At 66.7% G+C, this 54008-nt stretch carries 59 protein-coding genes (1 of these 59 running past the window's edge); 29 read left to right on the forward strand and 30 right to left on the reverse strand.

Annotated elements, in window-relative coordinates; genetic code table 11:
* A partial coding sequence (locus NBV68_RS00005) for a hypothetical protein (protein WP_296306235.1) occupies positions 1-463 on the forward strand: 463 nt, incomplete at its 5' end.
* A 58-nt stretch (positions 464-521) separates the two neighbouring features.
* Here NBV68_RS00005 and NBV68_RS00010 read toward each other — a convergent pair.
* Complete coding sequence (locus tag NBV68_RS00010; RefSeq protein ID WP_296306325.1) at positions 522-1274, reverse strand: MauE/DoxX family redox-associated membrane protein; 753 nt, start codon at positions 1272-1274, stop codon at positions 522-524.
* A gap of 80 nt (positions 1275-1354) precedes the next feature.
* Here NBV68_RS00010 and NBV68_RS00015 point away from each other — a divergent pair, with 80 nt between their 5' ends.
* The 8 genes from NBV68_RS00015 (at position 1355) to NBV68_RS00050 (ending at position 6549) form a co-directional block, all read left to right on the forward strand.
* Positions 1355-1744 carry a MerR family transcriptional regulator gene (locus NBV68_RS00015; RefSeq protein WP_296306236.1) on the forward strand — a complete coding sequence of 130 codons (390 nt, stop codon included), beginning with the start codon at positions 1355-1357 and terminating at the stop codon, positions 1742-1744.
* A 63-nt stretch (positions 1745-1807) separates the two neighbouring features.
* The gene (locus NBV68_RS00020; protein ID WP_296306238.1) at positions 1808-2065 is read left to right on the forward strand and encodes a hypothetical protein; all 258 of its coding nucleotides are present in this window, start codon (positions 1808-1810) and stop codon (positions 2063-2065) included.
* On the forward strand, positions 2062-2499 hold the full coding sequence (locus NBV68_RS00025) for a periplasmic heavy metal sensor (RefSeq protein WP_296306239.1): 438 nt from the start codon (positions 2062-2064) through the stop codon (positions 2497-2499). The genes NBV68_RS00020 and NBV68_RS00025 overlap by 4 nt, the downstream gene beginning before the upstream one ends.
* A gap of 26 nt (positions 2500-2525) precedes the next feature.
* Positions 2526-3068 carry an RNA polymerase sigma factor gene (locus tag NBV68_RS00030; protein ID WP_296306240.1) on the forward strand — a complete coding sequence of 181 codons (543 nt, stop codon included), beginning with the start codon at positions 2526-2528 and terminating at the stop codon, positions 3066-3068.
* A 5-nt stretch (positions 3069-3073) separates the two neighbouring features.
* Positions 3074-4786, forward strand: a complete 1713-nt coding sequence (locus NBV68_RS00035) for a copper resistance system multicopper oxidase (RefSeq protein WP_296306241.1) — start codon at positions 3074-3076, stop codon at positions 4784-4786.
* Positions 4783-5652, forward strand: a complete 870-nt coding sequence (locus NBV68_RS00040) for a copper resistance protein B (RefSeq protein ID WP_296306243.1) — start codon at positions 4783-4785, stop codon at positions 5650-5652. Before NBV68_RS00035 ends, NBV68_RS00040 begins: the two co-directional genes overlap by 4 nt.
* 23 nt (positions 5653-5675) lie before the next feature.
* On the forward strand, positions 5676-6056 hold the full coding sequence (locus NBV68_RS00045) for a copper resistance protein CopC (protein WP_296306245.1): 381 nt from the start codon (positions 5676-5678) through the stop codon (positions 6054-6056).
* Between the two features lie 271 nt (positions 6057-6327).
* Positions 6328-6549 carry a hypothetical protein gene (locus tag NBV68_RS00050; RefSeq protein WP_296306246.1) on the forward strand — a complete coding sequence of 74 codons (222 nt, stop codon included), beginning with the start codon at positions 6328-6330 and terminating at the stop codon, positions 6547-6549.
* Between the two features lie 40 nt (positions 6550-6589).
* Here NBV68_RS00050 and NBV68_RS00055 read toward each other — a convergent pair whose 3' ends face one another.
* The 12 genes from NBV68_RS00055 to pepN all read right to left on the reverse strand — a co-directional run bounded on the left by NBV68_RS00055 (position 6590) and on the right by pepN (position 19868).
* Positions 6590-7024 (reverse strand): Na+/H+ antiporter subunit G, encoded by a 435-nt coding sequence (locus tag NBV68_RS00055; RefSeq protein ID WP_296306247.1) that lies wholly within the window; start codon positions 7022-7024, stop codon positions 6590-6592.
* Positions 7021-7302 carry a K+/H+ antiporter subunit F gene (locus NBV68_RS00060; protein WP_296306248.1) on the reverse strand — a complete coding sequence of 94 codons (282 nt, stop codon included), beginning with the start codon at positions 7300-7302 and terminating at the stop codon, positions 7021-7023. The genes NBV68_RS00055 and NBV68_RS00060 overlap by 4 nt, the downstream gene beginning before the upstream one ends.
* Positions 7299-7787 (reverse strand): Na+/H+ antiporter subunit E, encoded by a 489-nt coding sequence (locus tag NBV68_RS00065; protein WP_296306250.1) that lies wholly within the window; start codon positions 7785-7787, stop codon positions 7299-7301. Before NBV68_RS00065 ends, NBV68_RS00060 begins: the two co-directional genes overlap by 4 nt.
* The gene (locus NBV68_RS00070; RefSeq protein ID WP_296306251.1) at positions 7784-9304 is read right to left on the reverse strand and encodes a monovalent cation/H+ antiporter subunit D; all 1521 of its coding nucleotides are present in this window, start codon (positions 9302-9304) and stop codon (positions 7784-7786) included. The genes NBV68_RS00065 and NBV68_RS00070 overlap by 4 nt, the downstream gene beginning before the upstream one ends.
* Positions 9301-9693 carry a Na+/H+ antiporter subunit C gene (locus NBV68_RS00075; protein ID WP_296306253.1) on the reverse strand — a complete coding sequence of 131 codons (393 nt, stop codon included), beginning with the start codon at positions 9691-9693 and terminating at the stop codon, positions 9301-9303. Before NBV68_RS00075 ends, NBV68_RS00070 begins: the two co-directional genes overlap by 4 nt.
* On the reverse strand, positions 9690-12524 hold the full coding sequence (locus NBV68_RS00080; RefSeq protein WP_296306254.1) for a monovalent cation/H+ antiporter subunit A: 2835 nt from the start codon (positions 12522-12524) through the stop codon (positions 9690-9692). The genes NBV68_RS00075 and NBV68_RS00080 overlap by 4 nt, the downstream gene beginning before the upstream one ends.
* A 134-nt stretch (positions 12525-12658) precedes the next feature.
* Positions 12659-13210 carry an adenine phosphoribosyltransferase gene (locus tag NBV68_RS00085; RefSeq protein WP_296306255.1) on the reverse strand — a complete coding sequence of 184 codons (552 nt, stop codon included), beginning with the start codon at positions 13208-13210 and terminating at the stop codon, positions 12659-12661.
* A 95-nt stretch (positions 13211-13305) separates the two neighbouring features.
* Complete coding sequence (locus NBV68_RS00090) at positions 13306-14160, reverse strand: cytochrome c1 (RefSeq protein WP_296306257.1); 855 nt, start codon at positions 14158-14160, stop codon at positions 13306-13308.
* Positions 14161-14214: 54 nt separating this feature from the next.
* On the reverse strand, positions 14215-15591 hold the full coding sequence (locus tag NBV68_RS00095) for a cytochrome b/b6 (protein WP_296306258.1): 1377 nt from the start codon (positions 15589-15591) through the stop codon (positions 14215-14217).
* Between the two features lie 65 nt (positions 15592-15656).
* Positions 15657-16223 carry a ubiquinol-cytochrome c reductase iron-sulfur subunit gene (gene petA, locus NBV68_RS00100; RefSeq protein ID WP_296306260.1) on the reverse strand — a complete coding sequence of 189 codons (567 nt, stop codon included), beginning with the start codon at positions 16221-16223 and terminating at the stop codon, positions 15657-15659.
* A gap of 229 nt (positions 16224-16452) precedes the next feature.
* A complete protein-coding gene (gene pgeF / locus NBV68_RS00105; protein WP_296306262.1) occupies positions 16453-17202 on the reverse strand; it encodes a peptidoglycan editing factor PgeF in 750 nt (249 codons plus the stop codon).
* Positions 17203-17207: 5 nt separating this feature from the next.
* Positions 17208-19868: an aminopeptidase N gene (gene pepN / locus NBV68_RS00110; protein ID WP_296306263.1), complete on the reverse strand. Its 2661-nt coding sequence runs from the start codon at positions 19866-19868 to the stop codon at positions 17208-17210.
* A gap of 52 nt (positions 19869-19920) precedes the next feature.
* Here pepN and NBV68_RS00115 point away from each other — a divergent pair, with 52 nt between their 5' ends.
* A complete protein-coding gene (locus tag NBV68_RS00115; RefSeq protein WP_296306264.1) occupies positions 19921-20712 on the forward strand; it encodes an SDR family NAD(P)-dependent oxidoreductase in 792 nt (263 codons plus the stop codon).
* Between the two features lie 71 nt (positions 20713-20783).
* Here the strand turns inward: NBV68_RS00115 and NBV68_RS00120 are convergent, their stop codons facing one another.
* Both NBV68_RS00120 and NBV68_RS00125 read right to left on the reverse strand, forming a co-directional pair.
* Entirely contained in the window at positions 20784-21707 is a 924-nt protein-coding gene (locus NBV68_RS00120; protein ID WP_296306326.1) for a DMT family transporter, read from the reverse strand.
* Between the two features lie 20 nt (positions 21708-21727).
* Positions 21728-22747, reverse strand: coding sequence for a beta-eliminating lyase-related protein (locus tag NBV68_RS00125; protein WP_296306327.1), 1020 nt, complete (start codon positions 22745-22747; stop codon positions 21728-21730).
* 52 nt (positions 22748-22799) lie between these two features.
* Here NBV68_RS00125 and NBV68_RS00130 point away from each other — a divergent pair, with 52 nt between their 5' ends.
* Positions 22800-23117: a GNAT family N-acetyltransferase gene (locus NBV68_RS00130; protein ID WP_296306265.1), complete on the forward strand. Its 318-nt coding sequence runs from the start codon at positions 22800-22802 to the stop codon at positions 23115-23117.
* Here the strand turns inward: NBV68_RS00130 and NBV68_RS00135 are convergent.
* Positions 23063-24649, reverse strand: a complete 1587-nt coding sequence (locus NBV68_RS00135) for a PH domain-containing protein (RefSeq protein ID WP_296306267.1) — start codon at positions 24647-24649, stop codon at positions 23063-23065. The two genes, NBV68_RS00130 and NBV68_RS00135, sit on opposite strands and share 55 nt — an antisense overlap.
* A 10-nt stretch (positions 24650-24659) precedes the next feature.
* Complete coding sequence (locus NBV68_RS00140) at positions 24660-25166, reverse strand: PH domain-containing protein (RefSeq protein WP_296306270.1); 507 nt, start codon at positions 25164-25166, stop codon at positions 24660-24662.
* 153 nt (positions 25167-25319) lie between these two features.
* Between NBV68_RS00140 and NBV68_RS00145 the strand changes: the two genes are divergently transcribed.
* Positions 25320-25967, forward strand: a complete 648-nt coding sequence (locus NBV68_RS00145; protein ID WP_296306271.1) for a glutathione S-transferase family protein — start codon at positions 25320-25322, stop codon at positions 25965-25967.
* On the forward strand, positions 25967-26746 hold the full coding sequence (locus tag NBV68_RS00150) for an SDR family oxidoreductase (protein ID WP_296306272.1): 780 nt from the start codon (positions 25967-25969) through the stop codon (positions 26744-26746). The genes NBV68_RS00145 and NBV68_RS00150 overlap by 1 nt, the downstream gene beginning before the upstream one ends.
* Here NBV68_RS00150 and NBV68_RS00155 read toward each other — a convergent pair.
* Together NBV68_RS00155 and NBV68_RS00160 are read right to left on the reverse strand one after the other, a co-directional pair.
* Positions 26743-28047 (reverse strand): MFS transporter, encoded by a 1305-nt coding sequence (locus NBV68_RS00155; RefSeq protein ID WP_296306273.1) that lies wholly within the window; start codon positions 28045-28047, stop codon positions 26743-26745. The genes NBV68_RS00150 and NBV68_RS00155 overlap by 4 nt on opposite strands.
* Entirely contained in the window at positions 28019-28798 is a 780-nt protein-coding gene (locus NBV68_RS00160) for an SDR family oxidoreductase (protein WP_296306275.1), read from the reverse strand. Before NBV68_RS00160 ends, NBV68_RS00155 begins: the two co-directional genes overlap by 29 nt.
* 335 nt (positions 28799-29133) lie before the next feature.
* Here NBV68_RS00160 and NBV68_RS00165 point away from each other — a divergent pair, with 335 nt between their 5' ends.
* The 3 genes from NBV68_RS00165 to NBV68_RS00175 all read left to right on the forward strand — a co-directional run bounded on the left by NBV68_RS00165 (position 29134) and on the right by NBV68_RS00175 (position 33609).
* Positions 29134-31605: a TonB-dependent receptor gene (locus NBV68_RS00165; RefSeq protein ID WP_296306276.1), complete on the forward strand. Its 2472-nt coding sequence runs from the start codon at positions 29134-29136 to the stop codon at positions 31603-31605.
* Positions 31606-31762: 157 nt separating this feature from the next.
* Complete coding sequence (locus tag NBV68_RS00170) at positions 31763-32992, forward strand: aromatic ring-hydroxylating dioxygenase subunit alpha (RefSeq protein WP_296306278.1); 1230 nt, start codon at positions 31763-31765, stop codon at positions 32990-32992.
* Positions 32993-33216: 224 nt separating this feature from the next.
* Positions 33217-33609 (forward strand): hypothetical protein, encoded by a 393-nt coding sequence (locus NBV68_RS00175; protein WP_296306280.1) that lies wholly within the window; start codon positions 33217-33219, stop codon positions 33607-33609.
* A 325-nt stretch (positions 33610-33934) separates the two neighbouring features.
* On the opposite strand, the gene NBV68_RS00180 is transcribed toward NBV68_RS00175, so the two are convergent.
* Both NBV68_RS00180 and NBV68_RS00185 read right to left on the reverse strand, forming a co-directional pair.
* Positions 33935-34399 carry a nuclear transport factor 2 family protein gene (locus tag NBV68_RS00180; RefSeq protein WP_296306281.1) on the reverse strand — a complete coding sequence of 155 codons (465 nt, stop codon included), beginning with the start codon at positions 34397-34399 and terminating at the stop codon, positions 33935-33937.
* A gap of 4 nt (positions 34400-34403) precedes the next feature.
* Positions 34404-35351 carry an NmrA family NAD(P)-binding protein gene (locus NBV68_RS00185; RefSeq protein WP_296306283.1) on the reverse strand — a complete coding sequence of 316 codons (948 nt, stop codon included), beginning with the start codon at positions 35349-35351 and terminating at the stop codon, positions 34404-34406.
* Between the two features lie 147 nt (positions 35352-35498).
* Here NBV68_RS00185 and NBV68_RS00190 point away from each other — a divergent pair, with 147 nt between their 5' ends.
* Together NBV68_RS00190 and NBV68_RS00195 are read left to right on the forward strand one after the other, a co-directional pair.
* Positions 35499-36500, forward strand: coding sequence for an NADP-dependent oxidoreductase (locus tag NBV68_RS00190; RefSeq protein ID WP_296306284.1), 1002 nt, complete (start codon positions 35499-35501; stop codon positions 36498-36500).
* Entirely contained in the window at positions 36497-37036 is a 540-nt protein-coding gene (locus NBV68_RS00195) for a nuclear transport factor 2 family protein (protein ID WP_296306286.1), read from the forward strand. Before NBV68_RS00190 ends, NBV68_RS00195 begins: the two co-directional genes overlap by 4 nt.
* Here NBV68_RS00195 and NBV68_RS00200 read toward each other — a convergent pair.
* The gene (locus tag NBV68_RS00200; RefSeq protein WP_296306287.1) at positions 37033-37440 is read right to left on the reverse strand and encodes a PaaI family thioesterase; all 408 of its coding nucleotides are present in this window, start codon (positions 37438-37440) and stop codon (positions 37033-37035) included. The two genes, NBV68_RS00195 and NBV68_RS00200, sit on opposite strands and share 4 nt — an antisense overlap.
* A gap of 87 nt (positions 37441-37527) precedes the next feature.
* Between NBV68_RS00200 and NBV68_RS00205 the strand changes: the two genes are divergently transcribed.
* Both NBV68_RS00205 and NBV68_RS00210 read left to right on the forward strand, forming a co-directional pair.
* Complete coding sequence (locus NBV68_RS00205) at positions 37528-39120, forward strand: fatty acid--CoA ligase (RefSeq protein ID WP_296306288.1); 1593 nt, start codon at positions 37528-37530, stop codon at positions 39118-39120.
* Positions 39117-39641 (forward strand): VOC family protein, encoded by a 525-nt coding sequence (locus tag NBV68_RS00210; RefSeq protein WP_296306289.1) that lies wholly within the window; start codon positions 39117-39119, stop codon positions 39639-39641. The genes NBV68_RS00205 and NBV68_RS00210 overlap by 4 nt, the downstream gene beginning before the upstream one ends.
* Here NBV68_RS00210 and NBV68_RS00215 read toward each other — a convergent pair.
* Together NBV68_RS00215 and NBV68_RS00220 are read right to left on the reverse strand one after the other, a co-directional pair.
* On the reverse strand, positions 39625-40017 hold the full coding sequence (locus tag NBV68_RS00215; RefSeq protein ID WP_296306290.1) for a hypothetical protein: 393 nt from the start codon (positions 40015-40017) through the stop codon (positions 39625-39627). The genes NBV68_RS00210 and NBV68_RS00215 overlap by 17 nt on opposite strands.
* Entirely contained in the window at positions 40014-40547 is a 534-nt protein-coding gene (locus tag NBV68_RS00220) for a hypothetical protein (RefSeq protein WP_296306291.1), read from the reverse strand. The genes NBV68_RS00215 and NBV68_RS00220 overlap by 4 nt, the downstream gene beginning before the upstream one ends.
* A gap of 122 nt (positions 40548-40669) precedes the next feature.
* Between NBV68_RS00220 and NBV68_RS00225 the strand changes: the two genes are divergently transcribed.
* On the forward strand, positions 40670-41023 hold the full coding sequence (locus NBV68_RS00225) for a nuclear transport factor 2 family protein (protein ID WP_296306292.1): 354 nt from the start codon (positions 40670-40672) through the stop codon (positions 41021-41023).
* A gap of 1 nt (position 41024) precedes the next feature.
* On the opposite strand, the gene NBV68_RS00230 is transcribed toward NBV68_RS00225, so the two are convergent.
* The 3 genes from NBV68_RS00230 to NBV68_RS00240 are packed head-to-tail and all read right to left on the reverse strand — an operon-like array spanning position 41025 to position 43251.
* Positions 41025-41543 carry a nuclear transport factor 2 family protein gene (locus NBV68_RS00230; protein ID WP_296306293.1) on the reverse strand — a complete coding sequence of 173 codons (519 nt, stop codon included), beginning with the start codon at positions 41541-41543 and terminating at the stop codon, positions 41025-41027.
* On the reverse strand, positions 41540-41941 hold the full coding sequence (locus NBV68_RS00235) for an antibiotic biosynthesis monooxygenase (protein ID WP_296306294.1): 402 nt from the start codon (positions 41939-41941) through the stop codon (positions 41540-41542). The genes NBV68_RS00230 and NBV68_RS00235 overlap by 4 nt, the downstream gene beginning before the upstream one ends.
* Positions 41941-43251: a cytochrome P450 gene (locus NBV68_RS00240; RefSeq protein ID WP_296306296.1), complete on the reverse strand. Its 1311-nt coding sequence runs from the start codon at positions 43249-43251 to the stop codon at positions 41941-41943. The genes NBV68_RS00235 and NBV68_RS00240 overlap by 1 nt, the downstream gene beginning before the upstream one ends.
* Positions 43252-43378: 127 nt before the next feature.
* Between NBV68_RS00240 and NBV68_RS00245 the strand changes: the two genes are divergently transcribed.
* The 3 genes from NBV68_RS00245 to NBV68_RS00255 are packed head-to-tail and all read left to right on the forward strand — an operon-like array spanning position 43379 to position 46561.
* Positions 43379-43966 carry a carboxymuconolactone decarboxylase family protein gene (locus tag NBV68_RS00245; RefSeq protein ID WP_296306298.1) on the forward strand — a complete coding sequence of 196 codons (588 nt, stop codon included), beginning with the start codon at positions 43379-43381 and terminating at the stop codon, positions 43964-43966.
* Positions 43966-45228, forward strand: coding sequence for a cytochrome P450 (locus NBV68_RS00250; protein WP_296306300.1), 1263 nt, complete (start codon positions 43966-43968; stop codon positions 45226-45228). The genes NBV68_RS00245 and NBV68_RS00250 overlap by 1 nt, the downstream gene beginning before the upstream one ends.
* Before the next feature lies 1 nt (position 45229).
* Positions 45230-46561: an aromatic ring-hydroxylating dioxygenase subunit alpha gene (locus NBV68_RS00255; protein WP_296306302.1), complete on the forward strand. Its 1332-nt coding sequence runs from the start codon at positions 45230-45232 to the stop codon at positions 46559-46561.
* Here NBV68_RS00255 and NBV68_RS00260 read toward each other — a convergent pair.
* Positions 46558-48177, reverse strand: a complete 1620-nt coding sequence (locus NBV68_RS00260; protein ID WP_296306304.1) for an FAD-dependent oxidoreductase — start codon at positions 48175-48177, stop codon at positions 46558-46560. The genes NBV68_RS00255 and NBV68_RS00260 overlap by 4 nt on opposite strands.
* A 103-nt stretch (positions 48178-48280) precedes the next feature.
* Here NBV68_RS00260 and NBV68_RS00265 point away from each other — a divergent pair, with 103 nt between their 5' ends.
* Positions 48281-49057, forward strand: a complete 777-nt coding sequence (locus tag NBV68_RS00265) for an SDR family NAD(P)-dependent oxidoreductase (RefSeq protein WP_296306305.1) — start codon at positions 48281-48283, stop codon at positions 49055-49057.
* Positions 49058-49136: 79 nt separating this feature from the next.
* Here the strand turns inward: NBV68_RS00265 and NBV68_RS00270 are convergent, their stop codons facing one another.
* Complete coding sequence (locus NBV68_RS00270; RefSeq protein WP_296306306.1) at positions 49137-49946, reverse strand: SDR family oxidoreductase; 810 nt, start codon at positions 49944-49946, stop codon at positions 49137-49139.
* 128 nt (positions 49947-50074) lie between these two features.
* On the opposite strand from NBV68_RS00270, the gene NBV68_RS00275 reads away from it, so the two are divergent.
* The 3 genes from NBV68_RS00275 to NBV68_RS00285 are packed head-to-tail and all read left to right on the forward strand — an operon-like array spanning position 50075 to position 51358.
* A complete protein-coding gene (locus tag NBV68_RS00275) occupies positions 50075-50485 on the forward strand; it encodes a nuclear transport factor 2 family protein (RefSeq protein ID WP_296306308.1) in 411 nt (136 codons plus the stop codon).
* 5 nt (positions 50486-50490) lie between these two features.
* Complete coding sequence (locus NBV68_RS00280) at positions 50491-50832, forward strand: antibiotic biosynthesis monooxygenase (protein ID WP_296306309.1); 342 nt, start codon at positions 50491-50493, stop codon at positions 50830-50832.
* A gap of 19 nt (positions 50833-50851) precedes the next feature.
* Entirely contained in the window at positions 50852-51358 is a 507-nt protein-coding gene (locus NBV68_RS00285; RefSeq protein WP_296306328.1) for a molybdenum cofactor guanylyltransferase, read from the forward strand.
* 4 nt (positions 51359-51362) lie between these two features.
* Here the strand turns inward: NBV68_RS00285 and NBV68_RS00290 are convergent, their stop codons facing one another.
* Entirely contained in the window at positions 51363-52367 is a 1005-nt protein-coding gene (locus tag NBV68_RS00290; RefSeq protein ID WP_296306310.1) for an NADP-dependent oxidoreductase, read from the reverse strand.
* A 125-nt stretch (positions 52368-52492) separates the two neighbouring features.
* On the opposite strand from NBV68_RS00290, the gene NBV68_RS00295 reads away from it, so the two are divergent.
* Positions 52493-54008, forward strand: partial view of a molybdopterin-dependent oxidoreductase gene (locus NBV68_RS00295; RefSeq protein WP_296306311.1) — the 5' portion only. Its footprint extends 623 nt past the window's final position; only the first 1516 of its 2139 coding nucleotides appear in the window; the start codon lies at positions 52493-52495; its stop codon lies beyond the right edge, outside the window.

Here is a 54008-nt window from a genome sequence, read left to right on the forward strand (position 1 = left end):
AGGCACACCCTACGCGACCAGTCGCTACGCTATTACTTTGAATTCGTTCACGGAAAGGGCAGAACAGTCAGGTGGCAGCTTCTCAATCAAATCCGACTTGCCAATCGGATCCGATAAACTGGACGCTATATCGCTGAAAAAGCGTCACAAATCCATCAAGGTTGGCTATCCTAATCTGATTGACGATTCCCAACTTAGAATCCGAACCGGACTGCCCCAAGTTTTCCACATGCATCCAGCAAATTTGGGGTGCCTGTTGGGGGCTAGAGAAATTCGACCGTCCAAGGTTGTTATTTATTTCCAGATAAATAAACCAACCTTTGGCTTCCCGCTACCCCATCCCCCTGTCCGATCCCATCCGTATTCGACTGGACATAGCGCCAAATCTCACGGTATTGAGGGACTTTCCGACCAAACGCGTTCGAAAGCGTCCGCCCCCAGCCATAGGGGACTGGGTGTATGATTGGGGACTAACCGTCGACCGTGCCCATGGTGGTTCGCTGATTGGCTGCTTCCCAAACCTAAATGGCCGGCTTCGCCATCATCCACAGCGCCATCGCAATCATCATCAAGTTTTCGGTCAGCGAGACGAATCCCAGCGGCACGTTGCTGTCTCCGCCGACGCAGGCACACTTCAGCTCGCGCCGATCGATGTAGACCGCTTTGAAAACCGAAACGGCGCCAATCGTGCCGATGAACAGCGCCACCGGGATCGACAGCCAGTGGAGTGCGCCTGCCACCATCAGCACGCCCGCCAGCCCTTCGGCAAAGGGGTAGACCCGGCCATAGGGCACCCAGCGCCGGGCGAGCAGATCGTAATTCAGGAACATGGTCGCGAACTTCTCGACGTTCTGAAGCTTGAGCAGAGCCAGCACCACCATGGAAAAAGCCACGAACCATTCGGCCACGCGGATGCTGAGCACCGTGCCATCGACGGCAAAGCCTGCAGCCATCGCCATCAGCGCGGTCATCGCAAACAGCGCGATCACCGGGCGATAGGTCGTCGCAGCGGGATCAACAACCTTGAGTCCAAGGAACCGGCGCAGATCATCATATCCCCCGATCCGTTGCCCGCCGACGAAGGTCTGCGGCGTGGTGGCGACACCATGCTCGGCCTTGAAGACGTCGGTATCGGCGCGGGTGGTAAGATGGTTGTCGATCACCGCGTAGCCGCGGGATTCAAGCAGGTGCTTGGCCTTCAAACCGTAGGGGCAGATGTGATCGGGCATTACCATGCGATACAGCACGGCGGTGGCCGACCTAGAGCGGGTCATGAGCATTGCCGAATTCCTTTGATTCGCTTCCAATGCCGCCTGTATAAGTCCCGTACCGTAGTACGGAATCAAGTGGGTTTATGAAAATTGGTGATCTGGCCCGCGCCGGCGGGGTGAATGTCGAGACAATCCGCTACTACCAGCGGCGCGGGCTGCTGGCCGAACCGCCGCGCGGGGACGGGCCGCGGCGCTATGGCCTTGACGATCTTGAACGGCTCCGCTCGATCCGGGCCGCGCAGACCGCCGGGTTCACGCTCGACGAGATTGCCACGCTCCTTGCCCTGAACACCGATGATCGTTCCGCTGCGCATAGCCTTGCGCAAAGCCGTATCGCAGCGCTCGACGCCAAGATCGCCACCTTGCAGACCATGCGCGGCGCGCTGCTGCGACTGGCGGACGCGTGCGCGGCTGGCGAAACGGGGCCATGCCCGATCATCGCCGCCTTCAACCCCGACCAGGTGCAGCGGTGATTTCGCCCAAGCCATGAGGGATTTTTCGCACGCGTGCGTATGCAATGCGTCAGGAGAAATGTGATGGATATCGACGGCAATCTTGCGCAGCTCGCCGCTGCCCCGCTGCCCGATCTTTCGGCGATTGACGGCGGCGCGCTTGCCGTGCGGGCGCGGGCGGAGGTGCGTCATTCGCGCAGCACTCTGGCAGTGGCGATGGCGGCATCGCTGGGGATCGGGGTCGTTGGCGGAATGCAGGCTCCGGCGAAGGCCGAGGTGCCGCTTGCCGCTTTCGGCCCTTCGCTTGCTCTCGCACCGCTGATCGCGCTGGGGCAGGAATGACCGGCCGCCGCCTTGCTGTCGCCGCCGTTCTGGTGATTGCCCTTGCGCTTGTGGGCGTGTGGCTGGGGCGGATGGTTCAGCCGGCTGCGCATCACAGCGGCGCCGAGCTGCACGCGCTGATGCATGACGGGCTGGAACTCGACGACGCACAGGAACGCTCGCTCGCCGTGCTTGAGCGCGATTTTGCCGTGCGCCGCGAAGCGCTCGAAGCACGGCTGAGGGCCGACAACGCGCGGCTCGCCGAAGCGATTGCCGCCGAGCATCAGTATGGCCCACGTGTCTCGGCCGCGGTCGACGCCACCCACATGGCGATGGGCGACCTTCAGAAAGCGACGCTCGAACACATCTTCGCAATGCGCGCGATCCTGCGCCCCGATCAGCAGGCCAAGTTCGACGCGGCAGTCGCCAAGAGCCTTGCGCAACCGGGCAAGTGAACAGCGACAATCCGGACGCGGCGCTGGTGCGCGGGGCGCTGGCAGATGATGCGCAATCGGCACGCGCGCTGGTGGAGCGGCACCGGGAGGCGGTCTACCGCCTCGCCCGAAGCGCAACAGGCGATGCGGAGGAAGCGTTCGACATCACCCAAGAGGCCTTTGTCGCTGCCTTTGCCGCTCTGCACCGCTATGATCCGGCCCGGCCTTTCAGAGGATGGATCGCGGCCATCGCGCTCAACAAGTGCCGCGATCATGCGCGGCGGCGCGCGGTGCGGCGCTTTCTCGGGCTTCCACTGCCCGATAACGCCGCCGATTGGGTCGCGGACCATGCACCCTTGCCAGAGACTGTAGCCGCGGATCGGGCCGAGCTTGCTGCCACTGCCCGCGCGATCGCCGCGCTGCCGTCCAGCCTCAAGGACGTGCTGATCCTGCGCACGATCGAAGGCCTGTCGCAGGACGACACCGCGCAGACGCTTGGCATCAGTGCGAAGGCGGTCGAAACTCGGCTGTATCGCGCACGGCAAAAACTGACGGAGGCGATGAGGGATAAGCCGCGTTCCCGCGTATAGGAGACATGACCTCTCCCGTTCTTTCTCGCCGCCGCCTTCTGGCAGGTGCCGGAGCAGCTTCGGCCATTGCCGCGCTGCCTGCCTGGGCGCAGGGCCATTCGATGCACAAGATGCGCGGGGGCGCACCGATCCGGGTCGGCTTTGACGAGGTGAGCGGCGCGGTGATCGATCTTGCCGTAGACCACGGCCCGCGCGTGGTTCAGGGGCGCAAAGGGCACGGTGTTGCGGTCAACGGGAGTGTGCCCGGCCCGCTGGTGCGCATGAAGGAAGGGACCAATGTCCGCCTCAATGTGACCAACCGGCTGGCCGAAGACACCTCGATCCACTGGCACGGCTTGCTCGTACCGTTTCATATGGATGGCGTGCCGGGGATCAGCTTTCCCGGGATCAAGCCGGGGCAGACCTTCACCTATGAATTTCCGGTCAGACAGGCTGGGACTTACTGGTATCACAGCCATTCGGGCTTGCAGGAACAGCAGGGGCATTATGGCCCACTGATCATCGATCCGGCTGGCGACGAACCGGCCGAATATGATCGCGATTACATCCTGCTCCTGAGCGAGTTCACCGCGTTGCACCCGCACAAGATCATGGACCGGCTGCGCAAGGGTGAAGGCTATTTCAACTACCAGCAGACCAGCTGGGCGGATGATTACCCGCTGACGGCCGAGGACAGGCGGATGTGGGCGCAGATGCGCATGCCCGCGACCGACATCGCCGATGTCACAGGCTCCACCTACACCTACCTTGCCAATGGGCGCGGGCCGAAGGAGGGGCTGGAATACCTGTTCAACTCAGGTGAACGCGTCCGCCTGCGCGTCATCAACGGTTCGGCGATGACGTTCTTCAACCTGCGTATACCGGGCCTGCCGATGACGGTGATCGCCGCCGATGGCCAGAACGTGAAGCCGGTCGAGGTAGACGAATTGCAGATCGGCACGGCGGAGACATACGACCTTGTAATCGAGCCCCGCGCCGAGGCCTATACGATCGTTGCCGAAAGCATGGACCGTTCAGGTATGGCGCTTGCCACGCTCGCAAGCAGACCTGGCGCCCGCGCGCCGATCCCGCCGCCAAGGAAGCCCCCGCTACTCGACATGGGCGACATGGGGATGAACCACGGCGATATGGGTGGTAGTCACAGCATGGACGGCATGAAGATGCGCGACACGCTGCTCCTGCCCCCCGATGTGAAGACCGGGCCGGGGATCGACATGGTTTCCATGGCGCCGGTCGACAAGCTCGGCGATCCCGGCCTCGGCCTGCGCGATGTGGATCACCGCGTTCTGAATTACCGGATGCTGTCTGCGCTGGAGCCGAACCGCGACACCCGAACGCCTTCGCGGCTGCTCGAACTGCACCTGACCGGCAATATGGAACGCTACATGTGGTCCTTCGATGGCCAGATGTATTCCGCTGTCAGCGATGTGCCGGTCCGCTTTGCCTGGAACGAGCGGGTGCGGGTGAAGCTCGTGAACAACACGATGATGGCGCACCCCATTCACCTGCACGGGATGTTTTTCGAGCTGGTCAACGGCGAGGATGCCGCCCACCAGCCGCGCAAGAACGTGGTGATCGTCCAGCCCGGCGCGAGCGCGCAGTTCGATCTCACCTCCAATGAACCGGGCGACTGGGCGTTTCACTGCCACCTGCTTTACCACATGCACGGCGGAATGATGCAGACCGTGACGGTGATGGGGCAGGGGAGCGGGGCGTGAAGTTCGCATTGTCCTTGCTGGCGCTGACGGTTGCATTTCCGCTCGCCGCGCAAGACCCGCACGCCGGGCATGATATGGGCAGCATGAGCGAGCCGGAGAAATCGACCTCTCCCGGCCCGACTATGGAGACCCCGCCGCCTGCTGCCGCTGGCAGCGGCCCGCCGCGCGCTGCCGATGCGATCTGGGGTGCCGATGCCATGCAGGCCTCGCGCGAGGATCTGCGCCGCACCCATGGCGATTTCCCAGTCTTGTGGCTCCAGGGCGACCGGCTGGAAGCGCAGGTGCGCAAGGGTGAAGACGTCTACCTGTGGGACATTCAGGGCTATTACGGCGGCACTACCGAACGGTTGTGGTTCAAGTCCGAAGGCGAAGGCACATTCGGCGAAAATCCCGAAGATGCCGAGGTGCAGGCGCTTTATGCCAAGGCCTTCGCGCCGTTCTGGGATCTGCAGGCCGGCATACGCCAAGACATCGGCGGGCCGAACACCACCCATGCGGTGATCGGTGTGCAGGGCCTTGCGCCCTATCTGTTCGAGATCGACACCGCGCTGTTCCTCTCGCATCGCGGCGATGTGACCGCCCGCCTTGAAGCTGAGATCGACCAGCGCATCACGCAGCGCCTGATCCTCCAGCCGCGCATCGAGGCCAACCTTTCCGCGCAGGACATTCCCCAATTGGGCATCGGCGCGGGGCTTGACCAGATCGAGGTCGGCGCGCGGCTGCGTTACGAGATCAGGCGCGAATTTGCCCCCTATATCGGCATCGAACAATCCTGGCGCACCGGACGCAGCGCCAATCTCGCCCGCGCTCGGGGCGAAGACCCATCCGTCACCAGCTTTGTGGCTGGTATCCGTTTCTGGTTCTGATCAATACGAAGGACACTTTTTCCATGCGCATTTCCGCCCTCCTCGCTGCCTTCGCGCTTTCGACCCTCGCCCCCTCGGCGCTGCTGGCGCATGTCCAGCTGACTGCCTCGACGCCGTCAGCCGAAGCCACCGTCAAGGCACCGAAAATTATCACCCTGACCTTCAGTCAGCCGGTCGATCAGGCGAGCGCTGCCGCCAGCATTGTCATGACGGCCATGCCCGGGATGGCGAACCACGGCGAAATGCCGATCCGCAATTTCACCATGAGTTGGTCTGCCGATAACACAACCTTGACACTGACGCTCAAGAAGCCCCTGCCGACCGGGAGCTACGAAGTGCGCTGGCAGGCCGCTGCGGGCGATGGTCACGCGATGAACGGGACGGTCGGCTTCGAGGTAAGCTGACACCCGCCGCGGTTGCCCGATGCTGGTCTGCACTCGGCGAGCCGACAGAGCCCATGTGATGACGGCAACGGGCTCGGGACCAGGCTGGGTGGTTTTCGGCAAACGAGTTTAGGACAGCCGCCATTTCTGGCCCGAGCAGGGTAGTGACGGCCCCTCACCATCAACGAGGAGCCGATTGCTCACATTTTGGTGCTGGGAGCAACGCCCGAGCTGCGCGGCCGCGCTGACCTCCGCGCCAGTGCGGTGGGAGATCGTTGCGGTGGCGTTGCTGATGCTGTCACTCATCTGGGCGACCGCATCGGCCGGGCCGGACAAGAGCCAGAGCCCCCCGTCCTCGCCCCCGATCCATGCCACGGTCGCGAAGCTGCCGGGCAGGTCTGACGAAGGACTCTGCAAGCATGTCTACCGCATTCCTGCAAGCCTGTGTTCGGGGCTCTCGCAGGATGAGGACGACAAGCCGCATCCCGCTCGAAGCGGTCCCGGCCAGGGATGAAGAGCAAAAAACTAGAGCACGACAGGCCCGCGATGGCACCCTAGTCCCCCGCGAAATCCCCTGGTGTGCCTTGGTGCGGCGCCTCGTGCGTGGCCCAGTCGGCGCTGCCCGGCGGGGGGGCGGGCGAGCCTGCGGGGCCGGCCGGTTCGCTCGCCCCTCCACTCGCCTCGCCGGTGCGCAGGCGGTGGAGGTGGACCTTGGCGATCATGTTGGCCGAAATCGGTGCGGTGACGAACAGGAACACCGAGATCAGCAGCTCGTGCGTGGTCCACTCCCCCTCGCCGAGCTGGAACCAAACCACCGAGGCAACCAGCATCGCGCCCATTCCGAGCGTGGACGCCTTGGTGGGGCCGTGGAGCCGCTCCATCAGCGAGGGCAGGCGCACCAAGCCCCAGCTGCCGACCAGCGCAAAGCCCGCGCCGAGCACGATCAGCGCGGCGGCGAGCAGCTCGGCGAAGGACGCGGGGCCGCTCATTCGATGATGTCCCCGCGCAGCAGGAACTTGGCATAGGCGACGGTGCCGACAAAGCCCACCATCGCCAGCAGCAGCGCCGCCTCGAACGCGGTGCCGCTGCCGCCAGCGATCCCGGAGAGCACGATCAGGCCGATGGTGTTGATCACCATCGTGTCCAATGCGAGGATGCGGTCGGTCACGCCCGGCCCCTTGACGAGCCGCCACAGGTTCATCGCCAGCGCGAAGCCCAGCGCCGCAAAGCCGAAGGCGAGCGCCCCCTCGAGCACGCTCATCGTCATGGGAAAATCTCCTTCAGCCGCGCCTCGTAGCGCGCCTTGACCTTGGCGATCTCGGCGGCCGGATCGGGAGCGTGGAGGGCGTGGACGAGGAGGTATTCCCCACAGGCCGAGACGTCGGCCGAGACCGTGCCGGGCGTCAGGCTGATCGTGCCGGCAAAGACCGTGATCGCCTCGGGGCTGGAAAGTTCGAGCGGGACGGTCAACCATGCCGGGCGCAGGTCGCGGGTGGGCTTGAACAGGATGATCGCGGCGACCTGGAAGTTGGCGATCACGATGTCCCACAGCACCAGCGCCGCATAGCGACAAGCGGGCAGGAACCGCACCTTCGGGCGGCCCGGCCACCACGGCGCGGTGAACAGCGGCACCGCCACGCCGACCACCAGCGCGAGGAACAGCGTGCCGAAGGTGAGGTCGTTGACCATCACCATCCACATCATCACCAGCAGGGCGGAGAGGCCGGGGTGCGGGAGCAGGCGGCGGATCATCGCGGGCCCTCCGTCAGCACAGCCGCGGCGCTATCTGCGGGCGCGAGCACCTGCGCGGCGGCGGCATCGGCATAGGCGGTCGCGATCCCTGCGCCCGCCGACAGCACGGCAAGGCAAGCGAGCGCCAGCGCCGGGGCGACGAGATCGAGGCGGGTGTCGGGCGCGGGCGGGGCGTGGGAGCCCTCGGCCGTCTTCCAGAACACCGCGCTGCCCGCGCGCGCAAAGCCGATCACGCCGATGAAGGTCGTGCCGAGGATCACGCTCCACGCCCAGCCCCAGTTCGGCAGCGCCGCCACCGATTGCAGGATCAGGAGCTTGCCGATGAAGCCCGACAGCGGCGGCAGGCCGGTGGTGGCGATCGCGCCGGCCATGAACATCAGCGCTGCGACCCCGCGCCCAGCGAAGGCCGGGCCCGGGCTGGCGGCATCGCCGAAGCTCCCGCGCCGCCGCGCGGCGATGTCGGCGACGAGGAACAGCGCGGCGCCCGCAAGGGTCGAATGGACGAGGTAGTAGAGGCCTGCGCCAAGGCTCGCCCCGCTCCAGCCGGCGACCGCGATCAGCAGCGTGCCGGTCGATCCGATCACGGCATAGGCGGCCTGTTCGGCAAGGCTGCGCGCGGTGAGCACCCCTGCAAAGCCGACGCAGGCGCTCACCAGCGCGGCCGGAAGCAGCCACGGGGCCGGCGCCCAGGCGGCTGCTCCCGCGCCCTCGCCGAACACCTGCGGCACCACCCGGATCAACGAATAGACGCCGACCTTGGTCATGATCGCGAACAGCGCCGCGACCGCAGGCGTGGCAGCGGCATAGGTGCGCGGCAGCCACAGGTGGAGCGGCACGACCGCCGCCTTCAGGGCAAAGACGCTCGCCAGCAGCAGCGCCGCGATCCGCAGCAACCCCTGATCCTCGGGCGCGATGTCGCGCACGCGCAGGCCCATATCCGCCATGTTGAGCGTGCCGGTCAGCGCATAGAGCATGCCCAGCGCGATCAGGAACAGCGCCGAGCCGACGAGGTTCACCACCACATATTGCACGCCTGCCTTCAGCCGCGCAGGGCCCTGCCCGTGGAGCATCAGCCCGTAGGAGGCGATCAGCAGCACCTCGAAGAAGACGAACAGGTTGAAAAGGTCGCCGGTCAGGAAGGCGCCATTGAGGCCCATCAGCTGGAACTGGAACAGCGGGTGGAAGTGCCAGCCCTTGCGGTCGGCGCGGGTGACGACGGCGTGGGTGAGCACGATCAGCGCGAGCACCGCGGTCAGCACCAGCATCAGCGCCGCGAGCCGGTCGGCGACCAGCACGATCCCGAAAGGCGCGGGCCAGGCACCGAGCGCATAGGCGAGGATGGTGCCCCCACTCACCCGCTCCATCAGCAGCATTGCGACTGCAAGCTGGGCGAGACAGGCGAAAAAGGCGATGCCCACCGCCAGCGCCCGGCGGCGGCGCATCACCAGCAGCGCGAAGGGCGCGGCAAGCGCGGGGATCGCAACCGGCAGGATCGGGAGATGATCGGCGAGGCTCACGGCTCGGTGCCCTCCCCATCCGCCAGCCCGTCCGCCAGCCCGTCTTGGGCATCGCAGGGCACCCGGTCGCCATCGACATGGTCGCTGCCGGTCTCGAGGAAGCTTCTCAATGCAAGGATCACCACGAAGGCGGTCATGCCGAAGGTGATGACGATCGCGGTCAGCACCAGCGCCTGCGGCAGGGGGTCGGTGTATTCGCTGACGGCCTTGTCCCAGATCGGCGGGCGGTTCAGCACCAGCCGGCCGCTGGCGAACAGGAACAGGTTCACTGCATAGGAGATCAGCGTCAGCCCCAGCACCACCTGAAAGGTGCGCGCCCGCAGCGCCAGGAAGATCCCGCCTGCGACCAGCACGCCGATGGCGCTGGCGACGAGGAACTCGTAGCTCATGGCGCGCCCTCCGCTTCCTCGGCGGCGCGGGCGGCGCGGGTGGCAACGTGGCTCAGCTGCGCCAGCGCCAGCATTACCGCGCCGAGCACGGTCAGGAACACGCCGGTGTCGAACAGCATCGCGCTCGCCAGCTCGAACTTGCCGATCAGCGGCAGGCTGAAATAGTCGAACCAGCTGGTGAGGAACGGCGAGCCGAGCGCCATCGCGCCGAGCCCTGTTGCCATCGCCACCAGCACGCCCCAGCCGATGAGGTTGTGCTCGCCGAAGGGCTTCCTCGCATCCGACCAGTCGAAGCCGGCGGCGAGATATTGGACAAGGAAGGCAATCGCGACCACCAGCGCGGCAATGAAGCCACCGCCCGGCTGGTTGTGGCCGCGCAGGAACAGGTAGATTCCCACCGCCAGTGTCAGCGGCAGGATGATCCGGCTGGCGGCGACCAGCATCATCGGATGGCGCTCGGGCGAGTGCGGCATGTCCGCGCGCCACGCCCTCAGCCGCGCGCCTGATGCGCCTGTTCCTGCGGTTTCGAGCAGCGCGAAGATTCCCAGCCCCGCGATCCCAAGCACGATGATCTCGCCCAGCGTATCGTAAGCGCGGAAATCGACGAGGATGACGTTGACGACATTGGTCCCCCCGCCCCCCGGCTTGGCATTGGCCAAGTGGAAGGCGGCGATGCTCGGCCCCGGATCACGGGTCAGCATTGCCCAGGCGATCCCGCCCACCAGCACACCCCCGACGATCGCGATGGCGGCATCGCGGGTCTTGCGCATGCGGCTGGAAATCACGGGGGGCTTCTTGGGCAGCAGGTTCAGCGCCAGCAGCATCAGCAGCACCGTCACCGCCTCGACCGAAATCTGCGTCAGCGCGAGATCGGGGGCGGAGAGCACCGCGAAGGCGAGGCTTACGACAAGTCCGATGACGCTGACATAGACCAGCGCGCGCAGGCGGTTGTGCGATTCGAGCACGACCGCGAGGGTGGCCGCGATCAGCAGCGCCCAGGCGGCGACGGCGGGAAGGTTCGCCGGGAGGCCGGGGCGCGTGCCGGTCAGCACCCCGCCGCCGGTTAGCGCACCGTCGATCACCAGCAGGATCATAATCGCGAAGCTCGCCAGCAGCATGCGCTGGAGCGAGGGGGTATGGGTCGCGACCAGCGCCTTCCTCACCCGCGCGTCGGCAAGGCGGAGCGTGATTTCGAACATGCGCTTGGCATCGGGCAGCGAGGCGCGCTCCCACAGGGAAAGCAGGCCCGCGTGCCGCGACAGCAGCACCGCCCCGCCCGCGACCGCGAGCATGCTGAGGATCAGCGCAAGGTTGACCCCGTGCCACAGGCCCAGCTCCACTTCCGGCGGCGCGCTGCCAGTGACCGCGCCTGTGACCGCGCTGACCAGCGGCGCGGCGAGCAGCATCGGGACAAGGCCGAGCAGCACAGCGAGCGTGGTCAGCAGCGCAGGGGCGGCCCACATGGCGGGCGACGGGTCGTGGGCGCGGGCGAAAGGCCCGGCCTCGCGCGGGCGTCCGGCAAACAAATGCGCGGCAAAGCGCAGCGAATAGGCGACCGAGAATGTCGCGCCCAGCGTCGCCAGCACTGGCAGCAGCCACGGCAGGCCGGCCAGCGCCAGCTTGGGGGTCTGGTAGAGCATCAGCTCCTTGGAGATGAACCCGCCAAACGGCGGCAGCCCCGCCATCGACGCGGCGGCGAGGGTCGCGATCCCGGCAGTGACCGGCATCGCCTTGGCGAGCCCGCCCAAGCGGCGGATGTCGCGCGTGCCGGTTTCGTGCTCGACGATGCCCGCGCTCATGAACAGCGCGGCCTTGAAGGCTGCGTGGTTGAGGATGTGCAGCACCGCCGCCAGCGCCGCGGCCTCGAGGCTGAAGCCCAGCAGCATCACCAGCATGCCCAGTTGCGAGATGGTGGAGTAGGCAAGGATGCTCTTCAGATCATGCCGGAACAGCGCGACGGTCGCGCCGAGCAGCATGGTGACGAGTCCGACTGTGGTGACCGTCACCGTGTAAAGCTCGGTCCCCGCCAGCACCGGCCAGAGCCGCGCGAGCAGGAACACGCCCGCCTTCACCATCGTCGCCGAGTGGAGATAGACGCTCACCGGCGTGGGCGCGGCCATCGCGTGGGGGAGCCAGAAGTGGAACGGGAACTGCGCCGACTTGGTGAAACAGCCCAGCAGGATCAACCCCAGCATCAGCGGATAGAGCGGCGAGGCGCGCACCATGTCGCCCCGCGCGAGGATCGCCTGCAAGTCGAAGCTCCCGGCAATCAGGCCGAGCAGCACCATCCCGCCGATCAGCGCGAGGCCCCCGCCCCCCGTCACCGCCAACGCCATGCGCGCGCCCTGCCGGGCCTCGGCCTTGTGCTGCCAGAAGCCGATCAGCAGGAAGGAGGCGAGGCTGGTCAGCTCCCAGAACACCAGCAGCAGCAGCACATTGCCCGCGATCACGATGCCGAGCATCGCGCCCTGGAACAGCATCAGGCTGGCAAAGAAGCGCCCGGTGTCCTCGTTCTCGTAGAGGTAGCTGTGCGCGAAGATCACCACCAACAGGCCGATGCCGAGGATCAGCAGGCCGAACATCCAGCCCAGGGGATCGACCATCAGCGTGAGATCGAGGCCGAGCGACGGCACCCAATCCCACCGCACGAAGGGCACGTCTCCGCCGAGCGCGGGCGCAGCGAGGCTCGCCAGCAGCGCGAGGCCTGCCGCGCTCGCTCCGCCCGCGATCCCCGAATGCACCGCGCGCGGCGCGCCGTGCAGCTGCGCGATGGCGAGCGCCGCAGCAAAGGGCAGCAAGGCCAGCGTCAGAAGCGTCATGGCGATAGCCATAGGCGGCGTCTCGGATCCTTGCGCGCAACGGGGTTCAGGGCACAGGCGCACGCGGCGGCGCCTGCCTTAGGGCATAGCCGAGGGGTCTTTGACAACACAACCAAAACCGGACCCCTGTGGCCCGGGGGGTAAGGTCAATCCCCCTCGAACTCCATCAGCGAGGAAACGGTGATGCCCGCCTGACGCAGCCGCTCGGCCCCGCCGAGGTCGGGCAGATCGATCACGAACAGCGCGTGGCTCACCACCGCGCCGGCCTTGCGCAGCAGCTCGGCCGAGGCGAGCGCCGTGCCGCCGGTGGCGATCAGGTCGTCTACGATCACCACCTGCTGCCCGGGCAGGACCGCGCCCGGGTCCATCTCGAGCCGGTCGGTGCCGTATTCGAGCGCATAGTCGATGCCGATGGTGTCGATCGGCAGCTTGCCGGGCTTCCTCACCGGCACGAAGCCGAGGCCGAGTTGCACCGCCACCGCCGCGCCGAAGATGAAGCCGCGCGCCTCCATCCCCGCGACCTTCTGCGCCCCCGCAGCGCCAGCGGCCGCCGCGAGGTGGTGGACGCTCGCCGCCATGCCCTGATGGTGGCCGATCAGCGTGGTGATGTCGCGGAACTGGATGCCGGGTTGCGGAAAGTCCGGCACGGTGCGCACCAGCGCCTTCAATTCCGCGGGAGAGAGATGCGGCGTCGTCATATCAGCAAGGCCCCTTTCGGCCCCCTCAAAGCAGAGCGCCCCGCCATCCGCAAGGGATGACGGGGCGCCGCATGCTTTGCGCCTGAATGTAAGGCTTACTTCTTCTTCGGCTTCAAGCCGGCCCAGATCTGCTTGTAGCTGAGGAAGGCCAGCGTGGTCGCGAACAGCAGGAAGCCCAGCACGAACCACCCGGTCTGGCGCCGTTCGACGAGCGTGGGCTCGGCGGTCCAGGTCAGGAAGGCGGCGACGTCCTTCGACATCTGCGCCGTGGTGGCCTTGGTGCCGTCGGCATAGGTGACCTGATCATCGCTCAGCGGCGGGGGCATGGCGATGTTCACGTTGGGGAAGTGCTTGTTGAAGTAGAGGCCGTCGGGCGTTTCGAAGCCGACCTTGGCGGCCTTGGCGGGGTCAGCCTCGCCGTAACCCATCAGTAGGTCGTAGATGTAGTTCGACCCGTCATGACGCGCCTTGGCCATCAGCGAGAGATCCGGCGGGATCGCGTTGTTGTTCGCGGCCGCGGCGGCGATCGCGTTGGGGAAGGGCGAGGGGAAGTAGTCGGTCGGCTCGCCCGGACGCGTGGTCGCCTCGCCGGTTGCAGGATCGATGCCCGGAACCGTCCAGCTTGCAGCCTCGGCGTCGATCTCGGCTTCGGTGTAGCCCAGCTGCGCCAGGTCGCGGAAGGCGACGAACTTGAGGCTGTGGCACGCCTTGCAGACTTCCTTGTAGACCTGGTAGCCGCGCTGCAGCTCGGCCACGTCCCACTTGCCGAAGGCGCCGTCGAAGGCGAAGCCGCCCTCGGGGCCGTGGCCGTGCTCGTAGAAGGCGTAGGACGGCTGCTTTTCCGGCGCCGGGCCGAAGGCGTAATTGTAGACACCGGGCAGGAGCGACCAGAGCACCAGCACTGCGGTGATGGCGAGGCCGACGATGATGCCTCCGAGACGAATAGTCATGACCGAGCTCTTTCTCGTTATCGGTTCAGATTGCGTGAGCGCCGTGCCGGCCAATTACTCGGCCGGTTGCAGCGAGCCGTCGGTGGCGGTGCCGGGCAGGCCCTCGACAACGCTCCCAGGATCGATCGTGCCGCCGCCCGAGGTGCTGCCGGGCTTTGTCCCGCCGAGCACGGCTTCGGTGATGGAGAACGGCAGCGGCTTGGGCACTTCGATCTGGCTGATGATCGGCAGGATCACCAGGAAGTGAAGGAAGTAGTAAGCCGTGGCGATCTGGCTGAGGACCACGAAGGGCTCCTCGGCCGGGGCGCCGCCGCAGTAGAACAGCACCGCCATGGCCGGGATCAGGCCGAACCAGAAGAACTTGCGGAACAGCGGACGGTAGTGGCCCGAGCGCACCGGGCTCTTGTCGAGCCAGGGCAGGACGAACCACAGCAGGATCGAACCGAACATCGCGATCACGCCGAGCAGCTTCGCCGGGATCAGGGTGATGCCGGTGAAGGGGATGGTGAGATCGCCGGTGAAGGCGCGCAGGATCGCGTAGAACGGCCAGAAGTACCATTCGGGAACGATGTGTGCGGGCGTCGAGAGCGGGTTCGCCTCGATATAGTTGTCGGGGTGACCCAGCGCGTTGGGCAAGAAGAAGACCATCGCGGTGAACAGGATCAGGAACACGCCGAGGCCGAAGCCGTCCTTCGAGGTGTAGTAGGGGTGGAACGGCACGGTGTCCGATTCCTGCTTCACTTCCACGCCGGTCGGGTTCGACGAGCCCGGAATGTGCAGCGCCCAGATGTGCAGGATGACGACACCCGCGATCACGAAGGGCAGCAGGAAGTGCAGCGAGAAGAAGCGGTTCAGTGCGGCGTTGTCAGGGGCGAAGCCGCCGAGCAGCCAGATCTGCAGCGGCTCGCCCACCAGCGGGATCGCGCTGAACAGGCCGGTGATGACCTGCGCGCCCCAGAAGCTCATCTGGCCCCACGGCAGCACGTAGCCCATGAAGGCGGTCGCCATCATCAGCAGGAAGATCACCACGCCCAGCAGCCAGATCATCTCGCGCGGGGCCTTGTAGGACGAATAGAACAACCCGCGGAAGATGTGCAGGTAGATCACGATGAAGAAGAAGCTCGCCCCGTTGGCGTGGGCGTAGCGCAGCATCCAGCCGTAGTTCACGTCGCGCATGATGTGCTCGACCGTGGCGAAGGCGACGAGGCCGTTGGCCGCGTAATGCATCGCCAATACGACGCCGGTGACGATCTGCAGCATCAGGCAGAAGCCGGCGAGCACGCCGAAATTCCACATGTAGTTGAGGTTGCGCGGCACCGGATAACCGGCCCCGACCGCGTTGTAGACGAGGCGCGGCAGCGGCAGCTTCTCGTCAAGCCACTTGGTGAAAGCGGACTGCGGTTCGTATTGCTTGGCCCAGGCGAAACTCATGGCGTTCTCTCGGCTTGATCGGGTGAAAGGTCAGGCGATTATTGTGTCGGGTCAGATACGCAAGATCACCCGACCCGGATGACGGTGTCGGACGTGAACTCGTATTCGGGCACCTTGAGGTTGAGCGGCGCGGGGCCCTTGCGGATGCGGCCGGCGACATCGTAGTGCGAACCGTGGCAGGGGCAGAAATAGCCGCCGAATTCACCCTTGTTCTCGCCTTCGGCCGCGCCCAGCGGCACGCAGCCGAGGTGGGTGCACACGCCCATGGTCACCAGCACGTCCTCGTGCCCGGCCTTGGTGCGGTCGGCAAGCTTGGCGGGATCGCGCATGTCGGCCCCGTCGTCCTTCTTGGCGGCGGCGATTTCCTCGGCCGTGAGCCGCTTGACGAACAGCGGCTGCTTGCGGAAGGTCGCCTTGATGCTCTGGCCCGGCTGGATCGCGCTGACATCGACCTCGGTGGTGCTCGCGGCGAGCACGTCGGCCGAGGGCGCCATCTGCGAGATCAGCGGGAACAGGACCGAAGCCCCGCCCACGCCCGCAGTGCCGAGCGCGGCGATGTGGATCCAGTCGCGGCGGCGCACGCCTTCATCGGCGGCGGAGACTTCGGTGGTAGCGGCCGTGTCAGTAGCCATTTCGTCTTACCCTGCTCGTTTTGCCGCGCCGGAATGAGCCTGCGCGGCGTGGTTTCGCATTGCGGGGCGCGAAAGCCCCTGAGCCTATCCGTCGATTGGTCCCTGCCTCAGCGCCGAGTGCCCCTTGCGGCGAACCCGGCCTGAAACTTGGGCGGGGCAATTAACGGCAATCCTGCGAGATTCCAACCGTGTTTTAGTCAAGCCGCGTTCGCGCTCGTGCAAGGTTGCCTCAGGGCAGCGCGATCATGCTGATCTGCCGACCATAATTCGCCTCGCCCGCTTGCGTGGAGCGTCTGTGTGAATGGTAACGCGCGACATGTGAGAATGTATCCCGGCCAATATCCGCAATTTTCCCGATATCCGCGTCGGCAAGCCGCGCGGTGATGAAACCGGGCAGGTCGAAGTGCCAGCGCGCCGCGCGCTCGCGCTCGGGGGCTGGGGCGAAGAAACGCTCGGCGGAGGCCGGGAAGCGCTCGCGGAACGGGGCGTCGACCTCATAGCTGGCTTGCGCGATCGTCGGCCCGAGCACCGCGGCGATGTTGGCTCGGGTAGCCCCCAGCACCTCCATCGCGGCGATGGTGTTTTCGAGCACGCCCTCGACTGCCCCGCGCCACCCCGCATGGGCCGCGCCGACGACGCCCGCTTGCCGGTCGGCAAAGAGGATCGGCCCGCAGTCGGCGGTGACGATCCCGAGCACGATCCCCGGCGTGGCGGTCACGACCGCATCGGCGACCGGGCGGCCCCCGGCGGAGTCATCCCAGGCCACGGTCACCGTCACGACATCGGGCGAATGCACCTGATGCGGCGCGGCGAGGATGCCGCCCGGAAGGATCGCCTCGGCCGCGGCCTGCCGAAGCTTGCGCACCTCCTCGCCCTCGCCCGGCCCGCCGAAGCCGAACTGATGGGCGCCGCCCCTGCTGCCGAAGAAGCCGTGCGGCACGCCTTCGAGAATCGCGTCGCATTCGATCTGGAAGTCCACGCGCCTCAGCCTTCCAGCGAGCGGCTGACCTGCTCGAAGGTGTCGCGCGAGAGGTTGCCGGCGGCGAGAATGCGCTCCAGTTCCGCCTTCATCAGCGCTGCCCGCCCCGGCTCGATCCGCCGCCACCGCCCGAGCGAAGGCACGAACCGCGCCGCGGTCTGCGGGTTGATCGGGTCGAGCGCGAGGATCACGTCGGCGACCATCCGGTAACCCTCACCATCCGCCTTGTGGAAGCCCTTGGGATTGCCCGCAAAGGCCATGTGCAGCGAGCGCACGCGGTTGGGGTTCTTCATGGTGAAATCGGGGTGCTCGGCCAAGGCACGGACATGCGCGATCACCTCGGGGTGGAGCGACAGCGCCTGCAAGGTGAACCATTTGTCGACCACCAGCGCGTTGTCCTTGTAGCGCGCATAGAACGCCGCCAGCTTTTCGGCGCGGGCTTGCGTGTCGAGCCCGCACAAGACCATCAGCGCGCCCTGCCGGTCGGTCATGTTGTCGGCGGCATCATACTGCTGCGCTGCCAGTTCCGCCGCGAGTGCGGGGTCGGCGGCGGCGATCAGGCCGAGCGCGGAGGTCTTGACCTTGCGCGCCCCGCGCCCCGTTGGATCGCCCAGTGCCACGCCCGAGGCCCGCGCGTGCAGCGCCGCCAGCTCGCCCGCGAGCGCGGTGCCGATGGCGGCCTTCAGCCCCTCGCGGGCCGTGTGGATCGCGCCGGGATCGGCCTTGCGTGCCCCCGTGGCCATCGCCTCGAACAGGTAGGTCTCCGAGGGGAGCACCAGCAATTCGCCGCGCATCGCGTCTTCCAGCGCGTTGTCGGCGAGGCTCGAGCGGAAGGCACCGATGATCGCCGCCTCGCCCGCCTGCCTCTCGTCCGCCGACAGCGCGCCGCTGGCGGTGCCGACGAGGTGGCTGACGGCAAGCTCCTGCAAGGCTTCCGAACGGGCGAAAGGGTCATCGTCATGCGCGGCGAGGAACACGAGGTCTTCGCGCTCCAGCTGACGTTCGATCACGACGGGCGCGGTGAAGCCGCGGTTGATCGAGACGACCGGATCGCCGCCGGCAAGCGGCAGGTCGAAGGTCTGTTCCTCGTCCTCCAGCACCACCAGCCGCTCCGCCCCGAGCGCACCCGAGCGGGCATGCACCGCGAGCTTGAGCGGGATCGGCATGGGCAGCTTGTCGGGCTGGCCGGGCGTGACCGGGACGGTCTGGCTGAGCGTCAGCTTCAGGGTGTCGCCCTCGACTGCCTGCGAGACAGTGACGCGCGGGGTGCCCGCCTGGGAATACCAGCGGCGGAATTGCGTGAGGTCGATCCCCGCGCCGTCCTCGATCGCCTTGACGAAATCCTCGCAGGTCGCCGCCTCGCCGTCGTGGCGGTCGAAATAGAGGTCGGTGCCCGCTCGGAACCGCGCCTCGCCCACCATCGAGCGCATCATGCGGATCACTTCTGCGCCCTTGTTGTAGACGGTCGCTGTGTAGAAATTGCTGATCTCGCGGTAGGAATCCGGCCGGATCGGGTGCGCCAAGGGCCCTGCATCCTCCGGGAACTGCGCGGCGCGCAGGATGCGCACATCCTCGATCCGCTTGACCGCCTCCCCGCGCATGTCCTGGCTGAACAGCTGGTCGCGCAGCACGGTGAAGCCCTCTTTGAGGCTGAGCTGGAACCAGTCGCGGCAGGTCACGCGGTTGCCCGACCAGTTGTGGAAATATTCGTGCGCGATCACGCCTTCGACCGCGTCGAAATCGGCGTCGGTCGCGGTATCGGGGTCGGCCAGCACGTATTTGGTGTTGAAGACGTTGAGCCCCTTGTTCTCCATCGCCCCCATATTGAAATCGCTCACGGCGACGATGTTGTAGAGGTCGAGGTCATATTCGCGCCCGAACACCTCCTCGTCCCACTTCATCGAGCGGTGGAGCGATTCCAGCGCGTGGTCGGTACGCTCGAGGTCTTCCTTGCGCACCCAGACATTGCACTCGACCACGCGGCCCGTGGCCGTGGTGAAGGGTTTGCTGTTCGCCACCAGATCGCCCGCCACCAGCGCGAAGAGGTAGGAGGGCTTGGGCCAGGGATCGTGCCATTCGGCCCAGTGGGTGCCATCCCCATTGTCGCCTTCGGCAACGCGGTTGCCGTTGCACAGCAGGATCGGGAAGGCGGCTTTGTCCCCTTCCATCCGCACTGCGTAGGTCGAGAGCACATCGGGCCGGTCGGGGAAGAAGGTGATGCGGCGGAAGCCCTCCGATTCGCACTGGGTGCAGAGCATGCCGTTCGAGGCGTAGAGGCCCATCAGCTGAGTGTTGGCGCTGGGGTCGATGGTGGTGACGATGGTCACCTCGTGCTTTGCGCCCGGAAGGGTGACGACGAGGTCGGGCCCATCCATCCGCCATTCGGCCAGCGCGCCATCAACGGTGACGCTTGTCGCCTTCAGGCTGTCGCCATTGAGGCGCAGTTCGGGCGAGGCATCGGCGGCAGGGTTGCGTTCGACTGCGAGAGTCGCGGTGACGGTGGTCTTGTCGAGAGCGAGCCGGAAGTCGAGCGCGGTGGTCGGCACGATCCACGGATAGGGCGTGTAATCCTCGCGCCGGATCACCGGCGGCTCGTGCGGGGTGGGCGCGGCATCCGCGATTTCGGGGTTGCCGTCGGGGGTGGTGGGGGTGGTTGCGATATCCATGCCGCCCGATTTAGGTTGTATTGCGCGCGGGGCCAATGATTAGGTTGCAGCCATGGGACAATTGCTGATCTTCGGCCTCGGCTACACCGCGACCCGCATCGCCGTCGCCATGCACGCAGCTGGGTGGCAAGTGCGCGCGACCGGGAGCACCGGCGACATCGCCTTTGCCGACCGCGACGCGGTGCTGGCGGCGATTGCCGAGGCGAGCCACATCCTCTCCTCCGTCCCGCCCGAGCGGGCGGGCGGCGATCCGGTGCTGGAGGCCTATGGCGAGGCGATAGGCGCCAAGGCGTTGTTCTACCTCTCCTCGACCGGCGTCTATGGCGACCGCGCAGGGGCCTGGGTGGACGAGGCCACACCGACCATCGCGGAAAGCGGTGAGGGCCGCAGAAATGCACGGGCAGAGGCCGATCTTGCTTGGCTGGGCATGGGCGCAAGGGTGTTCCGGCTGCCGGGCATCTACGGACCGGGGCGCTCGGCGCTCGACCGGGTCAAGGAGGGCAAGGCGCGGCGCATCGACTTGCCGGATCAGGTGTTCAGCCGCGTCCATGTCGATGATATCGCCAGCGGGGTGGTCGCCGCGCTCATGCAGGATGCGCCCTCGGGGGCCTACAACCTCGGCGATGATCTCCCGTGCAGCGGCAATGAAGTGACCGAACACGCCAGCCGCTTGGCTTGCTTGCCGCTACCGCCGCTCGAGACGCTGGAGGAGGCAAACCTCTCCGAGATGGCGCGCGGCTTCTACATGGAGAACAGGCGGGTAGCGAACGGCAAGGCCAAGCGCGTGCTGGGGTGGGCGCCGCGGTTTCCGACTTACATTGAGGGGCTCGCGAGCCTTCTCTGAGACACGCTGGAACGGTTCGCAGGACCGCAAGGGCGACCGCCCGCCCGCACGCCGGAGGGCGCGCGGCAAACCTAACGCCGCAGCGCGCCCGACTGCTGCACCTGCACAGCCTTCACCCGCCGCGCCTTGAGCGCCAGCCCCATGCCCAGCAGCGCCAGCGCCATTCCCCCCGTCGAGAGCGCGTCCCACACGAAGCCCTCGAACAGGGTCGACAGCAGCATCGCCACGCACACCGTCACGATGCCGTTATAGGCGGTCCTACCCGCCCCGATCTCGCGCACCAGATTGTAGTGCAGCGGGAAGGTCACCACCGAGCCGATGATCGCGAGATAGGCCGTGCCCGCCCAGAACTGCCATGCAGCGGGGATCACCGGCGGGCCTTCGGTAGCGAAGGCATAGGCAAGATCGAAGCCCGTTCCGTACAGCATCGCCCAGGCGAGCAGGCTCACCATCGGCACCCCGCGGCCGGTCGGATTGGCCTGCACCACATTGGCGATCGAGGCGGCGAGCATCCCGCCCACCGCCAGCGCGATGCCGAGGCCGACATTACCGCCAAGTGGAGCAGCGTTCCATTCGTGGACCAGCAGCATCGCCACCCCGGCGATGGCGACAAGGCTCCCGCCGATGAAGCCGCCCTGCACCTTCTCGCCGATGAACACTCGCGCAAACAGCGCATTGGGCACCATCAGCAGCGCGAACATCACCGCGACAATGCCGGAGGTGATGTGCTGTTCGGAATGATAGACGAACAGGAAATTGCCGCTGAATTGCGCGATCCCGACGCCGAGCGCCAAGAGATGCTCGGGCCGGTTCAGCCGCAGCCGGTTGCCCATCGCCACTGCCAGCGCGAACAGCGCAGGCGTCGCCAGCATGAAGCGGTAAAATACGCCCCATGCGGCGGGCACGTCGGAAATCTGTCCGGTGATGACGAACCAGGTCGAACCCCAGATCGTCCCGGTCAGCATGAAGGGGACGAGCACGCGGGGGCTGAGCATGGTGGGCGCGTCAGGCGAGCTCACAGCGCGGCGATTGCCTTGCCGAGCGCGGCGGCATCCTCGGGGCGGGTGTTCCAGGCGGTGACGAAGCGCGCCGAATCCGCGCCCCAGTCGTAGAAGGCGAAGTCCTGCGCCCGCAGCGCGGCGCGCTCCGCCTCGGTCAGGCGCACGAACAGCTCGTTCGCCTCGACCGGGTGGAGCAAGCGGTCGGCACAACCTGCGGCGACTTCCTGCGCTGCCGCGTTGGCGTGCGCGGCATTGGCGAGCCACAGGTCATCCTCGAGCATGGCGAGGATCTGCGCGGCGAGGTAGCGCCCCTTGCATTGCAGGTGCCCGGCGCGCTTGCGGCGGTAGCGCACCTGCATCGCGGCCTCGGGGTCGAACAGCACCACCGCCTCCGCCCCCATCCCGCCGTTCTTGATGAAACCGAAGGCGAGGCTGTCGACCGGGCCGCTCGCCGCCCGCGCTGCCCCTGCCGCCGCGCCGCCGAGGAAGGCCGCGGCATTGGCAAAGCGCGCCCCGTCCATGTGAAGGCCGAGGCGACGCTCCTTGGCGAAAGCGCCCAGCGCGGCCAGTTCGGCGGGCGTATAGGCACGGCCATATTCGCTCGCCTGCGTGATGGCGATGGCGTGGGGCTGCACCTGATGCACGTCATTGCGGATCGGGTCGATCAGCGCGGCGATGTCCTCCGGGGTGAGCTTCGCGCCCTCGCCTTCCGCCAGCATCAGCTTGGCGCCGTGGAGGAAGAAGCCGGGGGCGCCGCCCTCGTCCACCTCGATATGCGCCTCGCGGTGGCACACCACCCCGCCGTGGGGCTGGACCATCGTGCCCAGCGCAAGGCAGTTCGCCGCCGTCCCCGTCGCCACCCACAGCGCGGCGCACTCGCGCCCGAACAAGGCGGTGAAGCGGGCGTCGAGCTGGGCCGAGAGCGTGTCCCCATCGTACGGGTTGTCCGGTCTGTCGGCGCTGCGCATCGCCTCCCACAGCGCGGGGTGGACGGCGGCGGCATTGTCGGACAGGAAGGGCTTGGCGAGGCTCATCGGCCACGCCATTACCCGCACATTCAGGCGTGGCAAGCCGGAGGAGCATCCCATGCACGAAGAAAGCGCAAAGCCGACAATAACCCACCATGTCGCAGGCCAGGGCGGCCGCTATGTCGCGGTGGTCGAGGGGTCGCCGGAAGAAGGCTATCTCGAATGGGAGCCGGGCGGCAGCCGCGAGGGCAAGGAGATCCGCGTCGCCGCGCACACCATCGTGCCCCGCGCGATCGGCGGGCGCGGCGTGGCGGGCGCGCTGACCCTCCGACTGGTGGAGGATGCCGAGCGGCAGGGCTTCCTGATCCGCCCCGATTGCTCCTACGTGGCGAGGAAGTTTTCCGAGAACCCCGACTGGGCCGCGCTCAAGGCCTGAGCGACCGGCGGTGAGTGGGGCGGGGCATCGAGCCGCGAGTAATCGGTCGCGGTGATCGTCTCGAGCACCTGCGCCCGCAAGCGCAGCGCCTCGGCGAGCGGGACGCCGCGCATCGCGAAGCTGCCCCCGGCAAGCCCCAGGTGCACCGTCGCATAGCCCCTGAAGCGCGCCACCGGCCCCTGCGCGATCTCGACCGAGTGCAGCTTCAGCCGCGTCGCGATTTCCTGCCGGGGCGAAAGGAAACCCTGGCTGGCGTAGATCTGGGCATCGTCGATCGCGTGGCGGCGGAATTCCCAGGCGTAGAGGTTCGCCCCCACTGCCAGCACCGCGAGGCCGAGCGGGATCAGGAACAGGCCGGGAGGCGCGACAATCGCCGCCACGATGGTCGCTGCCACGAAGATCGCCGCATCGCGCGCCGCCAGATCGTTGCGGTGCCGGGTGCTGGCGCGCTGCCATTGGGTGGTATCGCCCGGCAGTCGGAACCCTGACGCGGCGACGATCGGCGCGATCTCGGTCATGGTCGCGAAAGGCGCGACCACGTGGCTCTGCTCCTTTTCGTCCTGCGCGAGGCTGACGAAGCTCAGCGAATGCCAGCCGAAGCGGTAACGCACCATGCCGGTGCCGATCACCAGCCCCTGCACGCGGTGGGCCGGCATCACCACGTCGGTGCGGGTCAGCAGCCCGCGCTGGCGCCGGAAGCCGCGCGCCGAGCGGGTGAGCGTGAAGCCCCAGTCGCGCAAGGCAGTGCGCACCACCCCTGTGACCGAGCCGACCACGAGCAACCCCGCCAGCCCCGCCACCGCTCCGAGCGCCTGCGCATAGGGGCTGAGCGTCGCCACCGTGCTGCCCTGCTGCTTGAGCCAACGGTACCAGGGGTCGACATTCCAGACATCGATCCCGGTGACGTTGTCGAGATATTGCAGCGCGCCGCCCAGCACGGCGAAGACCGCGAGCGAGAATTCGAACAGGCCGAACGTCAGGAGCCGCCCCGGCGCAAGCGCGAACAGCACCTCCCCTGCATCGTCCGCAGCGCGCGCGGGTGCGGGTGCGGCGGGGTCGGCTGACGCGGCGGCGGCAAGCTCCGCCTCGTCCTCGCGCCGCTCGCGCACCAGCTGGCGCAGGCGCTCGCCCTCGGCAGCGGTGAGATAGGCGAGCGCAAGGTCATCCGCCCCGCCCGCCCCGGTCTCGAACTTGACCGCGACCAGCCCCAGCAGACGCGGCAGCAGCTTGGCTTCGAGGCTGACGTCCTGAATGCGTTCGAACGGCACCGAGCGGGCGGCGCGGCTGAGGATGCCGCTCTCGACCCGGATGTCGGCCTCGGAAATGGTGTAGGTGAGCCGCCGCCAGCCGATGTAGCTGATCGCGACGCCGATGGCCACCGCCGCCACCCCGACGCCGAGCGCGACGAGGAACCCCCCGCCCCCGCCGACGCCGGAAAAGGCGATGGCGATGGCCGGAAGCACCGCGCTGCGAACCGCCCCGAGCGCGCCGATCACGATGCCGAGCGGAGCGGCGCGGCGGGTGTCGCTCATGCGGCGGCCCTCACAGGGTCTCGCGGCGGATATGCGCGCGGATATCCTCACGCATGGCGCGCGCCAGTTCCTCGCCCAGCCCCGGCAGCGAGACGCTGGCATTGTGGTTGCCGGCGGTGTGGAGCGTCAGCGTGGCGATCCCGAAGAACCGCTCGAGCGGGCCCTGCGCCACGTCGATATGCTGTACCCGGCCGAAGGGCACGACCGTGTCGGAGCGGAACATGAGGCCGCGCACCACGCGCAGCCGGTCACTGCCCATCTGGTAGCCGCGCGCGTTGAAGCGGGACTGGGGAATGCGGATCACCAGCGCGATCACGATCAGCAGCACGACCCCCGCGACAAGTCCGGGCGGCACCAGGCCAAGCTTGCGCAGCGCCACCTCGCTCACCGCAGCCGCGACCAGCACGGGGAGCGAGCTCAACGCGGTCTGCACCCGCAGGGCGTGGGCATAATTGGGGTGAACCCGGGTGAGTTCGTCGTCCGCGTCGGGCAGCGGGGGAACGGGCGGCTGGTTCATGGTGCCTTATCTGCGCAATACAGCACCGCCACGCAAGCGGTTTCGCGCGGGGGCAGTCATGCGCCCGCCCCCTAGCGCATTTATGAGGACGACGGCGGCGGCGCGGCCCCTTAGAACCGGCACGCCACCCATCTGCCTGAAAGAGAGAACCCCATGATCACCCTGCATTCCAGCCTCGGCCCCAACCCCCGCCTGGTGCGGATGTTCATGATCGAAAAGGGGCTCGAGGAAGGCCGCGATTTCGCCCGCGTGCATTACGACATCATCACCGGCCAGAACCGGCAGGACGCCAGCTACATGGCGCGCAACCCGCAAGGCACCACCCCGACGCTCGAGCTGGAGGACGGCACCTGCCTCACCGAAAGCTGGCCGATCTGCGAATATGTCGAGGAGCTGCACCCCGCCCCCAACCTGTTCGGCGAGACTCCGGTGGAGCGGGCGACGGTCAGGAAGTGGGCACGCCTGTTCGATCAGGAGGTCGTCGTCCCGATGACGATGGCGTTCCGCGCCACCACCGGCCGCCCGATGTTCGAACCGCGCATGACGGTCGTCTCGACAGAAGCGGGCGCGGAGCTGTTCGCGCTGGCCGACGAGAAGTGGCGGCTGTTCGACGGCTATCTGGGCGAGAAGGACAATATCGCGCTCGGCCGCTTCACCTTCGCCGACCTGATCATGTTCGCCTTCGCCAATTTTGGCTTCACCGTGGGCTGGAAGCTGCCCGAGGGCACCGACAACCTCGCGCGCTTCGTGGCGGCGCATAACCAGCGGGCGTGCGCAGCAGTCTGGAAGGACAGCGAGTAATGCCCGACCTCGCCGGGAAGGTCGCGATCGTCACCGGCTGCGCCTCCGGGATCGGCGCGGCGACGGTGCGGCGGCTGCGAGCGGACGGGGCCGAGGTGCTCGGCACCGATGTCGATGCGCAACGCGGGCGAGCGCTGTGCGAGGAAGTCGGCGCGCGGTTCGCCGTGCAGGACGTGTCCGACCGCGCGCTCTGGCCGCATATCGTGGCGCAGGCAGTCGAGAAATTCGGGCGGCTCGACATTCTGGTGAACAATGCCGGGATGGTTTCAGGCGCAGGGATCGGCGATCTCGATGACGAGGCGATGTTTGCGGCGTGGGACCGCGTGCTCGCCGTCAACCTCACCGGCACCATGGCCGGATGCCGCGCCGCCCTCGCCGCAATGCGCGCCAATCCGGGCGGCCCCAAAGGCGCGATCGTCAACATCGCCTCGACCACCGCGATTGCCCCGCTGCCGACCGATGTCGGCTATTCGGCGAGCAAGGGCGCGGTGCGTGTGCTGTCGAAGTCGGTCGCCACATGGTGCGCCAAGGCCGGGCTCGCGATCCGCTGCAACACCGTGATCCCCGGCGCGACGCATACCGGGATCCTCGATGCGGCGGAGGTGCAGATGCCGGGGCTGATGGCGGCGGTGGCGAAGACCTCGCCGCTGAACCGCCTCGCCGATCCGGCGGAGACAGCAGCGGCGATTGCCTTTCTCGCAAGCGACGAATGCCCCTTCATGACCGGCGCGGAAATGCTGGTCGACGGCGCGGCGATGGCGATCCATCCGGGGTTTTAGCCGCCCTTCATCTTCTCCAGATAGCCGCTCGGCCCCATCTGCGCTGCCGTCCATGCGAAAATCGCGAGGCTGACGACGCCCGAGGCGAGACACACGCCGAACACCGCCATGGCCAGCGCGCTTGTCCCCTGCGTCGGGGTCAGGCTGTCGCTGATTGCGCCGATCAGTCCCAGCCCCAGCGTCTGGCCAATGAGGTTATTGAAGAACAGCGCGATGGCGACCGCGAACCCGCGGCTGGCTGGCTCGACCGCCGCCTGAATGCCCGACAGGATGCCTGCCTGGCTCGCGACATAGACCGCATAGGCCAGCCCGAACCACCCGAGGAAGACAGTGAAGCTGTCCGACGTCAGGCTCAGCGCCAGCGGGGCGACGCAGCCGAGGCTCACCACGCCGGGCAACCACGCCCGCCAGCGTTCGTCGCGCCGGGTCAGCCACTGGGTCAGATAGCCGCCGAGGATCGGCCCCGGTATCCCGCCGAGGAAGAAGGTGAAGCCGAGATAGAGGCCCACATCGCCGGTCGAGATCGGGAACTGGCGCAGCATCACCGCCGCCATCCAGAAGGCGAGGCCATAGCCGATCATGATCTGCACCGCCCAGCCCAGCGCCAGCCCCATGAACACGCGGTTGGTCAGCAGGCTGCGGATCGTCTGACCCAATGGCAATTGCGTCATGTCGGTGCCCGCCGGGGCATAGCGGCCGCGTAAGGGCTCGCGCACGGTGAGGTAGATCACCCCGCCCAGCAGCAGCCCCGGCAGACCCATCAGGATGAAGGCCCAGCGCCAGTCGAAGATTTCGGCCAATTGCCCGCCGATGATCAGCCCGCCCGCCGTCCCCATGCTCGCGCCGATGGTCAGGAAGCCCATCGCCTTCGCGAGCTCTCCGCGGGTGAAATAATCGGCGACGAGGCTTTGCGAGGAGGGGCCCGAACAGCCCTCCCCCACCCCCACGCCGGTGCGGGCGAGGAACAGCGTCCAGAAGCCGGTCGCCATGCCGCAGGCTGCGGTCATCAGGCTCCAGAAGGCTATCGCCGCCGCGACGATGTTCCGCCGCGTCGAGCGGTCGGCGAGCCGCGCGGCGGGAAAGCCCGCCAGCACGTAGATCAGCGAGAAGGCGAGCCCGCCGAGCAGGCCGAGCTCGAAGTCCGACAGGGCGAACTCGGCCTTGATGTCCTGCACGAGGATGCCGAACACCAGCCGGTCGGCGACACTGAACGCGCTCGTCAGCGTCAGCAGGCCCAGAACATACCAGCGGTATGCTCCGGGTGTGCGCGCGTCAGTGGTGAGGCCGGGCGTAGAGGCCATTGTCCACCGGGATCGTCAGGCCGTTGAGGAAGCGCGCCTCGTCCGAGGCGAGAAACAGCACGCAGCCCGCCACGTCGCTGGGGTGGCCGAGCGCGTCGGCGGGGAGCGGGCCTTCGGGAATCTCCATCGGCTTCTGGCCGGCGCGGCCCGACACGCCCATCACCATCGGCGTCTCGATCCCGCCGGGCGCGAGCGCGTTGACGCGGATGCCGTAGCCCCTGTCCTGGAAGTCGACCGCAAGGCTGCGGGTCATCCCCGCGATCCCCGCCTTGCACGCCGCATAGGCGGGGATGTTGCCATAGCCCATCAGCGCCGCGGTCGAGGCCATGTTGATGATCGACGAGCCGCCCCCGCCGATTGTCTCGTGCCGGTTCTTCATCAGCGACACGGCGTATTTGCACCCCAGAAAGGTGCCGACCACGTGGATATCGAGGTGCAGCTTGAAGTGCGCGAGGCTGCAATCCTCGATGCTCTCGAAGATCACGTTGCCGGCGTTGTTGACGAGGATATCGAGCCCGCCGTGGCGTTCGTGCACCGCGCGCATCACCTCGATCCATTGCTCTTCGCTGGTCACATCGAGCGCCATCGCGTCGCCGCCGATGGAGTCGGCGACCTGATGCGCGAGCTCCGCATCGCGGTCGGTGACGATCACCTTCGCGCCCTCGCGCGCCAGCACCTCGCAATCGGCCTTGCCCAGCCCCATCGCCCCGCCCGTTACGAGCGCAATCCTGCCCGCTACCCGTCCCGCCATCTGCCTTCTCCCAAAGCGCTTTTTTCTGTCGTGCCAGCCTATCGGGCGCAGGAACCCCCGCCACTGTCGAAAGCGCGAGGGCGCCGCGGCGCGCGCGGGGCGGCGCGAAGGGCAGCCGAATGACGTTACGGAATCGAGCTTTCACACAGGCGTGTGACGTTTTTGTCGCAGTTTGCAGCGGTCACTATCGCTTTTGCTGATGGCGCGCACGCAGGCGCACCATACACCTGCAAAGGTATCCGAAGGCTTCGGCTGAAGGGCATGAGGAGACATGCCTGCGGGTTGGGAAAAACAGGGTGCGCGGGCAAGCCGCGGCCTGATGGGGAGAGAGAGCCATGAACATTCTTCGTGCCCGAATTGCGTCTGGCGTCGGCACCAGCGGCATGCGCCGCGCGCTGCTGTGCGGGGCTGCGTTGAGCGGCATCGCCGCGATGCCCACCGCCGCCTCCGCGCAGGATACGGCCGACGGCGCCGATGCGGATGACGATGTCCCGGTGATCGTCGTCCAGGCCCGCCGCCAGAGCGAAACCTTGCAGGAAGTCCCCGTCACCGTCACCGCGATCGGCGGCGAGACGCTCGAGCGTTTCTCGATCGACCAGATCGCCGACTTCACCAGCCGCGTGCCGACCCTCAACGTGCAGGTCGGCGGCTCGGGCTCGGGCGGCCAGCTCAGCTTGCGCGGCGTCGGCTCCTCGAACATCTCGGCGGCATTCGATTCGGCGGTCGCCTTCGAATATGACGGGGTCGTCGTCTCGACCATGCGCATGGTGCAGGCCGGTTTCTTCGACGTCGAGCAGGTCGACGTGCTGCGCGGGCCGCAATCGCTGTTCTTCGGCAAGTCGGCGACCGCAGGGGTGCTCTCGCTGCGGTCGGCCAACCCGACCGCGACCTGGCAATTCGGCGCGCGCGGCAGCTACGAGTTCGAGGAGAAGGGCTACCTTGTCTCGGGCTTCATCTCGGGCCCGATCACCGACACGCTGGGCATCCGCATCGCCGGACAGTTCAACGACATCGATGAATTCCAGCTGCTCCAGCCGGGCACCCCGGCGGTCAACCAGAAGCGCGGGCTCACCGACTTCATCGGCCGCGTGACGCTCGACTGGAACCCGTCGGACCGGTTCCGCGCCAACTTCAAGCTGCAATACACCAAGAACGAGAACGACGGCGCGATCGGCACCGCGGAAATCTTCTGCGGCGCCAATGGCGTTGCCGATCCGGTGGTGCTGCTGGGCGGGGCGGTGACGATCCCGGCGGGCTATGACTGCAATGTTACCGACCAGCGCTACTTCCTGTCCGATGCCGCCGTGCCGCTGGCGCCCGGCGTGCCGACCCCGTCGAAGGCCGCGGGCCGCAACGGGGTGCCTTTCGGCGAGACCGAGATCTGGTTCGGGCGCCTGCAGTTCGACCTCGACCTGTCGGACACGCTGACCCTCACCTCGGTCACGGGCCTGCTCAACATGGATGCGGTCGATTTCGACTGCTATGCCTATGGCGGCTTCCTGACCGGCCCGGGCGGCACCCGCCTGCCCGGCGCGGCGGGCTGTTCGGACCCGATCAACGCGCTCGAGCAGTACAGCCAGGAAGTCCGCCTCGCATCGGACTTCGACGGGCCGTTCAACTTCATGCTCGGCGCGTTCTACGAGGACCGCACCTTCATCTTCGACACCTCGCAGCAGGGCGTGAACATCTCGTTCCTCGCGGCCGACCCGGTGACCGGCTTTACCTATGACTGGGACAAGACCCACACCACCAAGACCGAGGCCCTGTCGTTCTTCGGCAGCGTCAACTTCGACATCACCGAACAGCTCGAACTGTCGGGCGGGGTGCGCTGGACCGACGAATCCAAGATCCAGACCATCGCGGTGCCTTACCTGCACACCTTCCTGCAGGGCCCGGGCTTCGTGCGGCCGGGCTTCTTCTCGGGCCCGATCAACTTCGCCGACGACAACGTCTCGCCCGAAGTCACGCTGCGCTACAAGGCGACCGACGACATCAACATCTTCGCCTCGTTCAAGACCGGCTTCAAGTCGGGCGGGATCGACAACTCGGCGCTGCCGTCGAACAGCCTCAGCCAGGCGGCGCTGTCGGGTGACTTCAGCTCGCTGATCTTCCAGTCGGAAAAGGCCAAGGGCGGCGAAGTGGGCTTCAAGTCGCAGTGGGCGAACCGCGACATCACCCTCAATGCCACCGCTTACTACTACGTGTTCGAGGATCTGCAGGTGCAGAACTTCAACGCGGTCACCATCCAGTTCGTCACCAGCAACGCGGGCGAGTTGACCACCAAGGGGGTCGATCTGGAAGCCGGTTGGCGCACCCCGATCGACGGGCTGAACTTCTCGGCCAACCTGTCGTACCTTGATGCGCAATACACCGCCCAATTCCTGCAGCCGGGCGGCCAGGGCGGGGTGATCGACCTCAACGGACGGCGCGGCAGCCAGGCGCCCGAGTGGGCCGGCAACTTCGCCGCCGACTGGACGATCCCGCTGTCGGACAGCCTCGAGCTGTTCCTGTCGGGCAACGCTGCCTATAATGACGGCTACATCACCGACGAGACCTCGCTCAACGACTTCGTCCAGCCGAGCTTCTGGCTGATCGATTCGAGCGTCTCGATCGGCCACCCGGACGGCAAGTGGAAGCTGTCGCTGGTGGCGCAGAACCTCACCGACAAGATCTTCGTCATCACCAGCGGCGGGCGTCCGTTCCTGCCCTCGGGGGTCGATGCCCAGGGCCGGCCGCGCGGCGACGATCTGGTGCTCACCCAGAATCGGGGCCGTCAGGTCTTCGCGGAAGTCAGCTTCAAGTTCTGATCGCTTCGAACCCAGGGGGGACGGGGGGCGGGCCAGCGATGGCCCGCCCTTCGCTTTTTGGCCCCTTGGGCTGAGCCTTCTGACCAAAAGTGAGCATTGCCGCCGCGTCCGGCAAGGCGGATGGTCGCGGGCAAAAGCACCACCGGGAGGAACGGCAATGTCACGCGAAACGCTGGTCGCAATGACCCGCAATCTGGTCGCCCACGGCGCGGCCGACACGATGGAATATGCCGACGACGTGGTGCGGGTGCCCGCCAGCGCCTATACCGACCCGGCGCTGTTCGAGACCGAGAAGAAGCAGATCTTCCGCCGCCTGCCGCTGATGGTCGCCCCTTCGTGCGAGCTGCCCAATCCCGGCGACTTCAAGGCGATGGACATCTGCGGCGTGCCGCTGCTGCTCTCCCGCCAAAAGGACGGCAGCATGGGCGCCTTCCTCAACATGTGCACCCACCGCGGCAACCCGCTCGCCAATGGCTGCGGCAATGCCAGCCGCTTCACCTGCGGCTATCACGGCTGGACCTTCAAGGCCGACGGCGACCTGATCGGGGTCGCCGACTCGAAGGATTTCGGCTCCATCGACAAGAGCCAGCATTGCCTGACCAAGTTCCCGGTCTACGAGAACGCCGGCCTGATCTGGGTGACGCTCGACCCGCATTCCCAGCTTTCGATCGCCGATTACCTGTGCGGCTATGACGACCTGCTCAAGGCCTTCGAGTTCGACGGCTGGACGCTGTTCGCGCAGCGCACGCTGGAAGGGCCGAATTGGAAGACGGCGTACGACGGCTATCTCGATTTCTACCACCTGCCGGTGCTCCACAAGGACACCTTCGGGGCTGACTTCTACAACCGCGCCAACTACTTCGCTTTCGGCCCGCACCAGCGCCTCTCCACGCCCTCGCAGTTCGCGATCAAGGTGCAGGGGGACGACGACCAGCAGATGGACCTCGCCGCCATGGCCGACGACGATCTGCCGCAGGAGGTGCTGGTGCAGGGCGTGTGGACGATCTTCCCGCACATCTCGATCGCCAGCTTCTACGGCGGCGGGCAGCGCGGCGCGATGATCAGCCAGCTGTTCCCCGGCGCGGCGGTGGGCGAGAGCTTCACCACCCAGTTCTACGTCATGGAAAACCAGCCCGAGACCCCCGAACAGGTCCAGGCCGCGCACGACCAGTTCAATTTCCTCGAGATCGTGGTGCGCGACGAAGACTACGCCACCGGCAAGCGCCAGCAGCAGGCGCTCGCGTCAGGGCTGATGAAAGAGGTGCTGTTCGGCCGCAACGAGAAGGGCGGTCAGGTCTTCCACCAGTGGGTCGAGCGGCTGGTCAATGCGGGCGACGATGATCTGGTGGCGATCTTCGCGGGCGAGCAGCGTCAGGCGGCGGAGTAAGGGGTCGGGCGCCGTTCCTCCTCCCGTCTCCGCGGACTTGATCCGGGGTTCGGCTGCGCCTCTTTCCACACAGGGGAAGTTAGCCAAGCCCCGTGTCAGGCACGGGGTGACGGGGAATTGTGTTCCCGAGCAGTTACAGGCGAAACGGCAGCTTTCAGGCTCGCAAGGTGGTTTCGCCGATGGCCTGAACTGGGTGGAATCCGGACATTGACCAGCACGTGGTCATGAGCCAGTATTATAGAATGCAACTACTTAGTAAGCGCGCAGAACTGATCCGAACTGCCGGGCTGGCACATGTGATCGGCCTTATCGTCGTGGGCTTTTACGGCACGGTTGGGGCGTCAGGTGGGTTTGGAAACGGAGCTTGGGTGGGAACGCTAACAGGTGGCGTCTTTTCCTTTCCATGGTTTGCGGCGCTCATTGCGGTGATTTGGTTCTTTCCCGAATTTTATTGGAAACATTTCTTAGCAATGTGCGTGGCTGGGCCTGTGCTGGTCTGCGGCACTTGGTGGTTGCTCAGTGGCACAGAATTAATTGCAGTCGCCATCACAACCGTTGTCGGTAGCATCGCATTTCTAACGAACATGTCGTTCATACGCTGGCGTAGGGCAAACTAGCCTTAAGGACTGCTCCGGCTCGATAGCCGAACGGCAGCTTTTGGCGAGCGACCAGCGGTTTGCAGACGTTTCCTACAAGCCCGCCAGCCGCTATTATGCCCCCCGGCTCTTTCCCATCGTTCTGCCCGGCCTGCGAGGCCGTTGGATGCCTGAGGCATGAAAACAGGCCCCGACTCCCTGTCCGTCCGCTTGGCGAAATCGGGCATGAATGATTGAATTTATTGATGAAATGGCAGGTCTGCAAAGTTGACAGGGTGTAACCTTTGTCCGCTTTGCAAGGCTGCAAATCAGGCGGCGGATTGGTTGGAAGCCCACCCCGCAATCGTCAGAACGCGAAGGGCCGCTCCGGCACGCTGGGCCCCTTCGCTGTCGGATTGTCGTTGAGCGCCAGCTCGACCAGCGCGGTGTCGAAGAACTCGTGCAGCTCCACGATCAGCCCGTCCGCGATCGTCAGGATCTGGCAGTAGGTCTGGAGATATTCGTGCCCGTTGGTGGCCATGCCGCCCCCGCGCATCAGGCCGACCACGCGCTCGTCGTCGGCACACATGATCCGCCACTGGCCCGAAAAGCGGATGGTTTCGGCCACCAGCTTGCCGATCACGCCCTCGGCCACGACCGGCCCGAAGCATTCGGCCTTACCGACCCAGCGTCCGGAGACCGGAGTGGTGCCAACGAGATTGAACACCACGTCTTCCGAATGCAGGGCGGCGAGCGTATCGAAATCGCCCGCCGCCAGTGCCTCGTAATAGCGGGTGGCCAGCGCGATATTGGCCGCGCGCTGCTCGCTCACGCGATTACCCGAACGCCGGGCGATAATTGCTCTCGCCCCAGTCCTGCCGCTTGGTCCATTCGCCCATCGGCTCGAGCTTGCCTTCCAGTTCCGGGAAGCGCTCGTAGACGTGGTCCATGTCGACCGCGAAGGGGCGCGTGGGGGCGTTGTTGTTGTATTCGTAGAAGTCCTCGATCCCCTTGGCGAAGTCGGCGCGCATGGCCTCGGGCATGGTATCGCCCGCCGCCTCGACGAGGTAGCGCCCGAACTCGGCAGGGGTGCAGGGATCGTATTTGATTTCCTTGCCGAGCGCCTCGGACAGGCACTGGGTCACCTGCTTGCCGACCATCCGCTCCGGCCCGCCGATGTTGAGCCAGGCGCCTTCCATATCGGGCCGCTCGAGGCTGGCGAGCATGAAGCGCGCGACGTCATCAAGGCTGATCCAGTTGGCCTCCAGCGCGGGGTTGTGCGGATAGACGTAGCGCCCCTCATTGATGATGAAGGGCCGCGCCCAGTTGGTGAGGAGGTTGTCCATGAACAGCACGCTCCCGAACACCGTCCCCGGCGCGCCCGAGCGCCACAGCGCGTTGATCCCGGCAGTGTTGCCGGCATAGGTGAAGGCATCGCCGGGCTTGTCGGGGATCCAGCTCGAGGTGTTCCACACCACCCGCTTGACGTTCAGATGCGCGGCGACCTTGCCGACCTCGCCGACGAGATAGGCGCGGTCGGCGCGGGCCTGCAGGGGGTGAGTGTAGAAGATGTAGTCCGAACCCTCGAGCGCGGCTTCAAAGGTGGAGGTGTCGTAGAGGTCCATCGGCCGCACCTCGACCCGCTCCACGCCTTCCACCGGCGCGCCCTCCAGCGCATCGGGCCGGCGCGAGATTGCGCGCACGTCATACCCTGCCGCGAGCGCCTGGCGCACCTGCGCAAGGCCCTGCCGCCCGCTCGCGCCGATAACCGTGATGAGTGCCATAGTCCCTCTCTCCCTCGTGTTCTTGTGGGGCAAGACTAGGAAGCGCCCCGCCCCTCCGCACCGCGCCAAAGTGATAGCCCGGGCGCGCTCGGCCCTAGCGAAAAGGCGGGGTTGCCGTAGCGGCCTCGCCACCGGACAAACCGGCGCATGGACAACCGTATCTGGCGCATCGCGCGCCGCCCCGTTGGCACCGATTTCGCCGCCGCGCTCGCGCTGGAGGAGGAAGATTTTGCCCCGCTCGGCGATGGGCAGATCCGCATCCGCAACACCCACCTGTCGATGGACGCGGGCACCCGAATGTGGCTCTCGGACCGCGAGGATGGCTACCAGCCGCCGCTCCCGGTGGGCGGGCCGATGACGGGACTGGTTCTGGGCGAGGTGATCGAGAGCCGCGCCGAGGGTTTTGAGGAGGGCGATCTGGTGCGCGCCTTCGGGCAGTGGGCCGATGTCAGCACGGTCGATGCGGTGATGTCGGGCGCGCTGCTGCTCGATCCCACCGTGGCCGACCGGCGCGCGTGGTTCGGCCCGCTCGGGATGAACGGGTGGACCGCACTTTGGGGCGTCGAACAGACCGGCGCCGCCAAGCCGGGCGAGCGGGTGCTGGTCTCCGCCGCAGCGGGGGCGACAGGAATCCTTGCTGTGCAGATCGCCAGATTGCTCGGCTGCGAGGCGTGGGGGATCGCGGGCGGGGCGGGGAAATGCGCTTACCTGACCGGGGAGCTCGGGATTGCGGGGGCGGTGGATTACAAGGCCGGCGATGTCGCTGCCCAGCTCGACGCAGCGGGCGGCTTCGACGTCTATTTCGACAATGTCGGCGGCCCGCTTCTGGATCAGGTGCTCACCCGCATGAATCACTATGGCCGGATCGCGGTGTGCGGGCTCCTCGCCGATTACACCGCCGGCACCCGCACCGCGCCGAAGGAATTCGATCAGGTGCTGATGCGGCGGCTCAGGATCGAGGGCTTCTTCTCGCCCGACTTCATGCACGAAGGCCCTGCCCTCACCCGCCGTCTTCGCCAGTGGACCGAGGAAGGCGCGCTCGTCATGCCCTATGACGTGACGACCGGCCTCGAGAACACCCTCACCGCCTATGCCAAACTCTTCACCGGCGCGAATATCGGCAAGGTGATCGTGGAGTTGACCCCATGACCGGCACACTCGAAGACCGCGAGGCGATCCGCGACATTCTCGCCGCCTATGCCCATGCGATCGACCGGCGGCGCTGGGGGATGATGGAGCGGCTGTTCCACCCGGAGGCTACCTTCCGCTTCGGCACCATCGAGGGCGACTGGCGCGGCTTTGTGGAGCAGGCGCGCAGCGTTATCGACCCGTGCCTCGCCACGCAGCACCAGCTCGGCCAGACGATCTTCGGGTTCGAGAGTCCGGACCTGTGCCACACCGAAACCTACATGACCGCGATGCACACCATCCCCCCCGGCTACCCGCTCGCGGCGGTGTTTCCCGACAAGGGGGTGATCTACTCGGCAATCGTCGCGGGGCGCTATGTCGACCGGTTCGAGAAGCGCGGCGGAGAGTGGCGCCTCGCCCAGCGCACCGGGCTCTACGACTGGCGCGAGTTCCGGGTGGTGGAGGGCGTCGACCTCTCCGACACGCCGGAGGGCGCGGCCGGATACCACGACGCGCGTGATCCCTCGACAGCGGCGGTGCGGAGGTGGCTCGGCTAGGGCCGCCTGATAGAAAACACCCCGCTCATCGTCGCGATCTGCTCCTCCCCCCGCCATACCCCGCCCGAGGTATAGGCGGTGCGGCCGCCCAGCCGGTCGATCCGCACGCGCGCCTCCAGCCAGTCGCCCAGCTTTGCGGCTGCGAGGTAATTGACCGTCAGAGTCACGGTCGAGGGCGCGAGCCGGGGCCGCTCGGCATCATAAACCGCGTGGCTCAGGGCAACATCCGCGAAGGTCGAGATCACCCCGCCATGCGCCGCGTCCCGGTAGTTGATGTGGTGGGGTGAGATCAGCAGTCCGACCACACGCACGCCCTCCACCGCAGGCCCCAGATAATAGGGCCCGCCGTGGTCGAGAAAGCCCGGGGTGAAGCCGGCAGGTTCGAAGCTCGAAGGTATCGCCATCCCGCCACCCTACCCCGCCGCTTGCCCTCGCGCCCGCTATGAAATGTGCCAATGACACGCAGGCCAGCGCGGGGTATCCCCGCAGCCATGGGAGAGACAACAGCACTGGCCGCAGAAAGCTTCTGCGACGTCGTCCGGGAACACGCCCGCGTGTCTGGCGATGTGATCGCCTTCACCTATGCAGGCGAAGACATCAGCTTCGCCGAGATCGACGAGAGCGCCGACCGGGTGGCGAACGGCCTCGTCGCGCTCGGCGTGAAGCCCGGCGACCGCGTCGCCTTCCTCGGCAAGAACCACCCGCTCTATTTCGAGGCCTTCCTCGGCGCGAACCGCATCGGCGCTGTGATGACGCCGGTGAACTGGCGCCTCGCCGCGCCCGAGGTCGCCTATGTGCTCGATAACTCGCAGGCCCGCGTGGTGTTCGTGGGCGAGGGCTTTGCCGAGGTGCTCAGCCAGATCCGACCGACATGCCCCCATGTCGAACAGGTGATCGGCATCGACGCGCCCGATTACCCCGGCACCGATTACCGCATCTGGCGCGACGGCTTCTCGGCCACGCCCCCGGCGCACCGCGTGCGGGCCGAGGACGACGCGCTGCAGCTCTACACCTCGGGCACCACCGGCAAGCCCAAGGGCGCGGTGATCACCCACGGATCGATCCTCTCGAGCCGCGACGCCACCGCCGCGGCCGACGAGATGCGGGAGTGGCAGGAGCCGATCCCGGGCGATGTCACGCTGCTCGCCATGCCGTGTTTCCACATCTCGGGCACCGGCACCGGGATCGGCACGCTCGTGGCGGGCACGAATTCCATCGTCCTGCCCGAATATGACCCGACCAAGGCCCTCGACCTGATCGAGAACTTCAACATCTCGAAGATCTTCCTCGTGCCCGCCGCCTTGCAGATCCTGCTCAATCACCCGAAGGTGACCGAAGTCGATTTCTCGCGGCTGAAATACGTCACCTACGGCGCCTCCCCCATCCCGCTCGAACTGATGCGCGAGGCGATGCGGGTGATGGGCTGCGGCTTTGTGCAGATGTACGGCATGACCGAGACGAGCGGCACCATCGTCGCGCTGGACCCTGAGGATCACGTGCCCGAAGGTTCGGTGCGGATGCGCAGCGTCGGCAAGCCGCTCGCCGGGGTCGAGATCAAGGTGATTGACGAGGCAGGCCGCGAAGTCCCCGCCGGCACGGTCGGCGAGATCGCGACCCGCTCGAACAAGAACATGCGCGGCTACTGGAACAACCCCGATGCCACCGCGTCCACCATCGACGCCGACGGCTGGCTGCGCACCGGAGACGCGGGCTACCTCGACGAGGACGGCTATCTCTACATCCACGACCGGGTGAAGGACATGATCATCTCGGGCGGCGAGAACGTTTATCCCGCCGAGGTCGAGAACGCGCTCTATTCGCACCCCAAGGTCGCGGACGTGGCGGTGATCGGCGTACCCGACCCCAAGTGGGGCGAGGCGGTGAAGGCCTGCGTGGTGGTGAAGGCGGGCGAGGAACTGACCGAGGCCGAGCTGATCGCCCACGCGAAGACGCTGATCGCGGGCTACAAGTGCCCCAAGTCGGTCGATTTCATCCCCGCCCTGCCGAGGAATCCCAGCGGCAAGATCCTGCGCCGCGAACTGCGCGCGCCCTATTGGGTGGGCAAGGACCGGGCGGTCAATTGATCGGGCTGCCGGTCAGGCAACTGGCCTACAAGGTCAACGACCTCGAGGCGGCAGCGGTGGCGCACCACCGGCAATTCGGTTCGGGGCCGTTCTTCGTGCTGCGGCACGTGGCGCTGGCGTCCTCGGTGCATCGCGGGACGGCGCGCCCCTTCGACCACTCGAGCGCCTATGGCCAGTGGGGCAGCGTGATGGTGGAGCTGGTGGTGCAGCACAACCCGGACGATTCTGCGCTCCACGACATGTTCCCCTGGGGCTCGGGCCGCGAAGGGCTGCACCATGCGGCGCTGTTCGTCGACGATCTGGAAGGCGAGATCGCGCGGTTCGCAGCCGAGGGCGCTCAGCTCGCGCAGCTGTCGGTGACAGCGGGCGGGACGGGTTTCGCCTTCGTCGATACGCGGGCGAGCCTCGGGCACATGCTGGAGCTTTACGAGCCGACCGCGCAGCTGACGGGGTTCTACGATTTCGTGGCGCAGGCAGCGCAAGGGTGGGACGGGCGCGATCTGGTCACGGAGTTGGGTTAGCCTCTACCCCCGCCAGTTCCGCCACCCCCACCAACGCGGCACGGCATTCCGCATCGGCCAGCGCCGCGAGAACCGAGAATGCCACAAACCCCGCCTCGCCCAGATGCGCGACGACCGCCGCTGCCTCGGCATCGGTTATCGCGGTGTGCTCAAACGGCATCCGCCGCGCATAGGCGAGGCACAGCTTCGTGCCCTCGTCCAGAGCGCTCTCCTCAGGCGCTGCGCCCATGCCGTGGACGGCCGCGACCGCCTGCCGGACCAGCGCCACCAGCGCCACCAGCGCGGGGGCGAGCGCGGCTTCGGTCTTCCCGCGGAAGTCCGCATAATGCGCGGCGAGCACCGGATCGCCCGCCAGCGCGGCGCACACGGCGCTCATGCGGCGGCCTCCAGCACCGCCGGCGTCGGAAGCACGGTGCGGTCCATCGCCTCGGGCTCGAGCCCCATGGTGATCAGCGCCTTGGCGAGCGCGAGGAACAGCGTCACGCCCAGCCCCAACTCGGCAATCTGTGCAGGTGTAAGGTGGCGCTGCAAAGCCGCCCGCGCATCGCCGGTCAGCAGGTCGGGATCATGGATCAGCGCATCGGTGAATTTGAGCGCGGCCTTCTCGGCATCGGTCAGCCGGGCCGAGGTCTCGTAGCCATCGGTGATGTCGTCCACCACCTCCTCGCCGAGACCCTGCCCCAAGGCCTTGTCGAAGCGGACATTGCGGCAGAACCCGCATTCGGTGACGCGCGCATTGCGCATCCGCGCGACCTCCTTGATCCGCGCACTCAGCACGTCGGAGCCCCAGAACCGCCCGTAGAGCGCAAAGAAGCTCTCCGCGATCTCCGGCTGGTGCGCGAGCACCGAGCCGAAATGCGCAGGCTCTCCGGCAACGCCTGAGGATACGCGGGGGATGGTCGACATGGGGTATCTCCTTCGCTTGCGAGAATACCCCAGGGTGACGCTACGACAGCCTCGCCATTTTCGCAGGGGCGGGGGCGCGGTCCGGCATGGCAGATTGCCCGAAACAGCGAGGGAGACAGGCAATGGCAGGCGAAGCACAGCGCGTGATCGAGGACTTCTGGCGCATCCAGGACGCAGGCGACTACACGAAACTGGTCGATCTCTTCGCCGAGGACGCATTCCTCGAAGACCCGATCTGGGGGCAGTATCGGGGGCGCGACGCCATCATGGGCTTCATGACCACGATGGTGAAGGAGATGGGCGACCGGAAGGTGCACTTCACCGTCGACGAAATCTGCGGTGACGACCACGCCGTCTGGGCACGCTGGACGATGCACATGGAAGGCCACGCGCCCCGCGGCGGCGTCGGCATCTACAAGGTCGAAGGCGGCAAGCTCACCTATTACCGCGATTACATGGACCCGGCGGGGGAGTAGCCTACATCGCCCGGTAATCCGGATGCCCGCTTTCCCTCAGGTCGAGCATCGGCAGCGGAAACGCCGCGTTGGGCGAGGCGTCCGGCTGGTCGGGCATCGCACAAGTCCAGTCCATGATGTAGCGGCGGCTCGAAATGCGCCACTCCTCGCCCCGCTTCTCGTAGGTGTCGAGGTAGCGCCCGCCATACATGTTGCCCTTGTAGGGCTCCTCCCCCTCGCGCCGGAAGCCGAGCGCGATGCCGTAGCACTCGCCCTCCGCCGTCGTCGCCGACGTCAGCTTGACCGAGAGCGGCGCGAGCATGTGCCAGCGCCGCCCCGTCGAGCGTTCCACCGCCATCACCACCGGCACGAACTCCGCCGCGGTGCCGGTGAAGAAGCCATAGTCGATCGCCGCGTCCGGCCAGTAGCACCCCGCCTGCCCCTCATCATCGAGCCAGTCCAAGGTGCGCGAATAGCGCGCGATGAGATCGTGGATCGCCTGCCGGTCGAGCAGCTGCTGCACCTGCTCCTCGAGGGTCATGCGCGCGGCCCCCACCATGCCGGGATCGAGAGGGGAAACCGCTCCTGCGCGGTCTTCATCGCCTCGCTCGCATCAGCGGGCAGCGCCGGGTCAGAGGTATGCGGCAGCCCCCCGCCTGCGCCCTCCACGGGGTCGATATATTCGAGCGTGATTCCGGCGAGCACATCGGCGAAATCGTGGCCCTCGTGATGGTCGGACATCTGGTGGTGATAGAAGGTCCACTTGTCCTTGAAGCTGAGCAGGCAGTAGTAGCTCAATGGCTCCTGCCCCTTCCAGTATTCGTAGCGGATCACGCCTTCTTCCGTCCCGAAGGTGTGGTGGACCATGTCGTGCATGATCGCCTCCCACTTCTCTTCCTTGCCGGGCTGGATCTTTATGTGCGCAAGCAGACTGGCCATCAGAGTGTCTCCACTGGAGTGAGGTTCAAGAGCAGCCGGTGGATGCCGAGCATGATCCCGCCCTGGTGGCGGAAATCATTGCCCGGCGCGTAGGCGAGGTCGGCGAAGGCGTCGGCGAGCTTGTCCCACGCGATCATCTGTTCGAGGCGCGAGATGTTGGAGCCGGGGCACGAGCGCGGTCCCTGGCTGAAGGCGAGGTGGCGGGTGGCGGCCTTGCGGTCGAGCTTGAGTTCCAGCGGGTTCTTGAATTCATCCGCGTCGATATTGGCGGCGGCCCAGCGCAGGTGCAGCATCGATCCGGCGGGCACTTCGACGCCCTGAAACACTTCGTCATGGGCGCAGATTCGGGTCGAGAGCCCCTGCGTGGGGGAGCGCAGCCGCATCCCCTCCTCGATGAAGGTGCGGATCGCGCTGCGATCGCCGCGCAGCCCGGCAAACATCCCCGGCCGCTCGCACAGCAGTTGCGCCTGCTCCGCGAGGGCATATTGGGTCGTCTCCAGCCCGCCGATCACCATCGCGTAGACGACGCCGTTGATCTCGTCGTCGGTGAGCTTGCGGCCCAGCGCTTGGTATTCGACCTGGGTGAGGAAGCTCACCATGTCATCCTGCGGCCGGGCGCGTTTCTCGCGCGTCGCTTGCGCCACATACTCCTTCATCCCCGCCAGCAGCCGGAATTTCTCGGCCGTTTGCTCAGGCGTGAGGATGTTCTTGTGGGTCGTCCCGATCACATAGGACATGACCTGCGCATTGCCCCATTGCTCGAGGCGCGGGATGTCTTCGAGTGGGAAGCCCAGCACGGTAGCCATCACCCGCTGCGGCAGCGGCCGGGCGAAGTCGGCGACGAAATCGACCGGCTTGCCAGCGCGCGCCTTCGCCAGCATCCCGGCGACGAGCGAATCGACATGGCCCGCGATCATCGCCGCATGCCGCGTGCAGCCCGGCCCCACCCATGGGTCGGTCAGCTCCTTGCGGTGCGCGCGCCACAGTTCCGGATCGGGGCGCAGGGTCACGATCGAGGCGATCATCGCGTCGAGATCGGGGATGTGGGTGGGCATCTCGCCCGATTGCTGGATATGCGCCACAAGCAGCGAGAGCGTCGGCGGGAAACGCTCCCAGTCCTTCACCACGCGGGAAATGTCGGCGTATTTGGTGAGGACAAAGGCATCGGTGCCGGGGGTCAGGCCCTCGCCCGGCAGGCGCTGCACCGGGGCCTCGGCGTGCAGGATCGCATAGGCGGCGTACCAGTGCTCCTGCGCGCCCGGAGCGAACAGGTCGACGTCAGCCAAGGTGCGCGGTGCGTCCGCCTGCAAGTCCGCTCTCCCCTGCGGGGCGGTCCGCTTAGCGAATCCGCCAATTGCTGTGGCAAGGGTTGTCCCCCAGCCTTTCCCTTGCGGAAACGGGCTAATTTGCCAGTGCCGCGTATGGGGAGAGAAAGCCGTGAGCCGTATCGAGAAGCTGGCGCCGGACCAGTGGGACGCGCGCCTTGTCGCCGCGATCCAGCCCGACAACCTGACCGATCTGGAGCAGGGTCTGACCCGATACTTCGCGCATTGCCCGGAGCAGGCGCTGGGCCTGATGGGCTTTGGCGGGGCGTTGAAGCGCAATCGCTCCCTGCCCGACCGGTTGGTGGAGCTGGTGCGGCTGCGCGTCGCCTTCTTCAACCAGTGCCGCTCCTGCATGGCGATCCGCTATGCCGATGCGATGGCCGACGGGGTGACCGAGGGGCTGGTGTGCTCATTGGAACGCCCGCAGGAGGCTGAAAACCTCTCGGCAGCCGAGAAAGCTGCGATCCGGTACGGCGAGCTGATGGCAACCGATCATCTCGCGATCGATGACGCGATGTATGAGGAATTGCGCACGCATTTCAGCGAGGCGCAGATCGTGGAATTCGGCATGACAGTCGCCTTCTTCGTCGGCTTCGGCAGGTTGGCCGCGACCTGGCACATGGTCGAGGAACTGCCCGAGGCGTTCCAGAAGGCTGAGAGCATCGCGCCTTGGGGCGCCGACACAATCGAGGTGCGCTGATGAACCAGCCCCAGATCAACCTCTTCGACCCCGCGCTTCAGCAGTGCCCCTATGACGCCTACAAGCAGCTGCGCGACGAGGCTCCGGTCTACAACATCCCCGGCACGCAGATCTATGTCGTGAGCCGCTACGACCATGTGCGCGAGGTGCTGATGGACCCCGCGCGCTTCCCCTCCACCGCCTTGAGCGAGCTGATGCGCGCCTCGCCGGTGGACATGGAGCGCGGGCGCAAGGTGGCGGAACGCTTCCGCGAGAGGGGCTGGCTGCCTGCTCCGACGCTGGCGGGGCGCGATGATCCGAACCACAAGCAAATGCGCGCGATGTTCAACGAGGCGTTCAAGCCCAGCCGCATCAAGGCAATCGACCCGCGCGTCGAAACCCTCGCCTACGAGCTGATCGACGAGTTCCTTCCCGATGGCCGCTGCGACTGGGTGCGCCAGTTCTGCGTCCCCCTGCCGCTGTTCGTCATCGGCGAACAGATGGGCGCGGCGCGCGAGGACATGTGGCGGATCAAGGGCTGGACCGACGCCTTCTTCCACCGCATCTCGCTGATGCTGCCCGAGGACAAGCACCTCGAAATGGTCGACCGCGAGATCGAGGCGCAGCACTATTTCCAGCCGATCTTCGAACGCCTGCGCGAGCACCCTGACGGCAGCCTCATCTCCGTGCTGGTCAACACCGTGATCGAAGGCTGGGGCCGCCCACTCAACGACGAGGAACTCCACGCCGAGATGATGGCGGACACCTTCGTCGGCGGGTCGGAGACCACCACCAACGCGCTCGCAGCCGGCATGAAGCTGCTGATCGAGAACAAGGACGTGTGGCACAAGCTCAAGGCCGATCCTGACAAGTATATGCGCAACTTCGTCGAGGAGGTTCTGCGGCTCGAAAGCCCGGTGCAATCGTTGATGCGCTTCACCCATGCGGACGTGGAGCTGGACGGGGTGACGATCCCGGCAGGCTCGGTCGTCAATGTCCGCTACGGCGCAGCCAACCGCGACGAGCGCTTCTTCGAATGCCCCGAAAAGCTCGATCTCGAGCGGCCCAAGGCAGGCGCGCACATGGCCTTCGGGTCGGGCACGCACCACTGCCTCGGCGCCCCGCTCGCCCGGCGCGAACTGACCTGGGGGTTTCAGGCCGTGGTCGACCGCTTCGAGGACATGGACTTCGCGCCCGGCGAGAACGACTTCAGCTACCACCCGCACTTCCTGCTGCGGAGCCTCAAGCAGCTCAATATCACCATCGAAGCGAAGAAGCGCTGAGATGGCAAACCTGCTCAAACCCGCCCCCCAGCGGATCGACGTGACCCCGCAGCCCATGCCGCCACTGTCGGACAAGCCCATCGACGGCAGCCGCTACTGGTCGCGCGATTTCATGGACCGCGAGTGGAACGGCATCTGGACCAAGGCGTGGCTGATCGGCGGCCTCGCTACCCAAGTCGCCAAGCCCGGCGATTTCTTCACCTACGACATCGGGCGCGAAAGCATCCTCGTCACCCGCGGCGAAGACAGGCAGGTGCGCGCCTTCTACAACGTCTGCCCGCACCGCGGCAAACGCCTCGTGATGGAGGAGCAGGGCCATGCCATGCGCCTCGCCTGCTCCTACCATGGCTGGCGCTTCACGCCTGCGGGCGAGCTCAATTTCGTCCCCTGCCCGGAAGATTTCGCGGGTGGCTCGCCCTGCGGCAAGGTGCGGCTGGAGGAGGTCAGGTGCGAGGTCTTCGCGGGCTTCGTGTGGGTCAATCTCGACCCGGCCGCCGCGCCGCTGGCCGAGCATCTCGGCCCCGTCGCGCACCAGATCGCGGGCTACCGCATGGAGCAGATGCACCGCACCCACTGGGTCACGCTGGAAGGCGACTGGAACTGGAAGTGCGTGCAGGACAATTTCAACGAGAGCTACCACCTGCCCTTCGTCCACCCGCAGACCCGCTTCGTGATGGAGCAGAGCTACAAGGACTGCCAGTTCGATCTCTACGCGCCCCACGGCCATGCGCGGATGTTCATGCCGGGCTCGCGGCCGTCACGGTCTTTGCGGGGCCATACCGACACGGTGCTCGACATGATGCGGACGGAACTCACCTATTGGGGCCTCGATCCCGAGGCCTTCCGCGACGATCCGCTGCGCACGCGCGAAGCGCTCCAGCAGGCCAAGCGGGCGAAGGGCGCGGAGAAGGGCTACGACTTCAGCCACTTCCACGATGCGCAGCTCACCGACCATTTCCACTACACGATCTTCCCCAACATCAGCTTCAGCCTCAAGCCCGACGGCTGCATCTGGCTGCGCGCCGACCCGCATCCGACCGATCCCGAGCGGTGCTATTTCGACATGTGGTACTTCACCTGGTTCCCGGAAGGCGTCGACCGCTACTTCGCCTATTCGATGGGGCAGGAGGTCGACCGCACGGTTCCCGTCCCGCACCAGCGCGGCGTGGTGGGCGAGCTCTCCTGCGGCCCGGGCATCGATCAGGACGTGAGCATCTGGAGCGAACAGCAGCTCGGCCTCCGATCGCGCGGCTACAAGGGCGGTCACCTCGCCGGGCAGGAAGCGCGGGTGCGGTTCTTCCACGACATGATCGATCGCTGGGTGGGAACCTAGAGGTTCGCCAAAGCCGCCGTCCGCCCCGCGATATAACCGAAGGTCAGCGCCGGCCCCAAAGTCCCGCCCGCGCCAGCGTAAATTCCGCCAGTCGGGCAGGCGATGGCATTGCCTGCACCCAACAGCCCGGGGATCGGCGCGCCGTCATGGCCGAGGATGCGCGCCTGACCATCGGTGCGCGGGCCGCCATTGGTGCCGAGCAGGCCGGAGGCAATCTGCACCGCATAGAACGGCGCTTCGCGGATCGCGCCCAAGGTGACGGCAGCGCCCTCCCGCGAGCGATCGCCGTAGAAGTGGTCGTAGGCGCTCGTCCCGCGCCCGAAATCGGGATCATGCCCCGCGTCGGCATGGAGGTTGAAGCGCGCGACGGTCTCCTCGAGCGCCGCCGGATCGAGGCCGATCTGCGCCGCAAGCGCTTCGAGCGTGTCGGCGCGCATCACCCAATCCGGCATCGGCTGGCCCGGCTGGCGCGTGCCCAGCGGATAGCGCGCGACATATTGCGCGTCGAAAATCAGCCAAGCGGGCAGGTTCGTGTAGTCATAGGTCGCCGGATCGAACTGGTGGAACACGCCCCCCAAGGCCGAGTAATTCGCCGCCTCGTTGCAGAACCGCCGTGCGGAGCGGTTGACCATGATGCTGTGCGGCACCGTCCGCTCGATCAGGATGATTTGTGCGCGGGGCTCGCCGCTGGCCCAGGGTTGGTCGGGCGTCACGAGGGTCGGCGCCCACCACGCGCTGGTCATATTGCCGAGCTTCGCGCCCGCCGCCATCGCGAGGCGGAGGCCACCGCCGGTGCCGGTGGGCGGGCTGGCGGGGGCGGTGACGGGGCCGCGCAGAAAGGTCTGGCGCAAGTCTGCGTCCCACTCGAACCCGCCGGTGGTGATAATCACCCCGCGCCGGGCGGCAAGCGCGAAAGGCGCCCCGTCGCGGGTGCCTTCGATCCCGGTGATCCGTCCGCCGTCCTTGACCAGCCGCTTGGTTTCGACGCCGAGGATCGGCGCGATCCCCCGGTCGAGGCAGGCCTTGAGCAGCCGCGCCACCATCGCCTGCCCGAAGCCGCATTGCCGCGCGGCCATGCGTGTCCCGAGCACTTCCATCGGCGGCATCGCAGTCGCGCCCCCGAGCGGCGTCTCGCGCAGCATCAGCGGCTTGGGCTCCTCGATGGCGTAGATCCGCGCGGCCCAATCGCCGAGTTCGCTCAAGCCAAACAGATCATGGTCGAGCGCGCGGCTCCCTTCGGGCTTCGCCCCCGGACGGTCGAGATAGTAGTCGGGATAGCCCGGCAGCACCGAGACGCTGAGCGCGCCCGCATCTTCCAGAAAGGCCAGCGCCTCGGGCCCCTTGTCGACGAAGGCCTCGAGCGTCTCGTCCACCAGATCGCCGTGATCGAGACTGCGGAAATAGGCGAGCGCCTCCTCGCAGCTGTCGGCCATCCCGGCGGCGCGCATTCGCGGGTTGTCGGCGACCCAGATCACCCCGCCCGAAATCGCCGAGGTGCCGCCGACGCGGCTCGCACGCTCGACCAGCGCGACCGATGCGCCCGCCTCGTGCGCCGCAAGCGCTGCCGCCATGCCGGCCGCGCCCGTTCCCAGAATGATGACGTCGACCTGTTCCATGCAGCGACTAGACGCTGTCCACGGCGCATCGGGCAACCCGTCATTTTGGCAAGGTGCGCGCCTGCCTCCGTCCCGCTACCCACGAGGGCAAAGGAGAGAACACATGAAGCTGCAGGGCAAAATCGCCGCGATCACCGGGGGAACGGCAGGCATGGGGCGCGGGATCGCCGAGGCGTTCCTCGCCGAGGGCGCGAGCGTCGCCCTGTTTGCGCGCAATGCCGAAAAGGGCGTGAAGGTTCTGGAGGAACTGGGCGCAGGCGACCGGGCGATCTTCGTGGCGGGCGACGTGATGCAGCAATCAGACCTCGAAGGCTTCGTCGATCACGTCATCGCCCATTTCGGCACGCTCGACATCCTCGTGAACAACGCGGGCGGGGCGGGGGACTTGCAGCCCTTAGTGAACCTCTCCGACCACGCCTTCGACGAGGCGATGAAGTGGAACGTCTATTCGACCTTCTGGGCCACCCGCCGCGCGCTGCCCACGATGCTGGAGAAGGGCAAGGGGCGGGTAATCAACATCTCCTCGATGGAGGGCAAGCACGGCAAGGCGGTGCTGACGGCGTACTCTGCCGCCAAGCACGCGTTGAACGGCATGACCAAGAGCCTCGCGCGCGAAGTCGGCGCGGCGGGCGTCACCGTCAACGCGATCTGCCCCGGCATCGTCATCACCGACATCATCAGGAACAACGGCCCCGCCACGGCGAAAGCGATGGGGATGGAGTTCGAGGAGATGATCGACCTCTTCGCCTCCGAAGCCGCGATCAAGCGTCCGAACACGGTCGAGGAAGTGGCTGCGGTCGCGGTGCTGCTGGCGAGCGAAGCGGGCGGCGGAATCACCGGCCAGCAGATCAGCGTCGACGGAGGAACGGCGCAGTACTGAGCGGGGCGTTGCGCGGTGGTTGCCGGTTCGTCGCCGCCCCGTCGGATGTTCCACGTGGAACATCGACGGGGCGTTTCGCCTATCCCTGGAGCTTCGCCATCGCTGCCCCGATCGCTGCGGCAACGTCGCCCGCCTGCGGGTTGCCACGCATGATCAGGCCGCCATTGGGCTGGATATTGGCCCCTGTCACATAGGCATTGTCGGTGCTCAGCCAGAGGCAGGCGTGGGCGACATCGTCGACCGTGTTGAGCCGTCCCATCGGGTAGCGCGGCAGGAAGGCATCGGTGAGGCCCGGAACCTGGAAGCTCTCGTGGGTCATCGGGCTGTCGGTGAAGGCGGGCGAGACCGTGTTGGCCTTGATCCCCAAGTGCCCGTAATCATTGGCAACACACTCGATCAGCGCCTCGGAGCCGCGCTTGGTGCCGATATAGGCCGCGTGATTGGTGATGATCGCCTTGGTGGTCGCCGAGGACAGGCTTATCAGCGAGCCGCCGGTGGGGGCCTGCGCGCTCATCACGCGCACGAAGGCCTGCAGGAAATGGTGCACCCCCTTGAACTGGAGCGCGACGATCTGGTCGAGCTGTTCCTCGGTGATCTCCTCGAGGCTGGCGAGCAGGCCCCAGCCGGTGGTGTTGATGGCGATGTCGACCCGTCCGAAGGTGGTTGCCGCGTGGTCGGCCATCGCATTCACTTCGGCGCGGCTGCTGATGTCGCACAGGGTGTATGCCCCGCCGATCTCGTCTGCCAGCGCGGCGAGCGGCCCCTCCTTGCGGCCTGCGACCATCACCCGCGCGCCTTCATGCGCGAAAAGCCGGGCGATGGTCTGGCCCATGTTGCCCTCCGACGCTGCGCCCAGAATGACGGCGGTCTTGCCCTCGAGTTGTCCCATCTGATGTCTCCTCTCTCGGGCGCCGGAGTAACACGGACGGGCGGGCGCCCACCCTTCCCAAAAGTAGGCATTGTCGCTTGGCGGTCTCGGGGCCGATAGCCGCTGCCAACAAAGGGAGAGCGATTGCGATGTTTACCGGACCCCTCGAGGATCGCGTTGCGATCCAGGAATTGAACGGCACCTATGCGGACGGCGTGGTGCGGATCGACAGCGACACCTGGGCAAGCGTCTGGGCCGAGAATGCCGACTGGGATCTGATGGGCCACCAGACCCACGGCAAGGAGGCGATCGTCGCCTTCTGGAACGGGGCGATGAGCGGGCTGGAGGCGGTCAGCTTCCACTGCGTGCCCTGCATGATCGAGGTAACTGGCAACACGGCGAAATCCCGCGTGCAGACGCAGGAGATCCTCAAGCCCAAGGACGGCAAGGCGCGCCATGTCGGGGGGCTGTATGAAGACGAGTTGGCGAAGGTGGATGGCCGCTGGCTTTTCACCTCGCGCACATTCAAGATCGTCGCCGAATTCGGCATGGAGGGGTAATCGACATGGCCAAGATCCTGATTTCTGCCCAGATCGACCTCGATCCCGCCCAGCGCGAGGAAGCCCTGCGCAGCGCCCGCCCGCATATCGAGGCGGCGCTCGCCGAAAAGGGTTGCATCCACTACGACTGGAGCGCCTGTTCGATGAACCCCGCCCGCGTCAACGTGTTCGAGGAATGGGAGAGCGAGGAAGCCCTCGCCGCCCATTTCCGCGATCCGGCCTATACCGGTATGCGCGATCACATCGGCCAGTTCGGCATAACAGCGGCGGTCAGCGCGAAGTATCGCGTCGACGCGGAAGGGCCGGTCTACAACGCCGAAGGGCAGGCGACCGAGGCGTTTGACTGACCAGCCCCCACCCGTGATTATGGGCGCCATCCTCGCCGGCGGACAGGCGCGCCGCTTCGGCAGCGACAAGGCGCAGGCGCTCTATGAAGGCGCGCGGCTGATCGACCGGGTCGCCGCAGCACTCGGCGCGCAATGCGCTGGCGTGGTGGTGTGCGGCCGCGATGAAGCGGGATTCGTGTGCCTCCCCGACTGGCCGGAGGCGGGCCTCGGCCCGCTCGGCGGGCTGGCGGCAGCGCTGCGCCACGCGGGTGAGCGGGGGTTTTCCTGCGTGCTCTCGGCCGGGGTGGACGTGCCCGACCTGCCCTTCGATCTTGCCACGACACTGGCGGGCGAGGGTGCCGCGATCGTCGAAAGCCAGCCGGTGGTGGGGCTGTGGCCGGTGAGCGTCGGCCCCTTGCTGGAGGGGTTTCTGGCAGGGGGCGGACGGTCACTCTACCGCTTCGCCGATCATGTCGGGGCGCGGCGGGTGAACCTCGCCGCGCCGCTGATGAACGTCAACCGGCCCGAAGACTTGCCCCCGGCCTGAAGCGTTACAGCTTCAGCAATTGCTTGCCCCGGTTCTGCCCGCTAAACAGCCGCTGCAGGGTGTGGGGCGCATTCTCGAAGCCGTGCTGGATGTCTTCCTGATACTTCAACGAGCCGTCTTTGACGAAGCCCTCCAGTCGCTTGCGAATGCCGGGAAATTCGCTCGCCCAGTCGAGCACGATGAAGCCTGCCATGGTCCCGCGCCGGAAGACGAGGTTGAAGTAGTTCTCGGGTCCGGCGGGAAGGCTCCCGGTCTCGTAGCGGCTGATCCCGCCGCAGATCACCACGCGGGCGTTGGTGGCGATGCAGGCGAGCATGTCGTTGAGGATTTTGCCGCCGACATTGTCGTAGATCACGTCCACCCCGCGCGGGCAATGCTCGCGGATCTGCTCCTTCACGCCGCCCGCCTTGTAGTCGATCGCGGCGTCATAGCCCGCTTCTTGCACCAGCCAGTCGCACTTGTCCTGCCCGCCTGCGATGCCGACCACGCGGCACCCTGCGAGCTTCGCCAGCTGGCCGACGATGCTTCCCGTCGCGCCCGCCGCGCCGCTCACCAGCACGGTATCGCCCGCCACGGGCTTGCCGACCTTGAACAGCCCGCAATAGGCGGTCAGCCCGGTCGTCCCCAGAACCGAGAGGACAGCAGTGGGCGAGAGATCGGTTTCGACCTTTGTCAGCTCCTTGCCGTCAGTGACGAGATATTCAGTCCAGCCCGTGGTGCCGAACACCAGGTCGCCCACCGCGAAGCGCCCGCCATTGCTCGCCACCACTTCGGCAATCCCGCTGCCGCGCATCACGTCGCCGATCGCCATCGGCGCGACGTAATCGGCGATGTTCTCCATCCAGCCCTTCTGCGCCGGATCGAAGCCGAGGTAATGCGTCTTGAGCAACATCTCGCCCGGGCCGGGATCGGCGAGGCTGGCTTCCACCAGCTTGAAATCATTGTCGATTGCGATCCCGCGGCCGCGCGGGTGTCCGTTCAGGAGCCATTGGCGGGTGGTGGTGGGCATCGGGTGTCTCCTCTGTTTGCCTGCCCTATTGGGGACGCGGCGCACAGCTCTCCACGGACAAAAGTGTCAGTCGAGCGCACCGCCCCCTGTGGTAGTCTCCCGCCCAATTCTCGGGGAGAGAGACGATGGGCGTTCAGACTCACAAGACCTTCTGCCGTTTCTGCCACGCAAACTGCGCAATGGAAGTCGATGTCGTGGCCGGAAAGGTCGTCGAGGTGCGCGGCGATCCGGACGATCCGGCCTATGGCGGCTACACCTGCATGAAGGGCCGCGAGCTGCCGGATTCGCACAATTCCGAGAACAGGTTGCACCATAGCCTCGTGCGCAACGAGGCGGGCGAATTCGTCTCGACCCCGATGCCGGAGGCCCTCGCCCACGTGGCGAGCGAGTTGCGCCGGATCATCGACACCCATGGCCCCCACTCGGTCGCCGTTTTCATGGGATCGGGCGGGTTCCAGAACTCCGCCGCGATGGCCGCCTCATTGAGTTTCGCCAACGCCGTAGGCAGCCGCAATTTTTACACCTCGGTGACGCTCGACCAGCCCGCCAAGGTCTTCACCACCGCGCGCTACGGCAAGTGGATGGCGGGGCCGAACACGTTCAGCGAAAGCGACGTCGCCTTGTTCATCGGCAACAACCCGATCGTATCGCACTACTCGCCGGTTGGCGGCGTGCCGCCCTTCAGCCCCTCGCGCCGCATCCGCGACCAGCAGGCGGCGGGCCTCAAGCTGATCGTCGCCGACCCGCGCGAGAGCGACGTGGCGCGGCTCGCCGACATCTACCTCCCCGTCAAGCCGGGCGAGGATCCGGCGATGCTGGCAGGGATGCTCAATGTGATCATCGCCGAGGGGCTGTATGACCGCAATTTCGTCGCCGCCCATGTCGACGGGTTCGAGGAGCTGGCCGAGGCGGTGAAGGCCTTCCCGCCGGAAGTCGCGGCCGAACGCGCGGGCCTCGACACTGACCAGCTCGTCGCCGCTGCACGGATGTTCGCGACCGGCTCGAAGGGCTGCGCGGTCACCGGCACCGGGCCGGAAATGGCGGGCAACGGCACGCTCACCGAATATCTCGTGGTCTGCCTCAACACGATTTGCGCGCGTTTCAAGCAGGAGGGCGAGAAGGCCGCGATCCCCGGCGTGTTCAGCCCCTACCAGACCGCGCGCCGCGCACAGGTCGCCCCGCCGGTGCCGATGTTCGGCGCGGAAGGCATGCCGAAATCGCGCTTCCGCGGGCTCGGGCATCTGGGCTGGGAGATGCCCTGCAACGTGCTCGCCGACGAAATCCTCACCCCCGGCGAGGGCCAGGTGCGCGCGCTGATCTCGGTCGGCGGCAATCCGGTGGTGGGCTTCCCCGATCAGGTCAAGATGGTTCGCGCGCTCGATGATCTTGAGCTGTTCGTGCAGATCGATCCATGGATGAGCGCCAGTGCCAAGCGAGCTGATGTGGTACTTGCCCCGTCGCAGTGTCTGGAGCGCGAGGACATCACCAGCCTCTCCGAATGGTGGCACGAGGAGCCCTACGCCCGCTACACCGAGGCGGTGGTTGAGGCGCCGGGCGACGTGATCGACGAATACGAGATGTTCTGGACGATCGCACATCACCTCGGGATCACCATGCAGCTTGCTGGCGGCCCGCTGCCGA

The organism is Erythrobacter sp. (assembly GCF_023653175.1).
Classification (GTDB): Bacteria; Pseudomonadota; Alphaproteobacteria; order Sphingomonadales; family Sphingomonadaceae; genus Erythrobacter.

What these genes read in the sequence shown, in the direction of transcription:
- NBV68_RS00010 (WP_296306325.1), bottom strand. Translation starts at nt 1,274, where the DNA reads ATGACCCGCTCTAGGTCGGCCACCGCCGTGCTGTATCGCATGGTAATG.
- NBV68_RS00015 (WP_296306236.1), top strand. Translation starts at nt 1,355, where the DNA reads ATGAAAATTGGTGATCTGGCCCGCGCCGGCGGGGTGAATGTCGAGACA.
- NBV68_RS00020 (WP_296306238.1), top strand. Translation starts at nt 1,808, where the DNA reads ATGGATATCGACGGCAATCTTGCGCAGCTCGCCGCTGCCCCGCTGCCC.
- NBV68_RS00025 (WP_296306239.1), top strand. Translation starts at nt 2,062, where the DNA reads ATGACCGGCCGCCGCCTTGCTGTCGCCGCCGTTCTGGTGATTGCCCTT.
- NBV68_RS00035 (WP_296306241.1), top strand. Translation starts at nt 3,074, where the DNA reads ATGACCTCTCCCGTTCTTTCTCGCCGCCGCCTTCTGGCAGGTGCCGGA.
- NBV68_RS00045 (WP_296306245.1), top strand. Translation starts at nt 5,676, where the DNA reads ATGCGCATTTCCGCCCTCCTCGCTGCCTTCGCGCTTTCGACCCTCGCC.
- NBV68_RS00050 (WP_296306246.1), top strand. Translation starts at nt 6,328, where the DNA reads ATGCTGTCACTCATCTGGGCGACCGCATCGGCCGGGCCGGACAAGAGC.
- NBV68_RS00055 (WP_296306247.1), bottom strand. Translation starts at nt 7,024, where the DNA reads ATGAGCGGCCCCGCGTCCTTCGCCGAGCTGCTCGCCGCCGCGCTGATC.
- NBV68_RS00060 (WP_296306248.1), bottom strand. Translation starts at nt 7,302, where the DNA reads ATGACGATGAGCGTGCTCGAGGGGGCGCTCGCCTTCGGCTTTGCGGCG.
- NBV68_RS00065 (WP_296306250.1), bottom strand. Translation starts at nt 7,787, where the DNA reads ATGATCCGCCGCCTGCTCCCGCACCCCGGCCTCTCCGCCCTGCTGGTG.
- NBV68_RS00075 (WP_296306253.1), bottom strand. Translation starts at nt 9,693, where the DNA reads ATGAGCTACGAGTTCCTCGTCGCCAGCGCCATCGGCGTGCTGGTCGCA.
- NBV68_RS00080 (WP_296306254.1), bottom strand. Translation starts at nt 12,524, where the DNA reads ATGGCTATCGCCATGACGCTTCTGACGCTGGCCTTGCTGCCCTTTGCT.
- NBV68_RS00085 (WP_296306255.1), bottom strand. Translation starts at nt 13,210, where the DNA reads ATGACGACGCCGCATCTCTCTCCCGCGGAATTGAAGGCGCTGGTGCGC.
- NBV68_RS00090 (WP_296306257.1), bottom strand. Translation starts at nt 14,160, where the DNA reads ATGACTATTCGTCTCGGAGGCATCATCGTCGGCCTCGCCATCACCGCA.
- NBV68_RS00095 (WP_296306258.1), bottom strand. Translation starts at nt 15,591, where the DNA reads ATGAGTTTCGCCTGGGCCAAGCAATACGAACCGCAGTCCGCTTTCACC.
- petA (WP_296306260.1), bottom strand. Translation starts at nt 16,223, where the DNA reads ATGGCTACTGACACGGCCGCTACCACCGAAGTCTCCGCCGCCGATGAA.
- pepN (WP_296306263.1), bottom strand. Translation starts at nt 19,868, where the DNA reads ATGGATATCGCAACCACCCCCACCACCCCCGACGGCAACCCCGAAATC.
- NBV68_RS00115 (WP_296306264.1), top strand. Translation starts at nt 19,921, where the DNA reads ATGGGACAATTGCTGATCTTCGGCCTCGGCTACACCGCGACCCGCATC.
- NBV68_RS00120 (WP_296306326.1), bottom strand. Translation starts at nt 21,707, where the DNA reads ATGCTCAGCCCCCGCGTGCTCGTCCCCTTCATGCTGACCGGGACGATC.
- NBV68_RS00125 (WP_296306327.1), bottom strand. Translation starts at nt 22,747, where the DNA reads ATGAGCCTCGCCAAGCCCTTCCTGTCCGACAATGCCGCCGCCGTCCAC.
- NBV68_RS00130 (WP_296306265.1), top strand. Translation starts at nt 22,800, where the DNA reads ATGCACGAAGAAAGCGCAAAGCCGACAATAACCCACCATGTCGCAGGC.
- NBV68_RS00135 (WP_296306267.1), bottom strand. Translation starts at nt 24,649, where the DNA reads ATGAGCGACACCCGCCGCGCCGCTCCGCTCGGCATCGTGATCGGCGCG.
- NBV68_RS00140 (WP_296306270.1), bottom strand. Translation starts at nt 25,166, where the DNA reads ATGAACCAGCCGCCCGTTCCCCCGCTGCCCGACGCGGACGACGAACTC.
- NBV68_RS00145 (WP_296306271.1), top strand. Translation starts at nt 25,320, where the DNA reads ATGATCACCCTGCATTCCAGCCTCGGCCCCAACCCCCGCCTGGTGCGG.
- NBV68_RS00150 (WP_296306272.1), top strand. Translation starts at nt 25,967, where the DNA reads ATGCCCGACCTCGCCGGGAAGGTCGCGATCGTCACCGGCTGCGCCTCC.
- NBV68_RS00155 (WP_296306273.1), bottom strand. Translation starts at nt 28,047, where the DNA reads ATGGCCTCTACGCCCGGCCTCACCACTGACGCGCGCACACCCGGAGCA.
- NBV68_RS00160 (WP_296306275.1), bottom strand. Translation starts at nt 28,798, where the DNA reads ATGGCGGGACGGGTAGCGGGCAGGATTGCGCTCGTAACGGGCGGGGCG.
- NBV68_RS00165 (WP_296306276.1), top strand. Translation starts at nt 29,134, where the DNA reads ATGAACATTCTTCGTGCCCGAATTGCGTCTGGCGTCGGCACCAGCGGC.
- NBV68_RS00170 (WP_296306278.1), top strand. Translation starts at nt 31,763, where the DNA reads ATGTCACGCGAAACGCTGGTCGCAATGACCCGCAATCTGGTCGCCCAC.
- NBV68_RS00175 (WP_296306280.1), top strand. Translation starts at nt 33,217, where the DNA reads ATGAGCCAGTATTATAGAATGCAACTACTTAGTAAGCGCGCAGAACTG.
- NBV68_RS00185 (WP_296306283.1), bottom strand. Translation starts at nt 35,351, where the DNA reads ATGGCACTCATCACGGTTATCGGCGCGAGCGGGCGGCAGGGCCTTGCG.
- NBV68_RS00190 (WP_296306284.1), top strand. Translation starts at nt 35,499, where the DNA reads ATGGACAACCGTATCTGGCGCATCGCGCGCCGCCCCGTTGGCACCGAT.
- NBV68_RS00195 (WP_296306286.1), top strand. Translation starts at nt 36,497, where the DNA reads ATGACCGGCACACTCGAAGACCGCGAGGCGATCCGCGACATTCTCGCC.
- NBV68_RS00200 (WP_296306287.1), bottom strand. Translation starts at nt 37,440, where the DNA reads ATGGCGATACCTTCGAGCTTCGAACCTGCCGGCTTCACCCCGGGCTTT.
- NBV68_RS00205 (WP_296306288.1), top strand. Translation starts at nt 37,528, where the DNA reads ATGGGAGAGACAACAGCACTGGCCGCAGAAAGCTTCTGCGACGTCGTC.
- NBV68_RS00215 (WP_296306290.1), bottom strand. Translation starts at nt 40,017, where the DNA reads ATGAGCGCCGTGTGCGCCGCGCTGGCGGGCGATCCGGTGCTCGCCGCG.
- NBV68_RS00220 (WP_296306291.1), bottom strand. Translation starts at nt 40,547, where the DNA reads ATGTCGACCATCCCCCGCGTATCCTCAGGCGTTGCCGGAGAGCCTGCG.
- NBV68_RS00225 (WP_296306292.1), top strand. Translation starts at nt 40,670, where the DNA reads ATGGCAGGCGAAGCACAGCGCGTGATCGAGGACTTCTGGCGCATCCAG.
- NBV68_RS00230 (WP_296306293.1), bottom strand. Translation starts at nt 41,543, where the DNA reads ATGACCCTCGAGGAGCAGGTGCAGCAGCTGCTCGACCGGCAGGCGATC.
- NBV68_RS00235 (WP_296306294.1), bottom strand. Translation starts at nt 41,941, where the DNA reads ATGGCCAGTCTGCTTGCGCACATAAAGATCCAGCCCGGCAAGGAAGAG.
- NBV68_RS00250 (WP_296306300.1), top strand. Translation starts at nt 43,966, where the DNA reads ATGAACCAGCCCCAGATCAACCTCTTCGACCCCGCGCTTCAGCAGTGC.
- NBV68_RS00255 (WP_296306302.1), top strand. Translation starts at nt 45,230, where the DNA reads ATGGCAAACCTGCTCAAACCCGCCCCCCAGCGGATCGACGTGACCCCG.
- NBV68_RS00260 (WP_296306304.1), bottom strand. Translation starts at nt 48,177, where the DNA reads ATGGAACAGGTCGACGTCATCATTCTGGGAACGGGCGCGGCCGGCATG.
- NBV68_RS00265 (WP_296306305.1), top strand. Translation starts at nt 48,281, where the DNA reads ATGAAGCTGCAGGGCAAAATCGCCGCGATCACCGGGGGAACGGCAGGC.
- NBV68_RS00270 (WP_296306306.1), bottom strand. Translation starts at nt 49,946, where the DNA reads ATGGGACAACTCGAGGGCAAGACCGCCGTCATTCTGGGCGCAGCGTCG.
- NBV68_RS00275 (WP_296306308.1), top strand. Translation starts at nt 50,075, where the DNA reads ATGTTTACCGGACCCCTCGAGGATCGCGTTGCGATCCAGGAATTGAAC.
- NBV68_RS00280 (WP_296306309.1), top strand. Translation starts at nt 50,491, where the DNA reads ATGGCCAAGATCCTGATTTCTGCCCAGATCGACCTCGATCCCGCCCAG.
- NBV68_RS00285 (WP_296306328.1), top strand. Translation starts at nt 50,852, where the DNA reads ATGGGCGCCATCCTCGCCGGCGGACAGGCGCGCCGCTTCGGCAGCGAC.
- NBV68_RS00290 (WP_296306310.1), bottom strand. Translation starts at nt 52,367, where the DNA reads ATGCCCACCACCACCCGCCAATGGCTCCTGAACGGACACCCGCGCGGC.